Here is a 57119-nt window from a genome sequence, read left to right as displayed (position 1 = left end):
AACAGGAGTTTTTCTATTCTCGCGAGACCGGCGGCACCATAGTTTCCAGCGCCCTGGCTCTGACCGCCGATATTATCGATGCCCGGTATCCCCCGGCCGACTGGAACATCTATATCGCTCAGGCGTCGGACGGCGACAACTGGGATGGCGACTCGACCACCTGCAGCAAGCTATTGGCCAGCCGCATTCTGCCCAAAACCCAGTATTACGCATACGTGGAGATCACCACCGGTCCACACCAGAATCTCTGGCATGAATATGAGCAGGTGCGTGAAGCTTTCAAGGAGCAGTTCGCCATGCAGCAGATCACCGATGCAGGCGATATCTATCCGGTGTTCCGCCGCCTGTTCGAGAAGCGTACCGAGGGGGCTGCCCATGAGTCGTAAAAAACGCCAGCCAATCTCGACCGGCTCCGACTGGACCTTCGAGCTGATAGAAGCCTATGACCGTGAAATCGCTCGGGTCGCGAAGGATTTCGGTCTGGATACCTATCCCAACCAGATCGAGGTCATCACCTCGGAACAGATGATGGACGCCTACTCCTCGGTCGGCATGCCGCTGAACTACAACCACTGGTCGTTCGGCAAGCAGTTTGTGGAGACCGAGCAGAACTATACCCGTGGCCGCATGGGGCTGGCCTATGAAATCGTGATCAACTCCAACCCCTGCATCGCGTATCTAATGGAGGAAAACACCATCACCATGCAGGCGCTGGTGATCGCTCACGCCTGCTATGGTCACAACTCCTTCTTCAAGGGCAACTACCTGTTCCGAACCTGGACTGATGCCAGTGCCATCATCGACTACCTGCTGTTCGCCAAGAACTACATCCGCCGCTGCGAGGAGAAGCATGGCGTGGAAGAGGTTGAGCAGCTGCTGGACTCGTGCCACGCCCTGATGAACTATGGCGTCAACCGCTACAAACGCCCACGCCCGCTCACCGCCGCCGAAGAACGTGAGCGTCAGCAGGACAGGGAAGAATACATACAGCGTCATCTGAACGATCTGTGGAACACCACCGTACCCCGCAAAGCGGACAGTGATGATCGCAAACACCCTCGCTTTCCGGCAGATCCGGAAGAGAACATTCTGTACTTCATCGAGAAGAACGCCCCCCTGCTTGAGCCCTGGCAGCGGGAGATCGTCCGCATCGTGCGCAAGGTTGCACAGTATTTTTATCCCCAGAAACAGACTCAGGTGATGAATGAAGGCTGGGCCTGCTTCTGGCACTATACGTTGCTGCATCAGCTGTATGACGAGGGGCTGGTCACCGACGGTTTCATGATGGAGTTTCTCCACTCCCATTCCAGCGTGGTCTATCAACCCCCGTTCGACAGCCCCTACTTCAGTGGCATCAACCCCTATACGCTGGGTTACAACATGATGCAGGACATTCGCCGCATCTGTGAAAACCCGACCGATGAGGACCGGGAGTGGTTCCCCGATATTGCAGGCAGCGACTGGAAAGTAACGCTTGACCACGCCATGCGCAATTTCAAGGATGAAAGCTTCATCCTGCAGTATCTATCACCCCGGTTGATGCGGGAGCTGAAACTGTTTTCGATCATGGATGACAGCAATCGTCCGGTACTGAGGGTCGATGCCATTCACAACGAACGCGGCTACCGCCAGTTGCGCGAGGCTCTGTCGGCCCAGTACAACCTCGGCAATCGCGAGCCCAACATTCAGGTATGGAACGTGAATGTTCGCGGTGATCGTTCCCTCACCCTGCGCCACTACATGCACAACAGCCAGCCACTGGGCCAGTCCACGGAAGAGGTGTTGCGACATGTGCACCGCCTGTGGGGATTCGATGTACAGCTTGAATCCGTACTGCCGGACGGTACCGTTGCCAAGCAGTATGCCTGCCCACCACGGGAGCAAAAGGTTGAGGCAATCTGACTGCGCTCGCTATACTGCTTCGACACGAATCAAATGAGTCGAGAGAAGGTTATGGATTGTCTGTTCTGCAAAATTCTGGAAGGTGAAATCCCGGCTGAGCGGGTGTACGAAGATGACCAGGTCATCGCCTTTCGCGACATCAACCCACAGGCACCCTTTCACTGCCTGATTATTCCGCGCAAGCATATCGCAACATTGAATGACATTGCCGACGACGACCGCGAGGTAGTGGGGCATATGATTCAGGCCGCCAGCAAAATTGCTCAGCGACAGGGCTTTGATCAGGATGGCTACCGCACCGTATTCAACTGCAACACCCACGGTGGCCAAACGGTCTACCACATTCATCTGCACCTCCTCGGTGGCAAGCCGATGGGCTGGCCTCCGTATCAAGACACTCTGAAAACCCCGGTTAACAACTGAGGCATGGTGGCCGAGCCACATGCTCGGCTGCCCTGGATCTTGCCTCGGATCAATTTTGCCGCGAGCCTGTCCGCTTTATGTTGCACTGCGTCATAATGGGTTCATTATAGGACTATACCCTAGTCATCAGCATTCTCAGGAAGGATACCCCCATGTCGATATCAGCTGACGCCCCCAACACCACGATTTCAACCGAGACACCGCCGATGCACAACCAGCTGGAGTTCTTTATTGAGCAGGCACGCAAGTCCGGCCCTATCCGCACCGCCGTGGTCCATCCGGTCGATCACAACAGCCTTTTGGGTGCCATCGAAGCGGCTGAACAGGGTTTGATTGAGCCTCTGCTGGTCGGCCCGGAACACAAGATTCGAGCCGCAGCCGAAATTGAAGGCATCGACCTGTCACCCTACAAAATCATCAGCACCGAACACAGCCACATGGCGGCCGAATGCGCCTGTACACTGATTCGCGAAGCCAAGGCCGTCGCGCTGATGAAAGGGAGCCTCGGCACCTCTGAACTGCTCAGTGCCGTGGTTCATAAAACCAAGGGCATCCGTACAGAGCGGCGCCTGAGCCATGTATTCGTGTTTGACGTGCCCAACTACCACAAACCACTGGTGATCACCGATGCCGCCATCAACGTGGTGCCTGATCTGTTGGTAAAACGGGATATCGTTCAGAACGCCATCGACTTCTGTCAGTCATTGGGTAATGAGTCGCCCAAGGTCGCGATTCTTGCCGCGGTTGAAAAGGTGAAGCCGACCATGCAGAGTACCATCGACGCTGCCGCCCTGTGCAAAATGGCAGATCGCGGACAGATCACTGGCGGCATTCTGGACGGCCCGCTGGCTTTCGATAATGCTATTTCACTGCAGGCCGCCATCGACAAACATATCAACTCACCGGTCTCTGGTGACGCCGATATCCTGCTGGCGCCTGACCTTGAGGCCGCCAACATGATCGCCAAGCAGCTGATCTACCTGGCCGATGCCAAGTCAGCCGGCCTGGCCGTAGGGGCCAAGGTACCCATTATTCTGACCAGCCGTGCCGAAGGTACTCTGGGCCGCCTGGCGTCCTGTGCACTGGCTTCCTACATGGTCAAGCATCCACGCAAGGGGGGCTGAAAGCATGGATACCATTCTGACCGTTAATGGTGGCTCCTCCAGTCTCAAGTGTGGCCTATATGCCCTGCGTGCGAGCGAACTTCACTGCCTGTTTCACCTGAAAGTGGAAAACCTGCTGGGTGACACCACCCTGTTCAAGGTGCGTGATGAAAACAACCGGGTACTGGACTCGCATCAGCTGGAGTGCCAGTCAGTGGCACTGGACGAGCGTCATCAGTTCGCCTTGCGTGAAGTGCTGCAATGGGTCGAAGCGCACCTGCCGGAGTCACGTTTGATTGCGACCGGTCACCGAGTCGTACATGGTGGTGACCTGTTCAACACACCGATGCGACTGGACGATGCTGTGCTGGAGCAATTGAGAAGCTTTATCCCGCTGGCCCCGCTGCATCAACCTTATAACCTGAAGCTGGTTGAAGCCTGCCGTGCACTGGCACCACAACTACCCGTTGTCGCCTGTTTCGACACCATGTTCCATGCGGCACAGCCCCGGCTGGAGCGGCTATATGCCTTGCCGCGCCACCTCATCGAGAAAGGCGTGCACCGCTATGGCTTCCATGGCTTGTCCTACGAGTATATCCAGCGCCAGCTCAGCCTTGGCGGAGCTGGCAATTTGAAAACAGTGGCCTGTCACCTGGGCGCAGGCGCCAGCATGTGTGCCATTCGAGATGGACGCTCCATCGCATCCAGCATGGGCTTCACCGCCGTCGAAGGCCTGCCCATGGGTAGTCGCACCGGCAATCTTGACCCTGGCGTGCTGCTCTATCTGATGCGGGAAGAGAACATGGATGTGGATGCACTGGAAAAGCTGATCTACAAGGAAAGCGGCTGGCTGGGCGTTTCCACCATCAGCTCGGACATGAAGGAGCTGCATCAGGCCAATGATCCTCGCGCCGAGGAAGCAATCGACATGTTTTGCTACCGTGTCGCGCTGGAGATGGGCCGCCTGGGTGCCGCACTGGAAGGGGTGGAACAGGTGGTGTTCTCGGGTGGTGTCGGCGAGAACGATGCGGATGTGCGCGCGCGCGTGCTGGAGCGCTGCCGCTGGCTTGGCATAGAGATTGACAATGAAGCGAATCAGCGCAACAGCGGTATCATCAGCACGCCCGGCTCACGCGTCACCGTGCGAGTGATGCCGACCAATGAGGAAGCGATGATCGCCACCCATGTGGATGAACTGCTGCACTGAAGCACACAGCGGAGGCTAGGCCTCCGCTTTTACCGCCCGCTGACGCACCACTTCAAACAGGCACACTCCGGTTGCCACGGACACATTGAGGCTACTGACCTCCCCTGCCATCGGAATGTTCACCAGCTGATCGCAATTTTCACGAGTGAGACGACGCATGCCCTTGCCTTCCGCACCCATCACGATCGCCTGCGGTCCGGTCAGGTCAGCCTGATACAGGCTCTGGGTCGCTTCGCCAGCCGTTCCGGTGATCCAGATACCGTGTTGCTGCAACAATTGCAGGGTACGCGCCAGGTTGGTCACCTGAATGTAAGGCATCACTTCAGCGGCACCACAGGCAACCTTGGCGACGGTAGCATTAAGCGGTGCCGACTTGTCCTTGGGGGCAATAACGGCTGTTACGCCTGCAGCATCTGCCGTACGCAGGCAAGCCCCAAGATTGTGCGGATCGGTTACGCCGTCCAGCACCAGCAGCAGCGGAACTGTGTCGGATTGCTCAAGCAGCCGGTCCAGTGCCTTTTCACTCAAGGCACGCAGCGGTTCACATTCGGCGATAACCCCTTGATGACGCCCCCCACCAGCACGCTGATCCAACCCTTCTCGCGGCTGTGTGATCACCTTGATGCCGCGCGTACCAGCCAGATCCAGTACTGTCTGCAACCGGGCATCTTCGCGGCCCTGCTGGATCAACAGGCAACGAACCCGATCGGAATTGCGCTGTAGAAGGGTGGTGACGGCGTGCAGGCCGAAGATATCCGTTGTGTTCATGCTGCCTCATATGGCTGTATCAGAAAACAGGCGGGTATTATGGGCCAATTGAAACCAAAAAGCCGCCCACTGGCGGCTTTTTAACAATCAGAACAGGCAATCAGCCTTCGAGACCCGCAAACACCTTGTTGCGGATATCATCAACGCTGCCGACACCTTCAACGTATACATAACGCGGCGCGTTCGCTTCACCGGATTCATTCCAGCTGCGGTAGTAATTGATCAGCGGAGCTGTCTGGTCATGATAGACCTTCAGGCGCTGACGTACGGTTTCTTCCTTGTCATCCTCACGCTGAACCAGTTCTTCACCGGTAACGTCGTCGAACCCTTCCTGCTTCGGCGGGTTGAACACGATATGGTAGGTACGGCCCGAAGCCGGGTGTACGCGGCGACCGCTCATACGCTTGATGATTTCAGCATCGGCCACATCAATCTCGACAACGGCATCAATATCCACACCGGCATCTTTCAGCGCATCAGCCTGCGGCAGGGTGCGGGGGAAGCCGTCAAACAGGAAACCATTGGCACAGTCTGCCTCTGTGATACGTTCCTTGACCAGCCCGATGATGATGTCATCGGATACCAGGCCGCCTGCGTCCATCACTTCCTTGGCCTGCTTGCCAAGCGGGGTGCCCGCCTTGACCGCAGCACGCAGCATGTCCCCTGTGGAGATCTGCGGAATGCCGTACTTTTCGGTGATGAACTGGGCCTGGGTGCCTTTGCCGGCGCCCGGTGCTCCAAGCAGAATAATGCGCATCTATTTCGTCTCCTGAACGTTGTTGTAAACTGCAACTCGGGCCGCACGCCAAGGCCCTGTCGGGACGATACAGCGGCAGCCACTTTATAGTTATCCTGCAGGACAGGCTAAACGCCCCTGCCCTGCGCACACAATTCGACATTAGACCTAGCTGCTGTCCAACTGTTGACAAAAAAGCCGAGGTTACGACAAAGCCCGAGTCCTGTTCAAGCCCTCACGTCCTCTTCGTAGTGATCAGCCGGTGTTACGCATGCCCGCTGAAATGCCAGCCATGGTAACCATCAACGCCTGCTCCAGACGCTGATCCGGCTGGTTGCGATCACGGAACAACAGCTCCGCCTGCAGTACATGTAATGGGTCGATATAGGGGTTACGCACCTCTATCGACTGACGAATCACGCTGTTGCCTTCCAGCAACTGCTGCTCCTGTTTTATCTGCTTCACCTGCTCAACAGCCTGCTGCAGGCGAGACCTGAGACTGGAACCCAGCACCCCCAACTCCGGCGAGGCCAACCGCTTTTCGTAGTAGGCCGAAATGTTGACATCACTTTTGGCCAACACCATCTCCAGCATATCGATCCAGGACTGAAAAAACGGCCACTGTTCATACATTCCGTGCAACAGTGGCTCCTGGCCTTCATCCAGCGCCTGCTTCAACGCCGCGCCCGAACCCAGCCAAGCGGGCAGCATCAAGCGGATCTGGGTCCAGGCGAAAATCCAGGGTATGGCCCTGAGGCTTTCCACTCCACCGTCGACCTTGCGCTTCGCAGGTCGTGACCCCAACGGCAGCTTGGCCAGCTCCTGCTCCGGCGTAACCGCGCGAAAATAGGGTACGAACTGGGGCTCTTCACGCACCAGCGAACGGTAAATGGTCATACCGCAAGTGGCCATGCTGTTCATCAGCGTACGCCATTCAGGTTCAGGCTGCGGCCCCGGACTGAGGGTTGCCTCCAGCACCGCTCCGGTGTAAAGCGTCAAGTTGCGTACTGCAATTTCAGGGATGCCGAACTTGAAGCGAATCATTTCGCCCTGTTCCGTCACGCGCAGGCTGCCCGCGACCGAACCCGGTGGCTGCGCCAGAATTGCGGTATGGCTGGGGCCACCGCCACGGCCAACGGTACCACCGCGGCCATGGAACAGCGTGAGACGAACCTGCTTGCGCCGACACAACTCTGTCAGGGCCTCCTGCGCACGATACTGCCCCCAGGCCGCTGCCAGCTGCCCGGCATCCTTCGAAGAATCCGAGTAGCCAATCATCACTTCCTGATGGCCTTCGATATAATCACGGTACCAGTCGATCTGCAGCAGTGACTCGATACAGTCACGCGCGTTGTCCAGATCATCCAATGTCTCAAACAGCGGTACCACCCGCATGTTGCGCTCTACACCAACCTCCTGCAGCAGCAGGATAACGGCCAGCACATCCGATGGCTGGCCCGCCATGGAAATCACGTAGGAACCAAGACTGTAATCTGGATTGGCGGCGATCACCCGACAGGTACTGATCACCTCCTGCACACTGGCAGAGGGTGCCCAGCGGTGAGGAATCAGCGGGCGACGCGAATTCAGCTCCTGCAACAGAAAAGCCTGCTTCTGTGTCTCATCCCAATCCGAGTAACAGCCCAACTGATAGAATTCGGTCAGAGCATCGAACACTTCGGTATGACGCTCGGCATTCTGGCGAATATCCAGACGCACCAGCGTCAGGCCAAAGCAGGCGATACGCCTAATCAGGTCTTCCAGCGCCCCTGCAGCGATGCAGCCCATGCCACTGTCATTGAGCGAGCGATGGCACAACAGCAAAGGCTCAAGCAGTTCGTCCAGCTCGCTGATCCACAGGTCCGGATTACTGGCACGGCCCTTGAGATAGTCCTCTATGCCTTGCCGGGTTTCATGCAGACGGCTGCGCAAGCGCCCCAGAATCTCACGGTAGGGTTCGGGGTGGTTATCGGTTTCGTGTCGCAGCTCGGCATTGGCCTGATACATGGACAGCTCGCCACGCAACAGGTCCACGTCACGTGCATACAGGTCGGCAGCCATCCAACGCGCCAGCAGCAGCACCTCGGAGGTTACCTCGGCAGTCACATTGGGGTTACCATCACGGTCGCCCCCCATCCAGGACGAGAAGCAAACCGGTGAGCAGGTCAGCGGCAGTGAGGTATTCAGTGTTTCCTGCAGGCGATCATCCAGCAAACGCAAAAAGCGCGGTACGGCACTCCAGAGCGAGTTTTCGATCACTGCAAAGCCCCATTTGGCCTCTTCTACCGGGGTGGGACGGTGCTGACGAATCTCATTGGTATGCCAGATCTGACTGATCAACTGATCGAGGCGATGCTGTACCGACTCACCGCGATCGCGCTGTTTGAGGGTCTCGGCAATGGCATCGTACTTCTGGATCAGAGTACGTCGATTGACTTCGGTGGGATGAGCCGTCAACACCAGATCGATGCACATCTCGTTCAGGCAGGCCAGGATTTCATCAGGACCGCGACCTTCGCCATGCAGGCGTTTAAGCAGGCTGTCAATCAGCTCTTCATCTTCGTCACCTTCGGTTTCATAGTGACGACGTACCCGATGATGCTCTTCGGCGATATTGGCCAGATTGAGGAACTGGGTGAACGCGCGGGCGATTGGCAACACTTCATCTTCACTCAGTTCACTGAGAGCTTCTCGCAGTGCGGCTTGTGTCGCATCCTCGGCATGTCGCGCCGACTTGGCCAGCTTGCGGATATACTCAACCTTGTCGAGGAAGTCGTGGCCCAGATGGGATTCCATTGTTCGGCCCAGGCTCTCACCCAGAATCCGGACATCATCGCGTAACGCTTCGTGCAGGTCGCTCATGCGCTCACCTCCATTGACATATCATGCCTCGATGCTAACCGATTCCGTCGATCAGCATAACCGCCATTGGTATGATTGCACAGCAACGAACGAAGGTATCAAAGCCCCTTCTGCTTGGCTTCGTCCCACCAGTGGTCAAGCTGATCCAGACTCAGCTGCTCCCACGCCTGGCCACTGTCGGCTACGCGTGATTCCACATGACGGAAGCGACGTTCAAACTTGGCATTGGTGTGACGCACTGCCTGTTCGGGGTCAATTTCAAGGTGCCGTGCCAGATTAACCTGCGCAAACAGCAGGTCACCGATCTCTTCACGGGCATTGTCCAGATCACCTTTCGACAGCGCTTCGCGCAATTCGGCAATTTCCTCTTCTATCTTGTCCAGTACGCCCTGAGTATCCGGCCAGTCAAAGCCAACCCGCGCCGCACGGCGCTGCAGTTTGGCGGCACGGCTGAGAGCAGGCAAGCCAACAGGAATATCATCCAGCACACCGGTGCGGGATTTGGCCTCTCGCTCCTGCTGTTTGATCGTTTCCCAGTTGCGGTTGACCTGTTCCACGGCGATGGCGTCAACACCGGCGGAGTTCAGACTGCCGTTCGGGAACACATGTGGGTGACGACGAATCAACTTGGTCACCAACTGATCGATGATGCGATGCAGATCAAACCAGCCCTGCTCGTCCGCGAGGCGAGCATAGAACACCACCTGAAACAGCAGATCACCAAGTTCGTCACGCAGGTGCTCCCAGTCTTCCCGCTCGATGCAGTCGGCCACTTCGTAAGCCTCTTCCAGCGTATGCGGCACAATGCTGGCGAAGGTCTGCTGCAGATCCCAGGGGCAGCCTGAATCGGGCTCCCTCAGGGCATCCATCAGTCGGATGAGGTCATCAAGACTGTAGCTCATCGCCCGGCCCCGCTGCGTTCACGGTGTACGTCCAGGACGTTGGGCACCTGATTGATCTTGTCCATCAGTCGGCCCAGTCGCTCAAGCCGTGGAATCTCAACGGTCAGTGTCAGACGCGCCATGTTGTTCTTGCGATCAGTCAGGGTGTTAGCCGCCAGAATATTGAGTTTCTCGTTGCTCAGCACCAGCATCACATCGCGCAGAAGACCCGGGCGGTCAAACGCTTCAATGATCATATCCACCGGGTAAGTCTGTTCGTGCTCGTCACCCCAGTCGACACTGATCACCCGGTCCGGCTCGTTTTCACGCAAACCCATCAGGTTGAGACAGTCCTCATGGTGAATCGAGATCCCCCGCCCCTGGGTGATGTACCCCATGATCGGGTCACCGGGCACCGGTTTGCAGCAGGTCGCCAGGGTGGTCAGCAGGTTGCCAATCCCCTGTATGTTGATGCCGCTGCCACCGCTGCGGGGTTCCTTCGCCGACTGGCTGGTCGGCAGCGCCAGGTCCAGCTGGGATTCCTGCCGATCAGGCTCAACCTGACGCTGGGCCTCATGAATGATCTGCGACAGGCGCAGGTCGCCAGCGCCAAGAGCTGCGCAGAGGTCTTCCGAGGTTTTATAGTTGAGTGCTCGCGCAATATCGCTGAGGTCTATCGTGTGCGGATCCAGCGCCAGGCGGCGGAATTCACGCAGAATAATATCTCGCCCCGCTTCGGCATTCTGCTCCTTGGCCTGAAGCTTGAACCAGTGCGCTACCTTGGCACGTGCACGAGAGGTGGTCACAAAGCCGTAGTTGCTGTTGAGCCAGTCACGTCGTGGCGCTTCCTCGCGGGAGGTCATGATTTCGACCTGGTCACCGGTTTTCAACGCCTTGTTGAGTGGGATAATGCGGCCGTTGACCTTCGCACCCCGGCAACGGTGCCCGACTTCGGTATGCACACGGTAGGCGAAGTCGACCGCCGTAGCGCCCTGCGGCAGGTCGATCACATGGCCGTCCGGTGTGAATACATAGACCCGGTCCTGCACCACATCACCGCGCAACATGTCACCGAGGGCTTCGGTATCACCCAGGTCGTCATGCCACTCCAGTACCTGCCTCAGCCAGGCGATTTTCTCTTCATAGCCATCACCACGGGCCTGAGTATCCGTACCCTTGTAAAGGTGGTGAGCACACACACCCAGCTCCGCCTCTTCATGCATGGCAAAGGTACGGATCTGTACTTCCAGCACTTTGCCTTCCGGACCGAACACGGCCGTATGCAGTGAGCGATAGCCGTTGGGCTTGGGTGATGCGATGTAGTCATCAAACTCGTGCGGAATGTTGCGCCAAAGGCCGTGCACAATCCCCAGCACGGTGTAGCAGTCACGAATTTCGGGCACTAGAATGCGGACGGCACGTACATCATAAACCTGACTGAAGTCGATATTCTTGCGCTGCATTTTGCGCCAGATACTGTAGATATGCTTGGCGCGTCCCATCACGTCACCGGCAATACCGGCATCGTCCAGCCGGCTGCGCAGCAGCTCCACCACCTGGTTGATGAACAGCTGGCGATCGAGACGCTTTTCATCAAGCAAACGTGCAATATGCTTGTAGTCGTTGGGTTTCAGGTAGCGGAAGGAAAGGTCTTCAAGCTCCCACTTGATATGACCAATGCCAAGCCGATGTGCCAATGGCGCGTAGATGTCGAACACCTCGCGCGCCACCAGATAGCGCTTCTTGCGGTCACCGTCCTTAACGCCTCGAATGGCGCAGGTACGCTCGGCGATCTTGATCAGTGCGACACGCACATCATCGATCATCGCCACCAGCATCTTGCGGACATTATCGATCTGAGCAATCTTGGTGCCGAGAACACCATCATCCGAGCGCGGATTCTTGCGGCTGCCGATGGCAGCCATCTGCAATACCCCGTCGATCAGGCCCGCGATGGTTTCACCGAACTGCTCCTGCACTCGCCCCAGGCTGAGCTTGCGCTCACGCACTGCGCGGTAAAGGATCGCCGCAATCAGCGTTTCCTGGTCTTGCTGCAGCTCCGCCAGAATCTGGGCCATTTCCAGCCCGGTACGAAAACTGCCAACCGTGTTGTGAGACCAGTCATCATCCGACTCGGCAACCGCAGCCCTTGCTTGCTTGGCCAGCAGACACGCCTGACGGATCTGGTCGATATCGCTGACTTCCACCTGCTGCTGCAGACGCAGCAGCCAGAGGTCCAGATCAACGGTACCATCTTCTCGTATCGGGTGTTCTTCTCGAACCTTCACCATGGCTGAACGCCACTCCTGTCTTGCCTCCGGCGACCATTACTGAAAGGCGGGCCAGTGCCGGCAACAGTGACTCACCCTCAGGATGGAGCCACATTCTAGTCCCTAAGACCGCTCAGTGCGAGCAAGTTCCCTGACCGGTTTTCACCGTATGTGACTAATCGTTAACACTAGCCAAACACACCGGTGGACAGGTAGCGGTCGCCCCGGTCACAAATGATGCACACAATGGTCGCGTTGCTAACTTCCTCGGCCAGCTGCAGGGCACCTGCAACAGAGCCACCGGAGGACACGCCACAGAAAATGCCCTCTCGACGCGCCAGTGCGCGCATAGTCTCTTCTGCCTGCTTCTGAGAGATATCGATCACCCGGTCTACGCGGCTGCGTTCAAAAATTTTGGGCAGGTAGGCTTCAGGCCAGCGCCTGATACCGGGAATCTGCGATCCCTCCTGCGGCTGCAGGCCAACAATCTGGATTTCTGGATTCTGCTCTTTCAGGTAGCGCGACACGCCCATGATGGTACCGGTCGTGCCCATGGAGCTCACAAAATGGGTGATGGTACCCTGAGTCTGTTGCCAGATTTCTGGGCCGGTGCTGCGATAATGAGCCTCGGGGTTGTCGGCGTTGGAAAACTGATCCAGCACCTTGCCCTCTCCTGCCGCCTGCATCTCCAGGGCCAGATCACGGGCACGCTCCATCCCTTCAGCCTGAGTTACCTCGATCAGCTCGGCACCATAGGCGCTCATCGCTGCCTTGCGCTCAGAACTCATATTGGCTGGCATGATCAGTTTGAGCTGATAGCCCTTGATCGCGGCGGCCATTGCCAGCGCAATACCGGTGTTACCGGAAGTCGCTTCAATCAGGCAGTCACCCGGCTGGATATCACCACGGGCTTCGGCCAGCTCGATCATGCTCAGTGCCGGGCGATCCTTGACCGAGCCTGCCGGGTTGTTGCCTTCCAGCTTACACAACAGGGTGTTGCCATTGGCCACCGGGATACGCTGCAGACGGACCAGCGGCGTGTGACCGACGTAATCGGCAATTGTTGGATAATCAATGGCCATGAATGCTCCTGAGCAGTACTACAATATAGATATAAAAGCCGGCTTTTTTTATTCCCGACCAATATTGTCAGGATAATATCAGGACGTATGAGCAACGGCAATCTCAACCGGTTTCAGCTACCACAAAGGCCACCACCAGCGCCTGTTCATCACTATAGGACAGATGCCAGCGGCTGATGCCCTGCTCACAGGCCAGCGTTTCGGCCGCTCCCGCCAATTGCAACAGAGGTCGGCCCAGCGCGTCATGCTGAACAGAAAAGTGTTGCCAGCTGATGCCACGTCCTATTCCGGTTCCGAGTGCTTTTACGGCCGCTTCCTTGGCTGCAAAACGTTTCGCCAGAAACACCTCAGGGCGCGCACTATTATTGAATGCGTCAAGCTCCTCGGGCGTGAGAATCCGCAGCGGCAGACGTGGCGTTCTGGCCAGCGCCTGCCGGATGCGATCAATCTCGACGATGTCGGTGCCGATCCCGTAGATCATGAGCGCAGGGCATCACGCCTTAATTGAACCCGTTGTTGCACCTCCATCATGCGCTGGCGCATTTCTGCAACGGCTGGCTTCAGCCCCACCATCAACGCCCGGGCGATGATGCCGTGTCCGATATTGAGTTCATTCAACTCTGGAATTTCAGCCACAGGCTCCACGTTGTGATAATGCAGCCCGTGCCCTGCATTGATCACCAGCCCCTGCTGCCAGGCATGACGTGCCGCTGTTTTTAGGCGCTCCAGTTCTTCACTGCGCTCAACGATGGTCTCCGCATCGGCATAGTTGCCGGTGTGCAGCTCAATGACCGGCGCACCGCAACGTACGGCGGCATCAATCTGCGCCGGATCAGGATCGATAAACAGAGAGACTTCGCAGCCCGCATCGGCCAGACGCATGCACGCGGCACGGATCTGGGATTCCTGCCCGAGCACATCCAGCCCACCCTCGGTCGTCAGCTCTTCACGCTTCTCAGGCACCAGACAGACATGGGCCGGACGAACCGCTTCGGCAAGCTGCATCATCTCTTCGGTCAAGGCCATTTCCAGGTTCATACGGGTTTGCAGGGTCTGCGCCAGCAGGTGGATATCACGGTCCTGAATATGACGCCGATCTTCACGCAGGTGCACGGTAATGCCGTCAGCTCCGGCCTCCTCCGCCAGTGCAGCCGCCTGTACCGGATCAGGATAACGGGTACCACGCGCCTGACGCAGCGTGGCAATATGATCAATATTGATGCCCAGCAGCAGGCGATCAGGCTCGGTCATCTTGTACTCCCTTGCGTTTGAGAAACAGCTCGCGACTGCGCAGAGGCCTGTCTCCCAATAGTGGTGAAAGTCGGTTCCGCATCAGGCGCTTGGCACTGCGCCGTACTGCAGGATCATCATAATGGTCTTCGGCAATGGCCTGCAGGTGTTCGGCCGGATAGGCATCCGCCCGATTACAGACGATCAGCCCCCGCTCCGGATCCAGGCGATAGCTCAGCCCCGGCTGAAGTGAACGAGTATCCAGCGCAAACCCCAGCTGCTCAAGCAGTTGGCGTTCAAAGGTGCGCAATGCGCCTTCAAGGTCTTGCCCCAGCCGTAACTCATTGAGTGCATAACGGAAGTAGACGAATAGCCGGGGGTGAGAGTCAAACGGGCGCAACAGACGCTGCAGCAGCTCATTCAGATACAGTCCGCACAGCAGCGCCTTACCCTGCAGCATCAGCAGGGATTCGACCGGCTCGGCCATGCGCAGGGTTTTAAGATCGGTACGCCCCTGCCAGCCAACCTGCAGCGACTGGAACGGCTGTAGCGTGGAACGCAGGCGAGAGCCCGGTTTGCGGGCACCTCGTGCAACCACGCTGACCTTGCCATGCTCCAGCGTCAGCAGATCAACCAGCAGGCTGGTTTCACGATAGGGCCGGCTGTGCAGAACATATGCGGCCGCCGCATCGACCCGCTGGCTCATCACTCATGCCTGTAACCGAGGCTCTGCAGTGCCCGTTCATTATCGGACCAGCCCCGCTTGACCTTGACCCAGAGGTTGAGCATGACTTTGGTATCAAACATTTTTTCCATATCGATACGGGCATCACGACCAATGGTCTTGATCACCGCACCGTTGTCACCGATTACGATCCGTTTCTGGCCTTCGCGTTCAACCAGAATCAGCGCACTGATATGCAGTACACGACCATCATGCTTAAACTCTTCAATCTCGACCGTGGTGCCATAGGGCACCTCTTCGCCCAGATTGCGCATCAGCTTCTCACGCACCAGTTCGGCAGCCACAAAGCGGGAGCTGCGGTCCGTAATCTGATCTTCCGGGAACAGATGCACGCCCTCAGGGATACGCGATTCGACTTCCTGTTCAAGGCGTTCGACATTGTGCCCCTTCTCAGCCGAGATCGGGATAATCACGTCAAAGTGGCGTTTGGCCGCAAGCTCTTCAAGCTGTGGCAGCAGGGCTTCCTTGTCTTTAAGCTGATCAACCTTGTTGACCGCCAGAATCACCGGGCAGTGCAGGTGCTCCAGCTTGTCGAGTACCAGTTGGTCCTCTTCGGTCCAGGCGGTACGATCAATCATGAACACAACCAGATCCACATGCCGTAGCGCCTCGGAGGCGGTACGGTTCATGAAGCGGTTGAGCGCCTTACCCTTGTCATCCTTATGCAGCCCCGGTGTATCCACGTACACCACCTGCAGATCGTCCTCGGTCTTGATACCCAGAATCTGGTGCCGGGTCGTCTGTGGCTTACGCGAGGTAATGCTCAGTTTTTGCCCCAGAATGCGGTTCAGCAGGGTCGATTTGCCCACATTGGGACGGCCCACGATGGCCACATAACCACAACGCTGTGTTGACTCACTCATGCGCTAGCCTCCTGATCCAGTTGCGCCAGTGCGGCACGGGCCGCTTCCTGTTCTGCCTGACGGCGACTGCTGCCATGTCCCTCGGTGGGCGCATCCAGCAATGATATTTCACAACGGATATGAAAGGTTTGATCGTGGGGTTCCCCTTCCACCGACACCAGCTCGTACTGAGGCAGTTGCGAGCGACGTGACTGCAAAAACTCCTGCAATCGGGTCTTGGCATCCTTGAGGGTAATATTCAGATCCAGCTGCTCCAGGTGGGGACCAAACCAGTGCAGAATGAACGCTCTGGCAGCTTCCACACCCTGATCGAGATAGACGGCTCCGATAATGGCCTCGACACTGTCGGCCAAGATGGAGTCGCGCCGGAAACCACCACTTTTCAGTTCACCGGAACCCAGACGCAGGTAGTCACCGACCGCCATTTCACGGGCAATAAGGGCCAGCGTTTCACCCTTGACCACACGGGAGCGCAAACGACTCATCTGACCTTCACGGGCATCCGGGAAGCGCCTATAGAGATCATCGGCAATGACAAAGCTCAGAATCGCATCGCCGAGAAACTCCAGCCGTTCATTATTGCGTTTACCACAGCTGCGATGGGTCAGCGCCAGCTCAAACAGCTCGGGGTCTTCACAGGGGTTGCCCAGTTTTCGGGCCAGTTCTGCAGCAGGTTTAATCAAGGTTTAACAGCTTCGTAGTGTTCTTCAAACTTAACCAGCGCATCGACGTTGTAGAACATCGGTACACGGACCTCATAGACCAGATCAAAATAGAGCACGCCTTCTTTCTGCGTGACTTGCAGTGAGTCCTTGTTCGGCAATGACACCTGGTTGATCAGGAATTTCTTGTCAAAGTCACGACGGATTTCACGCACCGGCTTGGACAGTTCATCCGGGTCCTCGCTGACCTTGGCCACAATGGAATTGATGGTGGCGTGCTCCCAGTAAGGGCCAAACAGCTTGAACCCTACGGCAAAGAAGATGCCAGCCACAATTAACCCAATCAAAGTCGAGGTAAATGAGGCTCCGCGCTGAAAGTGTGTAGCTCCGTTGTTCATCTTTCCATCCTCTAGTTAATGCGACGAACATCACTGAAATCGGGCAGACTGAAAAAGCTGTCCCAATGCATCCATACAGCGGTTGCTTTTCCGACCAGCAGTTCTTCAGGCACAAAGCCCCAGTAGCGACTGTCCCTGCTGTTATCACGGTTATCACCCAGAACAAAGTAATGCCCTTCCGGCACCACCCACTGACCGTTCATGACCGGTCGATAGATATCCTGGTGAATTCGGTGTGGCTTACCCACCAGCGTTTCGCTCAGCAGCAACTGCTCAGGGTTGCCCGGCGGCAGGCGTGCGATCAAACTTTGTGGCTGTGCCTCACCGTTGATAAACAGCGTCTTGCCCTGATAGGTGATCACATCGCCCGGCACACCGACTACCCGTTTAATGTAGTTGATACTGGTATCTTCCGGGTAGCGGAATACGATCACATCACCATGCTGTGGATCATTATTGCTCACGAATTTCGTATTGAGCACTGGCAAACGCAGCCCGTAGTGAAACTTGTTTACCAAAATGAAGTCGCCGATCTTGAGCGTCGGCAACATAGAGCCGGAAGGAATCTGAAACGGCTCGAACAGGAAAGAGCGCAGCAGCAGCACCACCAGCAGCACCGGAAACATGGAACGAGAGGTGTCGGCCCAGCCAGGCTGGCGCATCAGGCTAACCTGTTGCGCCTCCGGCAATGGCGCGCCGGCACTCTGTTCAGCCTGCGCCAGTGCCGCCCGGCGCCGGGGGGCAAACATCAGCGTGTCGACCAGCCAGAGGATACCGGTCAACAATGTGACCAGTACCAGTATCAGTGAAAAGTCCAGATTCATGTCCCTGCCCTAGCCATCAACTTTGAGTACAGCAAGGAAGGCGTCCTGAGGAATCTCAACCCGCCCGACCTGCTTCATGCGTTTCTTACCTTCTTTCTGCTTTGACAGCAGTTTCTTCTTACGGCTCACGTCACCACCATAGCACTTGGCCAGCACGTTCTTGCGCAGCGCCTTGACGGTTGTTCGCGCGATCACCTTGCCACCAATGGCGGCCTGAATCGCCACATCAAACATCTGCCGTGGAATCAACTCTTTCATCTTTTCACAGAGCATTCGGCCACGGTACACCGCGTTATCCTTGTGCAGGATGACCGCCAGCGCATCCACACGCTCACCGTTAATCATAATATCCATGCGCACCAGCTTGGCTGCTTCAAACCGCTGAAAATTGTATTCAAGCGACGCATAGCCACGACTGCAGGACTTGAGGCGATCAAAGAAGTCGAGCACCACCTCCGCCATCGGCAGTTCGTAAGTGACCTGAACCTGCTTGCCGACAAAGTGCATGTTTTTCTGCACACCTCGCTTTTCCACGCACAGGCCGATCACCTGGCCCAGATGCTCGTCCGGCACCAGAATATTGGCCAGTACGATCGGCTCGCGCATTTCACGCACGGTAGAGGGGTCCGGCAGCTTGGAGGGGCTGTCGATCTGCACCACGTCACCGTTGTTCAGCTCAAGTTCGTACACTACGGTCGGGGCGGTTGTGACCAGATCAAGATCATATTCGCGTTCCAGGCGCTCCTGAATGATCTCCATGTGCAACATGCCCAGGAAGCCACAGCGGAAACCAAAGCCCAGTGCATCGGATGTCTCCGGTTCGAAGAACAGGGAGGCATCGTTCAGGGTCAGCTTGTCCAGCGCTTCACGGAAATCTTCATAGTCATCGGCACTGGTCGGGAACAGACCGGCATACACCTGTGGCTGTACCTTCTGGAAACCGGGCAGACTGGGTACATCCGGCGTTTTGAAATGCGTCAGAGTATCGCCCACGGGCGCACCATGAATATCCTTGATACCCGCAACAATAAACCCGACCTCGCCGGCACGCAGCTGATCGGTTTCCTTCCGTTTCGGGGTAAAGACACCCACTGCATCCACTTGGTGCGCCTGACCGGTGGATTTGACCAGCAGCTTGTCCTTTTTGCGCAGGGTGCCGTGTATCACGCGCACCAGTGACACCACGCCCAGGTAGTTATCAAACCAGGAGTCAATAATCAGCGCCTGCAGCGGACCATCCACATCACCTTCCGGCGGAGGGATTACCCGAACCAACTCTTCCAGCACCTCCTCAACACCCAGACCAGTCTTGGCCGAACAGGCGACAGCATGGGTAGCATCGATGCCGATCACCTCTTCGATCTCCTGCCGCACACGGTCAGGATCAGCCTGAGGCAGATCCATTTTGTTCAGGATCGGCAGTACTTCCAGACCTTGCTCGATAGCGGTGTAGCAGTTGGCCACTGACTGAGCTTCAACACCCTGCGCAGCATCCACTACCAGCAAAGCACCCTCACAGGCCGACAGCGAGCGTGACACTTCATACGAAAAGTCCACATGTCCGGGGGTGTCGATGAAGTTGAGCTGATAGGTTTTACCGTCCTTCGCGGTGTAGTCGAGGGTAACGCTCTGTGCCTTGATCGTGATGCCGCGCTCACGCTCAAGATCCATGGAGTCGAGAACCTGAGCCGCCATTTCACGGTCGCTCAGACCACCGCAGATCTGAATGATGCGGTCGGACAGGGTGGATTTGCCATGATCGATATGGGCGATGATCGAGAAATTACGAATATGTTCCAGTTTACTCACGATACGGTTACCCGACTCCGGTCAGAAAGTGGCTGAGATCAGTTAAAGAGGACGCAGTTTAACGCAAGAGGGGGGATCAGGTCATCGGCAAAAGCGGAAAACCCGGGGAGCGATGCGCTCCCCGGGTTCAGGATCACTCGGTTTTGAGTGCAATAAACAGGGGGCTGCCGCGTCGCACGATACGTAAGGGGACGGAGCGTCCTTCCGGCAGAGCGGATGCCACTTGCTCGAACTGCTCTACCGTTTCGATACGCTTGCCATTGAGCATGGTGATGACATCACCACGTACCAGGCCCGCCTGGAGCCCAGCCCCTTCCTGGACCTGCTGAACCATCACACCCGAACTGATGGCCCACTTGTCTTTAAGTGATGGGTCCAGCGGAGCCACTACCAGCCCCAGGCGACCGGTTTCAGCCGGCTTTTCAGCGGAACGTGATGCCTGCTGTGGTTCATCTGGCATGGTCCCGATAACCAGCTCTACCATCTCTCGCTCGCCAGAACGCATCACCTCCAGGCGGGCAGTCTGACCTGGCTTGATACGGCCAACCAGCGGCGGCAGGTCTGAGGACAACTCGACTGGCTTACCATTGAGCTTGAGGATCACATCCCCTTCCTGCAACCCTCCGGATTGTGCCGGGCTGCCCGGCAGTACCTTAGCGACCAGCGCTCCCGCCGGCTTCTTGAGCCCGAACGACTCGGCCAGATCTCGATTGACCTCCTGAATGATTACACCGAGCCAACCGCGTTGCACGAAACCCTGGTTTTTCAGTTGGTCCGCCACATCCATGGCAACGTCGATCGGTATCGCAAAGGAAAGCCCCATGAAACCGCCCGAGCGGGTATAAATCTGCGAGTTGATGCCAACGACCTCGCCATCAAGATTGAACAGCGGACCGCCGGAGTTGCCCGGGTTGATCGCCACGTCGGTCTGAATGAACGGCACGTAGGTTTCATTGGCCAATGCGCGCTCGGTGGCACTCACGATACCCGCGGTAACACTGTGATCGAAACCGAACGGGGAACCAATTGCCAGCACCCACTCACCCACCTTGAGGTCGGCCGAACTGCCTTTCTTCACCACTGGCAAGTCGCGTGCATCGATCCGCAGCAATGCCACGTCAGTTCGCTCATCAGAGCCAATCACCTCGGCCTGCAGCTCACGCCGGTCATTCAGGCGCACCAGCACCTCTTCAGCATCCTTGATCACATGATGATTGGTCAGAATGTAACCATCACTGGAAATAATGAAGCCGGAACCCAGAGAGCGAGGAGCCTTGCGCTGCGGCCCTTCACGAAGCTGCGGCATGTCACGGAAGAAGTGCCGGAAAATTTCGGGCACATCCTCTCCTTGAGGACCATGGAATTCAAAGTGCCCGAAGGGCGTTGAAAGGGATTGTTCACTGCGACTGACCGTGCTGATATTGACCACAGCCGGCGAGGCGTCCTCGACCAGTTCTGTGAAATCAGGCAACGCGGCCGCATTCACCAGAGGGGCACAAAGCCAGGCAAGCATGAAACCAAGGCTGATCTTGATGCTTTTCACTGATTTTCACCTTTTGTCGATTACAGGATTTTCAATAGGACCGGCTGATAGCGACTGAGTTCAGCCGTTTTACGTGTGAGAAAACGTACCGCCACAAACCCGGCCAGCAGCATGAAGGCTGCAGCCAGAATCTGTACCACCTCACTGGCACCCAGCACACTGGCGACCAGGGCGCCAGCAACCAGCATCAGCAGAGGCACAAGGTAAAGCAACAGGGAGGCGCGCATAAGCCCCCCCTCCTCCAGCCCGATCAGCACCTGCTGCCCGGGCGAGAGTGCCAGATTGGCAGGATTGAGTACCTCTATCTCAACGGTACGTCCGCGAGACCACTGAGACAGCACACCCTGACTGCAGTTGGAGCGACTGCTGCACTGAGCGCAGGCACTGTTGCGGGCCGCTTCGACCCGTGCCAGCCCCTGGCCGCTCCAGGTGACGGTAGCCACTTCTTCAATCATGCTCAGCGCTCAGGTTGAACCGCACTGGCAATGCGATCCGCTATCATCAGCGGCACATCTCCAACTACAGTGACGAAATGCTCACCGCGCCGCTTGCCAACCGCAATGTAACCATCAGCCTGAGCCACCCCTTCGGGCATGCTTTGGTGGCCGATCTCTTCAACACTGACCGAAAAAGCATCACGCGCATTCGCAAATACCATTACTTCGCCATGAGGCAGAAGTTCGTGCCGCACAATGGAGTACCCCTCCGGCAACCAGCGCGTGGTCCACTGTGGCACCTTCTGAGTGCTGAGCAGGTGTTGATGCTGATCGATATAACGCTTGAGCCCGTCCGACAAACGAATCACATCCGCTGAATCATAGCGGATTGAAGGTGAGGCCGAGCGAGTACCAAGCTGAGTTCGCATCAAGTCGGCACTGGCCGTTGCCCCGGGCAGTGTATAGGTCGGTCGTGTCGCATCACCGGCTTCATTAAGCGAGCCGGCCCCCAGAATCACCACAGCAGTAACGGACGCGGCCACTGCCATGCTGGATACAGAGCGCCACCAGCGAGACACTGGCTTGAACACTCTCTGTCCCGCTGGGCTTTCGTCCGGCTGATCCACACTGGGGTGGTACACCGGTTCCCGCTCAAGCGCAGCCATGATCCGATCACTGAGATCGACATCAATGGCTGCAACCGTTTCACGCTTCAGCGCAGATCGTACAACCTGGTAACGATGCCACTGCTGGCTCAGCTGCGGGTCCTGCCCGACCTGCTCCAGTGTACGGCGCAACTCGAAGTCACTGACCTCTCCATCCAGGAGTGCCGATATGGATTCATTCGCTTCTCGCATAGACTTACCCCGAATGGCTGCAAACGGCAGTCATATGATCTCTCAGTTGTTATTGAGCAGCGGTGCGATCTCCTTGTCGATCGCCTCGCGTGCCCTGAAAATCCTTGACCGAACCGTGCCAACAGGACAATCCATGACGTTGGCAATATCTTCATAACTCATGCCTTCAAATTCGCGCAGCGTCAGCGCCACACGCAAATCTTCCGGCAGACGATCAAGCGTCTGCTTAACGACACGCTCCATCTCGTCGCGGTAAAGTGCATTTTCCGGAGTCTCCAGATCACGCAACTCATTTTCCGCCCCTAGATATTGTGCGTCGTCTACATCCACATCCACGTCCGGTGGTCGTCGATTGCGGGCAACCAAGTGATTCTTGGCCGTGTTGATCGCAATACGGTACAACCATGTATAAAACGCGCTGTCGCCACGAAAACCGGGCAACGCTCTATAAGCCTTTATAAAAGCTTCCTGGGCAACATCCAGTGCCTCGTGCTGATCGTATACATAACGTCCGATCAGTCCGATGATCTTGTGCTGGTACTGTTTGACCAGCAGGTCGAAAGCACGTTTGTCACCAGCCTGAACCCGCTTGACCAGCAACTGGTCAGCGGCTGCCTGACTCTCGTTAGACACTCGGTATCCTTAAGTCACTGTGACTGTTTTTCCTGCAGATGCGAGGAGATCATGATTCAATAAAGTATGTATGGATGACCTGATGCATTGCAACCTCATGTCTTGAGCAGGCTCGCAACTGGTATGAACCTGAATCGGGGATGAAGTTCCAACACAATTTAAATTTGCGGCAACCTTACACTTGTCTGTACAAGACCGCATAATAGTTTGCCCTACAGGTACGGAATCTGAATATGAGTACAACACAGAGCCCCCCTCGGGACTTCGATGTATTGATCATCGGCAGTGGTGCTGCAGGCCTGACACTGGCACTGCAGTTGCCGGAGCACCTGAAGATTGCCCTGCTCAGCAAGGGCAGTTTCGAGAGCGGCTCTACCTGGCTGGCCCAGGGCGGCATCGCCGCTGTGCTGGAAGAGGGCGACAGCCTTGAAGAGCACATTCGCGATACGTTGACCGCCGGTGCCGATCTTAGCCGCCCCGATGCAGTTGCTCGAATGGTGGAAGAAGGCCCGGAAAGCATCCGCTGGCTGATCGATCAGGGGGTGCCTTTCACCCGCGAGGGCGACCACTACCATCTCACCAAGGAAGGGGGTCACTCCCATCGTCGCATTATCCACGCCACCGACGCCACCGGTCGCGCCGTCCATGAAACCTTGCTGGCACGGGCGCAGAAGGCGACCAACATCACCCTGCTGGACCGCCACGTTGCGATTGATCTGATTACGCGGCGCAAACTGAAGCTGCCGCACAACCGCTGTATCGGAGCCTATGTACTGGATATCCGCAGCGGACATATCCGCGCCTTTCGGGCGCCACAGGTGGTACTGGCAACCGGCGGAGCCGCCAAGGCCTATCTCTATACCAGCAACAGTGACGGCTCTACCGGCGATGGCATCGCCATGGCCTGGCGTGCAGGCTGCCGCATCGCCAATATGGAGTTCAACCAGTTTCACCCCACCTGCCTGTATCACCCCCAGGCCAAGTCGTTTCTGATCAGCGAAGCGGTGCGTGGCGAAGGCGGCAAACTGCTGCTGCCGGACGGTTCTCGTTTCATGCACCATTTTGATGAGCGTGCCGAACTGGCACCCCGCGACATTGTGGCCCGCGCCATCGACCACGAAATGAAGCGCCTTGGCTGCGATTGTGTTTATCTGGATATCAGCCACCGGCCAGCCGACTTCATTCGCGAACACTTCCCCACCATCCACCAACGTTGCCTGGAACTGGGGATCGATCTCACCCGTGATCCGATTCCGGTGGTGCCGGCGGCCCACTATACCTGCGGCGGTATCGTCACGGGAGCAGATGGCAAGACCGATCTGGCAGGACTCTACGCCATCGGCGAAACCGCTTTCACGGGCCTGCACGGTGCCAACCGACTGGCATCCAACTCACTGCTGGAATGCATAGTCTCTGGTCGAGCGGCTGCACGCGCAATTTCACAGGATACAACAACAGCCCAGGCGGAGCGCCCCGAGATTCCGGGCTGGGATGAGTCACTGGTCACCGATTCGGATGAGGATGTCATCATCTCTCACAACTGGGATGAGCTGCGCCGTTTCATGTGGGACTACGTAGGCATCGTACGAACAGACAAACGCTTGGCAAGGGCACAGCACCGAATCGAGCTGCTGCTGCAGGAGATCAGCGAGTACTACAGCAACTACCGAGTCAGCTCGGATCTGATTGAACTGCGCAACCTGGCCACTGTTGCCGAGCTGATCATCCGCAGCGCCATCAGCCGCAAGGAGAGTCGAGGTCTGCATTATACACTGGACTACCCTGCACCCGCAGCAGAGCGCAGTGACACTGTACTCGCTCCGGCTAACTTTCAGTGGCCTGATGCGACCCGAGTGGAGGCGCCCATCTGAGCACGACATGCAGACGCCGCACATCCGTGCGGCTGACCTGCTCCGGTGTAATGATCAGCCAGGTTGGCCGCGCCCGATCCGCACGTTGCAACTTGAGCACCTGAATCAGCCCCGGCACAGAGCAGCTGAAGTAAAGCCGTTCCACCTGGCACCAGCCACCCGATAGAGTCAAAAGCTGCATGGAACCCAGATCCGGCTCCCATATGAGCTGATCTACCGCATCATCAGCGTGCGGATACAACAATGGCCAACACAACAGCGGCATGACAACCAACAATACCAGCATGGACAGAAGCCGCAGGCCCAAATCCGGCAACATCAGCCATACCGCCGACTCTGCTGCACCTAACAGGACCAGACAGAGCACGCGCAGCCTGATACCCTGCTTCAGCTGTAATTCAAGCCGGCTGAACCCGTTCAAGCATGATCCTTATGATACGTTTCAAGTCCTCATCCTGAGGCTCCTCTCGCTGCATGAACCAGACAAACAGATCCTGGTCCTCGCAATCCAGCAGTTTGACAAAACGCTGCTGATCTTCAAACGCCAGATCTCTGAACGCCTCCTGCATGAAAGGTACAAACAGCACATCCAACTCCAGCATTCCCCGGCGGCATTGCCAGGTCAACCGGCGTACATCATCTTCTGTAAACATTGATCCACCAACCCTGTCGGCATGTAACATGCCGCTATTAAACCTCGAAACGCGCTGCAGCTCCACTTGCGGTGCGAAACAGGTACTCATTCCGGTATACTGACGCTTTCTCACCAGCCACCGGATAACCCCATGACTGAACGCCTGACAATTACCCGTCCCGATGACTGGCACCTGCATCTGCGTGATGGTGAGGTGCTGCAGCATGTTGTGCCCGCCACTGCTCGTCAGATGGGACGTGCCATTGTAATGCCCAATCTGCGTCCACCGGTAACCGATGCTGCGCAGGCACTGGCATACCGTGAACGCATTCTGGCTCAGGCCCCCGAGGGCAGCGGCTTCAATCCCTTGATGACCCTGTATCTGACTGACAACACAAGCCCGGAAATGATTGCCGAGGCCAAGGCCAGCGGACGAGTTGCCGCAGTCAAGCTCTACCCTGCCGGTGCCACAACCAACTCGGATTCAGGCGTGACTGATCTGGGCAAGCTGGACGATATCTGCGCTGCGCTGGCCGAAGCCGGCATGCCATTGCTGGTACATGGCGAAGTCACCCACAACCATGTGGATATCTTCGACCGTGAAAAGCAGTTTCTGGACGAGATCCTGACACCTTTGGCAGGTCGCCATCCGGCCATGAAACTGGTGGTTGAACATATCACCACCCGTGACGCTGCAGAATTTGTGAACGCCCACGGCGATAACGTGGGTGCGACCATTACCGTTCAACACTTGGCCTATAACCGCAACCATATGCTGGTAGGCGGTATCCGCCCTCACCTGTTTTGTCTGCCGATCCTTAAGCGCAACGTGCACCAACAGGCCCTTCAGGACGCGGTTGTCAGCGGCAGCCACAAGTTTTTCCTCGGCACCGACTCGGCACCTCACGCCAGGGGCGCCAAGGAAAACGCCTGCGGCTGCGCCGGCTGCTACAGCGCCTATGCAGCCATTGAGCTCTATGCCGAAATATTCGAAGACCTGGGCGTACTCGACAAGCTCGAAGGGTTTGCCAGCCACTACGGGGCAGACTTCTACGGTTTGCCACGCAACACTGACAGCATCACACTTGTGAAACAGCCATGGCAGGCCCCCGCCGAGATGCCGTTCGGCCAGGAGACCATCGTGCCACTGCGCGCCGGCGAAACCCTGCGCTGGAAACTGGAACGTTAAGTTTCAAACCCGAACACTCAGAGGGCGAAAGGTGCTTCCTTCAGTTGCTCGGAGCGCATGAAAAACAGGGTAACCACTCCGAGCTGAACGCCCCACTTGTTCACACCGGCCCGGTTAACGAGCACGTTGCCGGGCTGCAGATACATCCAGTCATCGAAACTGACCTTCCAGCTGCCATCACCCACTTTCAGTTCCATGCGATAGCGCCAGTTGAGGCGATTACCCTCACTGTAGCCCTGAGCCGTCCCGATAATATCCCCTGCACGGCCTTCGTACTCACCCTCGCCTTTGGGCACAATGGTCCAGACTCGGGTGTCGCGCTCACCATCGCTGTACAGAAACTTCTCGTCCAGCACCAGCCGCTGCCCATTCCAGTCACCATCAATCTCTACCTGAAACTGGCGTCTCAGGTTGCCAAAACGGTCTTCAAAAATGCCCCAAGCGTACACCTTGCCATCGAAGAACTCTTCGATCTTGAGGGTAGGTCCCTGCTGGCTTAATCGGTCAGTATTCATGGGTGAACATCCGGTTATCAAAACAGTGGTCAACACGAGCAGAAAAGCGAATATCCGCATGGCGGTCTCCTTTGTGTCGTACACCGATACGACATGTACTGGATTACGTGCAGTAATGATGTACAGATCATTTCGGCAATGACAGCTGAATGCGCTGCATCAGTCGGGCATGCAGTCGTGTTCTCAGCGGGTAGTGCCGCAATCGCCAGATAGCTATCAATTTCATCACACAGGGAATGCCGGCATACAAAATCGCCAACAGCAGATCCGAATGTTCGGGCACAAGCCCATCAGCCAGATTGAGCAGACCAAACCCGATCAGGGCGGCCAGTGCCAATGCCAGTTTGTTGGCGCCGTTCCAGCACGCAAACAGCAGCCCTCTGCGCTGACGCCGATACCGGAAACGGTCCCAGTCACAGACCTCGGCCTGTAGCGCATGGGGCAGCGCCAAATCGGCTCCCAGCGCCAGTCCTGTCAGGACACAAACCAGCATGAACCAGTACAGATCGCCGGCACCCAGCCAGCTTGCAGGCAGGAAGGCACAGATGGCAAACAGCATGGCACCGCGCCACAGGTCAGCCTTGTCGAACAGGCGACTGAGACCCAGCCAAAGTGGCAACGACAGCACCGCTGCACCGAAATACACCAGAATCAGCAAGCCTCGGTCAGCCTCACTGCCCGCCAGAGTGCGCGTAACATAGAGCGGAAACAGAACCGCCGGCACCCCGTTGGCAATACCGTTCCAGAACCAGCTTTGCAGCAGCATTCGAGCGGGACGATTGCGCCAGAGGCTTTTCCAGTCGGAACCGGAACGGTTCGACATCTCCTGCGCCGGCAACTCAAGACAATGCAAAAGACGCCACAGCGACCAGGCACCGGGCAAGAGCGTAAAGCCGGCAATCAACCAAAGGACCTGCTGTGTACTGAGCGCAAGCATTAAACCGGCCGCCGGCAGAACCGCCGACAGCAACAGACCGAGCAAACCAAAGCCCTCACGCAGGCTGGCAGCGCGAGCCCGCTGGTACGACTCGGAGCTAAGAGCCGCCAGCCAGCTCAAGTAAGGCACCTGCACCAGAGTCCAGCCCAGATAGAGCAGTGTTGACCCCAGCAGCAGAGAAAGCGCTGCATGGCCTGCAGGCGGCAGCACAAGCAGCGCCAGCCCCGGCAGACACAGAACCGCTCCAGCCAGTATGAACTGTCGATAGCGCACCGGCCTACCTCGATCCAGCCAATAGCCGATCAGCGGGTCAGTGATCAGATCGCTGACCCGGGCCAGCATCAGAATGAGCCCGACCAGCCAAAGCGCCAGACCGCCCTGCTCCACATACCAGGTTGGCAAAAGAACATATAGACCAACCGTTGGAACCGCCAGCGGCAGTGCAGGCAACGCATAGGTAAACAGCTGTTGAGAGCCAAGCCTGGCAGCTTTCATATCAGTGGCTCAGCTGATAGAGGCCTACATCAATACTGCCGTGGCGAAAGCCTGCCTCGCAGTAGGCCAGATAATAGACCCACATGCGACGGAAGCGCTCATCAAACCCCTGCGCCTGAACCCTGGGCCACTGTTCAATAAAGCTGTGGTGCCACTCCCGCAGGGTACGAGCGTAGCCCAGCGCAAAGGTATGTTCATGCTGCAGCTGCAGCCCCCCGGCGGCAATCTCGGCTCGCAACCGTCCAGGGCCGGGCAACATGCCTCCTGGGAAGATATAGGTTTGAATAAACTCGGCACTGTTGCGATAGCGCTCAAAGCGCTGATCTTCAATACTGATGATCTGCAGTACTGCCCGACCACCGGGTCTGAGGCAACGCTTGAGCTGGTTAAAGTAGACCGGCCAGTGCTCTTCACCCACCGCCTCGAACATTTCGATCGAGACAATATGATCGTAGGTTTCATCCACATCGCGATAATCGGTCAGGGTAAAGCGGCACTGCTCATTCAGCCCGGCCTTCTCGATCCGCTCACGGGCATAGATCAGCTGCTCGGTGGACAGGGTAATCCCGTGCACTTCGACGCCGTATTCTTGCGCCGCCAATTCGGCAAAACCACCCCAGCCGCAACCGATCTCAAGCACCCGCTGTCCGGGCTGCAGCTCTAGCATCTCGGCGATGCGCCGATATTTTGCAAGCTGTGCCCGGTACAGTGCTTCCTGCCCCTGCGCATCCACATCTTCATACAGGGCTGCGGAATAGGTCATGCTGCGATCCAGCCAAAGCCGATAGAAGTCGTTGCCCAGGTCATAGTGATAGGCAATATTGCGTCGACTGCCCTTGCGGGTATTGGCACGGCGCAGATGACGCAGGCGGTTGAACATGCGCAGCAACGGATTGCCGCGAATCAGGTTCTGCATCGCACTTTCATTACCCAGCGCCCATCGCAGCAGCGACTCAAGATCCGGGCTGTCCCAGTCACCCTCCATGTACCCCTCGGCCCAGCCTATAGCGCCACCACGCAGTAGGCGTCGCAGGGCACGGTAATGATGCAGGCGGATCTCTGCACGCGGCTCACCTTCTCGGGCCTGACCAAACTGCAGCAGCTGACCCGACGGCAACTGTAGATCCAGAGTGCCGAACTCGATCCGAGGCAGATGATCCAGCAGGGTCTGCAGACACCAGCGATTCAACCAACCGGTACGAGAGAGGGAATCCTGTGTACTGAGACTGGGTGTAGGTGAATGCTTCATCAGTGTTGCTCCCCTGTCTGACTGACCAGTGTGGTGCGATGTGCCGGCGGTGTCGGACGCGGCTGCAAAGGAACTTTCTTGCGCCAAATCAGTAGCGCCTCCCAGTGAATGCCGGCAATCACCTTAAGCGTCATCAACGGGTGGCTGAAAAAGGTTCTCAGCAGAGCCTGATCACTCAGTTCGCGGCGCTGCCCGGTGAAGGTCGCGTGCAGTACGGCACTCTCGCTGTCGGTTTGACGTATGCATACCGCAATCCGGCTGCCGGGCGGCTGCATGCGAAAGTGATAGCGGGTTGCCATACTGATGAACGGAGACACGTAGAAATCCTTGTCACAGGACTGACGAATCTGATCCGACGCCGCATGGTCTACCGGGATCAGGTAATTGTGTTTCTGATTGAACGTGTTGCTCACCTCGTACAGGATCGCACGCAACTGGCCGGACTCGTCATGGCAGTAGAAGACGCTCAAGGGATTGAACACATAGCCCAGCAGTCGCGGGTAGCACAGCAGACGAATCGAGCCTTGACCGATATTGATGCCACTTGCACTCAGAATGGACCTGACCTGCTCAACCAGCGGTTGATCACTGCCATCACCGTGATCACGATCATGGAATGAGAACAGGTTGAAACGGTTACGGGAAAACCACTTGAGTGTGCGGCCAAGCTGATCCAGCTCATCCAGATCGATCAACATTGAGGTGACACGGTAAATGAAGCGGTGCTTTTTCGGCTTCATCCGGTGGTGCATCACCTGGCCGGCGTAGAGGCAGGACTGTGTCATGCCACGGCTCCATGCAACCAGACAACGCGTGGCTTTTCGGGCGCCTGCACATGAATGCGACTGTTGGGATCATCCAGCGTCCAGGGGCGTTTTGTGCCACCGAGCTGCTCAGCTACAGCCAAACCGGACTGCAACCCATCCTCATGAAAGCCATAACCAAAGTAGGCGCCGCAAAACCAGGTGTTCTGCTTGCCCTGCAGTGACCACAACTCCTTCTGAGCTGCAATCGAATCCAAATTGAACACAGGATGGTCATACAGAAAACTGCGCAAAATCTTCCCTTCAGCAGGCTCCTCAACCGGATTCAGGGTCACGAACACTGGATGCTGTTGCGGCAGGTGCTGCAGGCGATTCATCCAGTAGGTGACCGATATTGCCCTTGGCAAACTGTCAGGGCTGTGACTGTCGGTAAGATAGTTCCAGCTGGCCCAGGCGGCCTCGCGCCGGGGCATCAGCGCGGCATCGGTATGCAGCAGTGCACGGTTGCGCTGGTAGGGAAAGCAACTCAACAGGCGTTTCTCATCCGGACTGGGGTCAGCCAGCAGCGCCAGTGCCTGATCGGCATGGCAGGCGAGCACTACATGATCAAAGGATTCACTCTCGCCATGCATGAATTCGACCACCGCCTGACCTCCACGGCGATGAATGCGGTGAATGCGGCTATTCAGGCGCACTCCACCCTTGAGCTCATCACAGATCCGCTGTACATACTCGCGGCTGCCTCCGGCCACTGTGCGCCACTGGGGGCGATCCTTGAGCTGTACCAGACCGTGATTCTGGCAGAAACGAAGAAAGGTCACCGCCGGATAGTCCAGCATCTGATCGGCAGGGGTAGACCAGATCGCCGCGCCCATGGGAATCAGGTGTTGATAAATAAAGGCTCGACCGTAGCCGCGGCTGTTCAACATTTCGCCAAGAGTCTGTGGCTGCACCTCCGGATCATCAATCAAGTCCGAAGCTTCGCGATAGAAACGCATGAGATCGGCCAGCATTTTCCAGTAACCGGGACGCAACAGATTGCGTTTCTGTGCGAACACCCCTGCCAGCCCGCAGCCACTGTACTCCAGCGCACCCGAGTTGATTGACACGCCAAATGACATGTCGGTCTTCATGCTGGGTACACCGAGAGTACGAAAAAACTCGACCAGGTTGGGGTAGTTGACTGGGTTATATACGATAAAGCCAGTATCGACCGCCAGGTCCCCTTCCTCAGTCGCGACAGTGACGGTATTGGAATGACCACCGGGGCGATCATCTTTCTCGAACAGAGTGACATCATGCTGCCGGTTGAGCAGCCAAGCCGCGGACAGCCCGGAGATCCCTGAGCCAATGACGGCAATCTTCAACGGTCTGATCACTTTAACGTTCATGCGTGGGGCCTTTTCAAAAAAATGCATCTGTTGCCTCTTACGCGTCCCTGATATGGCTGGATCATCGACATTGTGAAGCCAATACTGTATCAACAACAGAAATATCAGTATCCAGCCTGATCCACCCACGGCCACTCATGCGTATGGAGAGCAAATGCAGATAGACCAGCCTGAAGGAGGCGATGTGAACGCTGCCGCTGTTGATTCTGCCGCTCTCAGAGCGCGCGACTCAGAGGAAAGGAGAAAGCAGGTGCGTGATGACTGGAGTGCCTGTCTGACTGCACTGGCCGAGAGCCGGGACAAGTCTGAATTTGCTCGCCTATTCTCCCACTTTGCCCCTCGGGTCAAATCCTACATCTTGCGTTTGGGGATGCCTGAAGCCAGTGCTGAAGAGATCACCCAGGAAGCAATGCTGCTGGTCTGGCGCAAGGCGCACCTGTTCAATCGAGCCAAGGCCAGTGCCAGTACCTGGATATTCACCCTGGCGCGAAACCAAAGCATCGACCGGATGCGGCGCGACAAAATGCCATTGTACGAGCTGCCTGAAGAAGAACCGGATCCTGATGAGCGTGATATGAACGAGCACGGGGTACTGGAAGATCGCATGCGGGCTGCAATCGAGACGCTGCCCGAAAATCAGGCTCAGGTGCTGCATTTATCCTATTACGAGGGCAAGAGCCATTCCGAGATCGCTGACCAGCTGGGTATACCGCTGGGCAGTGTAAAGTCACGATTGAGACTCGCATTCAGTAAGCTCAAGGCCCACTGGGGGGAAGAAGAGTGAAAATCAGCCATCATTTTGACGACGCAACCCTGATGGCGTACTCCGCTGGTACCTTGCCACAGGGCATGGCACTTCTGGTTGCCTGTCATCTGCACTGGTGCCCGCACTGTCGTGAACGGATGCACGCCACCGATGCGGTTGGCGGAGCACTGCTGGAACAACTGCCACCAAGCCACCTGCAAACTGATGCCTTTGAGCAGCTGCTGGCACGGCTTGATGAACCGGAACACGAACTCTGCACTTCGGTGCCGGAAGCCTACGCCAACCCGGAGCTGCCGGCACCTTTGGCACAACTGCTCGACAAGCCGCTGGATGAGTTGCCCTGGAAACGGATCGGATACGGCGTCAAACAGCTCGACCTGCACCTGGATGGTCCCGGTGCCACACGCCTGCTGCGTATTTCGCCAGGGGTTTCGGTACCGCACCACACTCACGGCGGCAATGAGCTGACGCTGATCCTGAAAGGCTCCTATAATGACGAGTTGGGGCGTTTCTGTCAGGGTGATGTGGCCGACCTTGATGGTGAAGTGAGCCACCAGCCACTGGTCGATACCGATGAAGAGTGTATTTGCCTGATCGCCACCGATGCCCCGCTCAAGTTCAGCGGACTGGTTGGGCGGCTGGTACAGCCCTTTATCGGTCTGTAAACAAACTGGGAGTGTCCATGTCGGATCAGACAGCAGGCAAAATTCCGGTCGGCATCAGTGCCTGCCTGACCGGTCAGAAAGTGCGCTACAACGGCGGTCACAAGCAATCTCGCTACTGTCTGGATGTGTTGCAGGACTGTTTCGAGTTCAAGACCTTCTGCCCTGAAGTGGCGGCAGGTCTTGGCATACCCCGTGAACCGATACGCCTGGTTGGCCTGCCCGATGAATTGCCTCGTGCACTGGGCACCAATGACCCCAGTCTGGATGCCACTGACGACCTGTTGGCGGTCGGCACCGAGTTTGCCCGTCAAAACAGAGAACTGCGCGGTTTTATTCTGATGAAAGGCTCCCCCAGCTGCGGCATGGAGCGGGTCAAGGTCTATCACCCCAACGGCATGCCGAACACCGCCGATCAAGGGTTGTTTGTGCGTGCGTTACGGCAGACCAATCCAGAGCTGCCTCTTGAAGAAGAGGCTCGGATGAACGATGCCGTGCTGCGAGAAAACTTTATTGCACGCGTATTCGCCTACGATGACTGGAAAACCAGTATCGAGCCTGACCCTTCCTATCACGCCATCATTCAGTTCCACAGCCGGCAGAAGTATTTGCTCATGGCGCATCACTATGAAGGCTACCGTGAGCTGGGTCGTTATCTGGCCGATGCGCACCAGCAACCGCTACCAGAAGTGATGCAGCATTACATCAGTCGCTTCATGCATCACATGAGTCACAAGGCCACACGCAAGACACACACCAATGTACTGATGCACATACTCGGTTATCTCAAGAAAGAGATAGACAGCGAGTGCAAGCAGGAGTTGCTGGATGCCATCGAGCAGTACCGTCAGGAGCATGTTCATCTGGTTGTGCCATTGGCCCTGCTCAAGCACTACGTCAAGCGCTTCGGCTCTGATTACATTCGCTCACAGACCTACCTGAACCCGCACCCGCACGAGCTGGGGCTTAGGAACTACATCTGAATGCAACTCGTCTGGTTTCGCAACGACCTGCGCCTGCAGGACAACCCGGCACTGCATGCTGCCTGCAGCCGAGGTGAGCCGGTTACGGCACTGGTCTGCCTGACCCCACAACAGTGGGAAACACACCATGAATCCTCGGCCCGTATTGCTTTCTGGCAAGATCGTCTCAACTGGCTACAGACCGAACTTGAAGCCCTTAACATTCCGCTGCTCCGGCTCTCGTTGCAGAGGTTCAGTGACTGCCCTGCAGCAATTCTTGAGCTGGCGCGTTCGCTGCAGGCAAGCCATCTGCATTTCAACTACGAATACCCGCTCAATGAGCAAAACCGTGACCGAACAGTGTGTGAAACGCTGCAGTCTGCCGGGATTGCCGCTTGGGGCTATCATGGCGACCTGATTCTGCCACCGGGCAGTGTACTGACCGGCAACGGAGGCCCCTTCAAGGTATTCACCCCTTTCAGCCGCGCCTGGCGACGTCATCTGCTGCAGGTCGACCATGCCCCCCTGCCCACCCCCACAGCCGTTCCTGTGTCAGATCAAACCTCAACAACCGCACACGCTCGGGCCGACTCCGATGCCTATGACCGCTTGCGCTGGCCCGTTGATCAAGCGGCTCTGTTGGAACAGTTGCAAGGTTTTGTGGAATCGCAGGAGCCCTGTTACGCCGAAAAACGCGACTTCCCCGCCATCAAGGGAACATCAAGCCTGTCCCCCGCACTGACAATCGGAGCACTGTCCGCTCGCCAGTGTCTGGCGGCGCTGCAACAGGCACGAGGCGATGACAGCTGGCTGGAAAGCACTTGGCTGAATGAGTTGATCTGGCGCGAATTCTACCGCCACCTGCTGGTGGCTTTCCCTGGCCAAAGTCGACTTGAGCCGTTTCGACCCGAAGTGGAAACACGCATCAGCTGGCTTGAAAACGAGAAGGCCTTCGAGGCCTGGAAGGCAGGGGAAACCGGATATCCCATTGTTGACGCTGCCATGAAACAGTTACTGGCCACCGGGTGGATGCACAATCGCTTGCGCATGATTGTTGCCAGCTTCCTGACCAAGCTGCTCCGTATCGACTGGCGCCGGGGTGAAGCGTTCTTCATGTCAAAGCTGATTGATGGGGATTTCGCTTCCAATTTGGGGGGGTGGGCCTGGAGTGCGTCAGTCGGGGCAGATGCCGCACCCTACTTCCGCATTTTCAATCCACAACTGCAGAGTGAAAAGTTTGACCCCAACGGAGAGTTTATCGCTACCTGGCTGCCGGAACTCGTCAGCCTCCCGCCAAAAGAACGTCACAAGCCCGGTGCGGGGCGCCACTTAGGGCGCCCCGCACCGGTCGTAGATTACAAGCGCGCCCGTCAGGCCGCGCTTGATGACTACAACGGATGATCAGCCCATCCAGGCGCTGAACATCCACACTGTCTTCTCCTGCTGAGTGATGTAGTCACTCATCAGGGTGGCAGTACCTTCGTCCTGAGCATCCTGAGCCAGTTCCATGACTTCACGCTGCATGCTGATCAGCTGCTTGTAACCCTGCAACAGGCCCTGCACACAGAGCTTGCCTTCGGTTACATTTTTGGCTTCCTTGACTTCGCTGTTTTCCAGGTAGTCGCTGAACGCATGCATCGGTCGATGACCCAGTGTCAGAACACGTTCGGCGATCTCGTCCACTTTCAGCAGCAGGTCGTTGTACTGCTCCTCAAACTTGACGTGCAGTTCGAAAAATTCGGGGCCACGCACATTCCAGTGGTACCCACGTACATTCATGTAGAAGATTTGGTAGTTGGCCAGCAGTGTGTTGAGTCTTTCAGCCAGCTGCTTCGATTTGTCGCTGTCCAGTCCAATACGGTTGGTTTGCATGTTCGCCTCCTTACTTGGCTTGGCGTAAAAAATCAGTCCGTATTCAATTCTTCAGGGCAGTCTGGTCGGGTTTCAACCCCTTGGGCAAGATTCTTTTCTCATGCTCAAGGGCGAAATCCGGCAGTTATTGCCATTTCATGGAATCAGCATAAACTGATGTGAGCTGTTTTGCAGCACAGTTGCTGATAGATAAAATTTATCAACCAATTAGCGGCTATCAATTTCATTAGGCTGCAATTCTGCTCTAGTATTGTCTTCGACTTCAAAACGATCCACTCAATCGAGCCAAGGAGAAATACACACATGGGTATCGTCAATACCGAAATCAAACCGTTCAAGGCAACTGCATTCAAAGCGGGTGAGTTCGTTGAAATCACCGAAGCTGATGTAAAAGGCAAGTGGGCCGTATTCTTCTTCTACCCGGCTGACTTCACTTTCGTTTGCCCGACCGAGCTGGGTGACGTAGCTGACAAATACGAAGAACTGCAGAAGCTGGGCGTGGAAGTGTTCTCTGTGTCTACCGACACTCACTTCACTCACAAAGCTTGGCACGACACGTCTGAAACCATCGGCAAGATCCAGTACTACATGGTTGGCGACCAGACCGGCACCATCACCAACAACTTTGGTGTAATGCGTGAAGGCATGGGTCTGGCTGACCGTGCTACCTTCCTGATCGACCCGCAGGGTGTGATCCAGGCTGTTGAAATCACTGCCGAAGGCATCGGCCGTGACGCTGACGACCTGCTGCGCAAGGTTAAAGCCGCTCAGTACGTAGCTTCTCACCCGGGTGAAGTATGCCCGGCGAAGTGGAAAGAAGGCGAAGCCACTCTGGCACCGTCTCTGGACCTGGTTGGCAAAATCTAAGATCAGCCTGCTGTCCCCCCGCCGGTTTGCACTGACCGGCGGGTCTTCCTCTCCCCCCGCTTTGCAAAATCCTTTTCGTTATACATGCTTATCTGACACGACCTCACAAACACAGGGATACGTATATGTTGGATGCCAATCTGAAACAGCAATTGAACACCTACCTGCAAAATATTGTGGCCCCGATTGAGCTGAGCGTGTCGAGTAATGACAGCCCCAAATCACGAGAACTCAGCGACCTGGCACAGGAAATCGCTGAGCTTAATGAAAAAATCACCCTCAGACAGGTTGAGGGCGCACGCGCTCCCAGTCTCGCCGTCGGCCCTGCCGGTCAGACACCGCGGGTCAACTTCGCCGGTATCCCCATGGGCCACGAATTCACCTCGCTGGTGCTGGCACTGCTGCAGGCCGGCGGTCATCCGTCCAAGGCCGATGCAGCAATGCAGGAGCAGATCCGCAACCTGAAGGGTGAGTTCCACTTCGAGACCTACATCTCACTGTCGTGCCAGAACTGCCCGGACGTGGTACAGGCATTGAACCTGATGGCGGTGCTGAACCCGAACATCACCCACACCATGATCGACGGTGCCCTGTTCCAAAAAGAAGTTGAAGAACGTCAGATCATGGCCGTTCCGTCCGTCTATCTGAACGGCGAACACTTTGGTCAGGGCCGCATGACGCTGGCCGAGATCGTCAACAAGCTGGATACCGGCGCAGCCGAGAAGAAGGCGGCTGAGCTGAACGCGCGCGAGCCTTACGAAGTGTTGATCGTCGGTGGTGGCCCGGCCGGTGCCTCGGCAGCGATCTACGCCGCACGCAAGGGCATCCGCACCGGTGTGGTCGCCGAGCGCTTTGGCGGTCAGGTGATGGATACCGTCGGCATCGAGAACTTCATCTCAGTGCCTTACACAGAAGGCCCGAAACTGGTCGCCAGCCTGGAGCAGCACGTAAAAGAGTATGAAGTCGAGGTGATCACCGAGCAGTCAGCGGCAAAATTGACCAAAGGCGAGCTGATCGAGGTGGAACTGGCCAGCGGTGTGACGCTGAAGAGCCGCAGCGTGATTCTCGCCACCGGCGCTCGCTGGCGTGAAATGAACGTACCGGGCGAGCAGGAATACCGCGGCAAGGGCGTGGCCTACTGCCCGCACTGCGACGGTCCGCTGTTCAAGGGCAAGAGTGTCGCGGTGATCGGTGGCGGCAACTCTGGCATCGAGGCGGCGATTGATCTGGCCGGCATCGTCAAGGACGTGACCGTGCTGGAGTTCTCCGACACCCTGCGCGCCGACAGCGTGCTGGTGAAGAAGGCAGAGTCCCTGCCCAACATCACCATCATCAAGCAGGCGATGACCACCGAAGTACTGGGGGACGGCAACAAGGTGATCGGCCTGAAGTACAAGGACCGCAAGACCGATGAGTCTCATGTGGTGGATGTGGCCGGCATCTTCGTACAGATCGGTCTGGTGCCGAACAGCGAGTGGCTGAAAAACAGCCTGGAACTGACCGAGCGCGGCGAGATCGTCATCGACAGCCACGGCGCCACCTCCATGCCGGGTGTGTTCGCGGCCGGTGATGTAACCGCGACACCGTACAAGCAGATCATCATCGCCATGGGATCAGGCTCGACGGCCGCCCTCGGCGCCTTCGATTATCTGATTCGCCATTGATCAAATTCGGGTGGTGACAGGCATCACCACCCGCAGACACCACCGATGCCAGCCCTTCTTCATTCCTGAGATTGTTTGCTTCTGCGCGCCAGCACGATACGGTCTATTTTTTCCCGCACCTCATCCGGCGAGCGCACAAAGGTAAATTTCAATTGGTTGTTGCCCCTGCCTGAGATGATCAGATCGGCATGCCCCAACAGCCGGCCCAGTGGGCCTTGATGCAGCGACACACCATCCACACTGAGCAGGTACAGTTCATCAGTCGCCCGACCGATCAAACCACGACGGCTCAAGATCCTCAGGCTGGTTACTGAGTAACGCCGACTGGCTTCACGTATCAACTGACGCAATGCCCCTGCACCCACCAACAGTGCCAGCAGACCAAATACTGCTGCTATCCAACTGGCCGGAATGCCCGCTCCTTCCCACAGAAAACGGGTGGCCAAGGCCCGGTACTGCTCGACCAGCCACCAGCTGTCCCAAAATGGCACCCTTTCCTGTGCCTTGAACATTCCCCACATAAGGAGCAGCGCAATTGTAAGATCCAGCATCCCCCGCAGCATAGCCAACGGGGAGCGACGAATATTAAGCAGTGATTTTTCATTGGGGAGCATAGGGCCATCCATTCCAGCATCCTTGTTCAGTGCGCATTGTAACCGAGATTTTATCAATATCGATCTGCAAGCGGATGACAACGGAAGAATGGCATGTGAAAAATGCCGGCCCTGAGATCAGGACCGGAAAGACCGATCAGAAGGGGATGATGGTCTTGATCCAGAAGGCATCACCTTCAGGACGGTTCTCAACGGCAAATTCTTTCTGGTACTTCAATGACAGGAAGAAACCCTGACCATTGTCATACTTGATGGATGGACCAATAGCGAAAGCCTGCCCCTCGTTGCCAATGTCAACTCCGTTCACCTTGTCAGGTGTGGTCTGTTTGTAACCATAGCCACCCACACCCACGACCCAATTGGGACTAACGCCGTAGCCAAGCGAGTAATCAAAATGAAGCTCCTGACCTGACTGGTAGTCAGTGTCGTCATTTTCGAAGTTGTAGTCGTACATCACCTTGATGTCGGCATTCCAACCCGTGGGGTTGACCCAGGACGCCGCATACGCGGCCTGTATACCCCAGTAATTGCGACCTATGTTGGCCATCTCGCCGGCATCGTACTCACCTGTCGGGACGAAGATATCCATACCGACCACAGAGTGAAAGTTGGGGCTGTGATGATACGCCAAAGCAAACGCGGTCAGGTCGAGGTCACCAATACCCTGATTACTGTCAGCCATACCATTTACCGAGACATCCAGATCTACCAGCGGCAGCAGGGCTGCATGGAATAGCTGACCACCCAGAATGGTCTTGTCAGTGACCCAAACCAGACGTGGCGCGACCACATTGGCACGCAAGCGGAAGTCGATCGGCAAGCTATCGCCGGAATCATCCATCAAATCGTCGGCAGCATAACGATTGGCATAGATCAGCGGGTACACACCAGGCGGTGGCAGCACGCCCATCAGGTAGTTCTCGGCCCCCATCGGATAATTGGAGCCGCCGCCCTCTGTGGCCCGAGCCTCTACCGTCAACATCAATGCCAGCGCAATCGCGGCAGTCAACCCCTGTTTACTCGATATATTCATCATGCACGGAATCCTGTGTTGTTATTGTTATCAAGGCGCCGCGCACAGATGGCGGCACCCCTGGTTTCAATTTGCCAGCTGTACGAAGGCCCCCCTGTAAAACAGCAAGGGCTCGCTCGGCAAGGTCGTCAGGGCCTCAACACGCCCAACAATCAACAGGTGATCACCCAGCACGCGCGTAAACTCCACCGTACATTCCAACTGCGCCTGAGCCCCGTCAAGCAACGGCACTCGATGACTGTTAAGCCGGTACTCCACGTCCCGAAACTTGTCTTCAACCGGTCGTGCAAACTGCAATGCAAGCGCTTCCTGCTCTCGCTGGAGAACGTTAATCGCAAACGGCCGTCCCTCCTCAAATGCACCACAGTTAGGAGATCGCAGCGCCAGACTCCAAAGTACCAGCGGCGGGTCCAGAGACAATGAAGAGAAAGAGTTTGCCGTTATCCCGATCGGCTGACCATCGCTTCCCCGAGCCGTTACCACTGTCACACCGGTTGCAAACAGCCCAAGTGCATCACGAAATGCTCGTGGATCGAGTGCAGGTGCAAGGGTAGCGGCGGCGGGGGCTTTCGTTTCGATCGCCGCATTGGCAGTGTTCATTGTTGTCATCTCAGGCCGCTCCCTGTTGCATATGGGTGTCGATAAGGTTCTGGCACGCTTCGGCATCCAACCACCAGGGCATGTAGTCGGGCGGGTTGTCAAAGCCATTGGCAAGACGTGCTGCCAGCGATGGTGACTGCTGGGCGGCCCCTAACAGTTCCAGAATGTGCTGTGGCGGGGGCAGAAGAAAAGCATTGGTCCACTCGACTACCTGAGACGCATATGCCCAGTAGGTTTCAAAGGTCTGCTGCATCCACTCTTCAGTGAAGGGTTGATCGCCATGAGACAGTATCGCGTTGAGATACACTCGGCTGCATTTTGCACCATTATTGGAGCCTTGACCGGTAATTGGATCGTTGACCACCAGCGCATCGGCAATGCCCATCACCTTGCGACCTGACGGCAGAGTTGCCACTGGCTTGCGAACCGTTGGCGCGAAGCGGCCAGCCAGTACACCGCCGTCATCCGTCAACTCAACGTTGTGGCATCGCTCGGCTTCCCAGGGTGCGTAGGTACGGATGATTTCAAGGCTGCGCTGCAGGTGCTCCTGCGGCGTTGTGACATCGCCCCAGCAGTCCATGGGGCCACCCGGAATCCCCTCAAACACCATGATTTCACAGGGTCCGCTCAATGTGAGAGCCGGGAAGACAAAGTATTCGCCCACCCCCGGTATCAGGTTGAAGGCCACGCGGGAGTAGGGCTCCTTGGGGGTCATGCCGTGAACGTAGGTCAGTGCCAGTGCACGCTGCGGTTTATCAAAGCGAGAGCGCTGTTCATCACGCTCAAACATGCGCACGATTTCGCCCTTGCCGGCGGCTACCAGCACCAGCTCATAGGCCGCCGCCAACTCTTCCAGTTCAGCCACGCCCACATCACAGATCTGCAGCTCACCACCCAGCCGTTCAAACTCGTCCATCCAGACCGGCATTTTCAGGCGTTGGTCCACCGACTGGGCCTTATTATCCAGTCGAGCCGACCAGTCGATCAGTTTGTCGCCTGCCTTTTCGGGGTTGGGGACGGACACCCCTATTCCCTCCACCGGCGGGCAGTCGTGCTCCCAGAAATTCAACCCCAGTTCTCGCTCGGTCTGCAGTGCTTGGTCGAACATGCACTGACTGGACATGACCTTACCACTGCGAATCTGCTCGCCGGTACGGTTGGAAAGAATGGTCACGTCATAGCCGGCCTTGAGCAGGCCGATACCCGTTTGCAGGCCAGACTGGCCCGCACCTACGATTGCGATTTTGCGTGTCATGGAGAGACTCCGATCTTATTGTTATGCTGCGGGCCGAGTGAATCGACCCGTTGTTGAGTTAAAGCTGGACGGTTATTCCGCCAATTTGGGAATGGCCGGTTCCTGCTGTTCCGGTCCCAGTGAGGAGTAACCGCCATCAACGGCGTAGTCCGCACCGGTTACGAAACTTGCCCGTGGCGAGCAAAGGAAAAGCACCACCTCCGCCACCTCATCAGGACCACCCAAACGCCCCAACATGTGGAAAGGTGCTGCCACGCGATCGGCCTTCGCCCGATCACCACCACTGACTTCTTCGATTACACGAGACCAGGTCCAGCCCGGCGAAACCGAGTTGACCCGTATGCCATCCGCGGCGAAATCCAGTGCCATGCTGCGGGTAAGATGTTTGAGAGCCGCCTTGCTGGCGGGGTAAATCCAGCGGCCGGTCTGGGCGGCTTGAGCCGAAATGCTGGTAAAGTTGACGATGCAGCCGCCTTTTGACTTGCTTAACCAGGGACGCACTGCCCGTGCGGCCATGACAGCACTGACCACATTGATATCCAGCGCCTTGAGCCAGTCCTCCCGGTTGGAGTCGGCACCCTCATCGAGGTAACTGCACGCCAGGTTGATCAGATAATGTAGCCCACCGAAATGCTCTGCTGTCTGCCGAACAGCGGCTTTAAGCTGACTGTCGTCCGTAATGTCGGTTTTGATAAACAGAGCCGCAGGGCCCAGCCGATCCGCCAGACTCGCCCCGGCCTGTGCGTCGATATCCAGAATCGCCACATTGGCCCCATCACGAACGAAAGCCTCAGCCAGGGCCGCACCGATCAGGGTAGCTCCCCCGGTAATCAGCGCCGTACGATTGTTGAACTCACTCATGGCCACGCCCTCATTCCTTTCCAGCGCTGCTGGGCCAGGTTGGCATCAACTCGTTGGATGGCAGAGTCTCGTCAAGCAGCTTCGCAGCCGTTTCACGACCGGCGACCGGCAATCCCTTGGGGTCCAGCACACCCAGCTGCACCAGCACCGTGGCCTGATCCCAGTAGATATGCTCGTGGTAAAGCTTGTCGCCGCGGAATTTCACCACTGCAACAAAAGGAACTTCCACATACTTGCCGGTCGGCTCGATACCTGGCACCAGCCAGTCGATTTCGCGGTCATGGGTAAAACAGAACAGCAGCTCATCCACGATCTGGGTATCACCTATGGTGCGAGAAATCGGGATCAGCTTGGTGTCAGCCGGATTTGAGTTGACGAAGTGATGTTTGTAGAAACGGTACAGGTCCTTGTAACCAACCCCGCCGGTCAGCGTCGGAATGTGGTTAACGTAGGGCTCTGCCACCATGGTTGCCATGGTATCGTCGACGTTGCGGGTATCGAATTCGTACTCACAGTGCTTGTCCCACAGGTGAGACAGGTTGTAATGAGGACCGATGGCTCGGCGCAATACGGCAACTGAACGTTCATGAGCAATCAGGGCTGAAGGTTTGTGATAATGCTCAGAGCCCGGACGCGCAAAGGCATGATCTACCCCGGGATAGAGGTACAGCTCAACATTCTCGTGCGACTCCAGAGCCGCAAAGATATCGTTGCGTGCAGATGCCGGACAGTATTCATCGTTTTCGGCAAAATGCAGCAGCAGGCGTCCCTTAATGTTATCCGCTTCATCCAGATGGTTCTCCATCCCCATGCCGTAGTAGCCGATGGCCGCATCCACGTCACAGCGGCAGGCCGTCAGGTACGCCATGCGGGCACCCAAGCAAAAACCCAGCACACCCACGCCACCCGTACACTCTTCACGTGAGCGCAGGGCACTCAAAGCGGCATCGATGTCTTCAACACCCTTGTCCTGATCGAAGCCTTGAAAGAACCCAAACGCCTTCTGCCATGAGTCTTGGTCATAGCCCAGCTCTACATTGGCTTCCTGACGCCAGAACAGATCCGGCACCAGAACAACATATCCCTCCTCGGCATAGTAGTCGGCGATCTCGCGCATCGTAGCGTTAACACCAAAAATCTCCTGCAGCAGAATCAGGCCCGGCCCCTTCCCTGCCGATGGAACCGCCAGATAACCGGTAAATGCGCCTGAACCGTCTTTTGAGTCGATATCAATCTGAATTCCCATAAATGGCTCCTTTTATTATTTTTCATATTTCAGAGCCCATACTATTTAAAATTAGCCTTTTTAAACGATCCATTTCCGGCAGCAACTATCCATATAGTGCAGAAAAGTAAAATTGTTTATCCACCTCCTGCACATCACCTGTTTATAATGATCACACCCTGAGCAGCCGCAGCTCTAAATGCGGAAAGATAAATATAAGAAGGGAAGTAGCCCATGCCACCCAAAAAAACCATTCCGCCCATGTTGGCGAATGCTTTGCTGTATCAGCCTGAAACCCTGGTATTGAACTCCTGCGATATTGATGAGGTGAGAAACACGGTCGGCCAGTCATTCAAGCCACATAACTTGAAGCCCGTTCGACACACCTCTGCCCTCGAATCCAGACTGCACCAGTTTTCAGTAGGACATGTCTCATTCCATCGGCTTAAGTATGGTGGAGAGGTCGAGGTTGACCCGGAGTGCCTTGACGACTTCTTCCTGGTCCAGATGCCACTGACAGGCAAGGCCGATATCAGCTGTGGCGACTGTTCGTTACTCTCGAGCTGCCAGCAGGGCGTAGTTTTAAACCCGACTCAACGCCTCAAGATGCACTACAACAGCGAATGCGATCAGTTGATGCTGCGCATAAGCCGCCTGGAGCTGGAGCAAGTCTGCAGCCGCTTGCTGGGGCACAACCTCAAGCATCCGATAGAATTCGATTGTCACCTTGACTGGTTGCACTCGCCTGCCTGGCTGCACATGTTGGAATACATCATTCAGTTGCAAAAAGATGCACCTGACTGTCTTCAGCAAACACTGGTATCCCGGCAACTGGAAGAGCTGGTCATCAGCACGCTGTTGAGTCAGCAACCCAGTAACTACCTGGAGGAGCTCACCCAGGATGCTCGGTCACTGGCCCCACGTCATGTCAAACGCGTGGAAGAGTACATCGAGTCACATGCCAAAGACCCGCTTACCCCCGGCATGCTGGCCGAACATGCGGGTGTAAGCGTACGCACACTCTATGCCGGATTTCGCGACTTTCGCCACATGAGCCCGATGGAGTTCCTGCGTAACGTTCGACTCCAGCGAGTACGAGAATCTTTACAGAACCCTGATAACCATCAGACCGTTACCGATACGGCCATACACTGGGGGTTTTCACATATGGGGCGCTTCAGCAAGGAATATCAGCTGCTGTTTGGCGAGAAGCCCAGCCAAACCAAGCGCAAGGCGCAGGCCTGAAAGCCCGCGCCTTGCCTTGACCCTGCTTGATCAACTAGAGCAGCATCAGTGACAGCTGAGGGAAGGCACTGAGCAGTATCAGGGTAACCAGTGTTGCCAACAGGAACGGCAACAGTGAGCGGAAGATTTTCATCGGCGGGATGCCGGTCATTGACGATCCAATGAACAACCCGGCCCCCACAGGTGGTGTCAAAAGCCCCATGACCAGCGTCAGGCACACCACAACACCGAACTGATAGGCACTGATATCGAACTGTTGCTGTGCAATTGGCAGCAGGATTGGTACCACCAGAATCAGGGCCGCGATACCATCGATCACCATTCCCACCAGAATCAGTACACCTACGACCATCAACATGAACACGAAGGGATCGGTTGTCTGCTGTGCAATCCACGCGGCTGCCGCCTGAGGAATCTGCTCATACACAATCACCCAGCCAAACACACCGGCGGCCGATATCAGCATGATCACCATGCCCGAGTTCAGCGCTGTACGTTTGAGAATATCCGGCAGGTGAGAAAACTTAAGGTCTTTGTAGACATACTTGCCGATCAACAACGCGGCCAGCGAGGCCAGCGCCGCCGACTCTGTCGGGGTCGCCAGACCTGTCAGAATACCGCCGATGATCACCAGCGGTATCAGGCCAGCCGGAATACCCATCAGTATGTAGCTTTTCATCTGCTGGCGATCGGGCCATTGTCCTGCCGGGTATTGCTGGACCAAGCCGATCACGGCGATGACGATAAAAAATAGCCCCGACATCAACAAGCCAGGCACGATACCTGCGATGAACATCTCGGCAATCGGGATCTGCGCCAATACGCCAAACAGCACAAACAGCATGGAGGGCGGAATGATGGGCGACAGCAAGCCACCAGCGGCGGTGATAGCTGCCGCATAAGAGCCGGAATAACCCTCCTTCTCCATTGCAGGCACCATGGCTCGCGACATGATCGCGATCTGTGACGCCGCAGACCCCATGATCGCAGCCATCATCATGTTGGCAACGAGGTTGATATAGGCAAGCCCGCCTCTGAAGCCTCCCACAAAGATGCGTGCCAGATTGATCAGGCGTGAAGTCAGCCCGCCCTCGTTCATTAATTCGCCGGCCAGCATGAACAACGGAATCGCCAACAGGCCGTAGCTTTCAATGGCGCCAAACAACTGCTGTGGATAGGAACTGAACAACACCGTATTACCGGACGTCGCGATATACCATAATGCCGTCAGTGCCAGAACCAGTGCGATCGGAACAGCGCAAAAAAGAAGTATAAGAAAGAAAACAAACGTCATGCCGAAGCCCTCTTGAAATAAACAGCTTTCTTCAGGCTTCCTGCCATATTACTCAATGCATGAACGGTTAGGGTGAACGAAAAAAATGGCAGTATCAGCCAGGGCCATATTTTAAGTGCCCCAAGAGTATTTGTTTTTTCCGAATATACAAAATTGAATGTATCACCCTGAAATGCCCGGATATCAAAATCAAATGCATACAGGGTTGCGGGATCAAGCCAGTGCCAGCACAAAACCATCAAACTCACGGCAAAAGCCAGGATCATCAAGTCGGAAAAGCACTGCATCCACGCCCGACTGCGTTCGCCCAACAGGTCAACCAGTATAGTGACTGCAATGACCTGACGTCTTTTGAGCACAACGGATGTAGCCAGAAAAGTGGTCCAAACCATGGCATAGATGGCCAGCTCATCAACCCAATAGATCGCCATCCCCAGGGAGCGGCTGACGATGTTCAGCAAAATAAGAAGGGTAACGGCTCCAGCCAATACCGCTGCCGCAACCATTTCAACTCTGGCCAATGCCTCGGAAAAGGTTCTCAACATAATGGAATCCTCACCCGCAACGGGGTTTACCGCTGCGGGCTTTTACAGAGTGGCTCAGGCTCAGTTGCTCTTGATGTCGGCAGCAGCCTGTCTCAGGTTGGGCAGCGACTTGGCCTTGGCGGACCAGATTTTTTCCCAGTCATCGATGGCTGCAGCAAAAGTCTCTCTACCCGCCTCTTCGATAGTAATATCAAGCGCACGCAGCTGCTGTTCCTGCTGACTTTCCTGCTGTTGGAAGTGATCAATCACACCATCAAGATGCTTTCGCATGCTGGCCTGAAGCAACTGGCGATCTTCTTTGCTCAGATCTTTCCACACACGCCCGGATACCACACCCACCATTGGGAACATCATATGGTTTGAAATCAGCAGGTTATCGGCACGTTCATAAAACTTGAAGATCAGGATAGAGTCAAAATCCATGTCAATCGCATCGATCTGCCCATTGGCCAGCGCATCGTACACGGCCGGCAGCGGCAGGGGCGTCGGTGCTGCACCGGTCGCCATGTAGAAATCACGCAGAGGCTCAAACGGTGTAATGCGCAGCTTCTTGCCCACCAGATCATCCGGCCCCTTGGCAGGGCTTCGACTCATGACCTGACGCATTCCCGCCATGCCATAGCCAACACCGACCAGTCCCGCTTCGGCCGGCAACTGGTTCAACAGATCGTTGGCTGCATCGGATCTCAACAGAGCGGCGGCCTGATCAATATTGTCGACTAGGTAAGGAGCATAGAGCGCACCGAAGTCCGGTACCCGGTTGGAAATCTCGGCAATAGTAAGGAATGCCATATCCAGCGCACCGGTTTGCAGTTGCTGCACCATTTGGGCTTCGTTACCCAGCTGCTGCGCCGGAAAGATCGAAATATTGTGCTCGCCACCTGATTGTTCCTTTACCTCATCGGCAAAGGCAACGGCAGCCTGCGTCCATTTATGTGACGGAGGCGTAATCAAGCCAAGGCGGAAGTCGCGCGCCTGAGCCGGCAGAGCCATCGCCAGAGCCAGTGCACCGGTCATGACAGGAGTGAGTAAGCGTTTGATAGACATAGGTAAACTCCAATGTTTTATTATTCTGGTCAGGACTGCGCCGAAGCGAAGATCCCGCCTCAGGTCAAAGCAGTCAGAAAGCGTTCATTAAGCTGGCGATCGTGATAGAAAATCGCTTTGCCAAGCATATCGGCGTCCCAAGTGATCGGCTCATGATCCGGGTAGAAATAATCCCCGCCACAGAATACCTCATTCCGATTGCCGGATGGATCAAAGAAATAGATTGTTTGACCATGGGTGATGCCGTGACGGGTTGGACCGATGTCAATCGAGGTATCGGTCATCGAGATCAGATCCCCGGCCCGCAACACATCCTGCCAAGTCTCCAGCAGGAAAGAGGCATGGTGGAATTTATTGGGCTCGGGGTGATCGATGAAAGCAATATCGTGCGCCTTCATACTGCAGGTCAGAAACTGTGCCACACGCTTGCCATCAGGGGTCACCACCTGCTCACACAGATCAAAGCCCAGGACTTCTTTAAACAGCTCCAGCGTTTTGTCCAGCTCCGGGCCATACAGCAGGCAATGATCAAAGCGCTCGGCCTTCATGCCCTTGAGGTCTCGCGGCCAGGCTTCCGGGTTATGATTACCCACGCCGTAGCGACCGGTCTGCACCTTGTCGGCGAACAGCTCAAAGCTGTGACCGGTCGGGGCCACAAAGCGGATACGACGACCACAGCCTTCCAGCTCACCGGCCGGAATCTGGTCCACCTGACAGCCGAAGGCGATCAGTTCGCCGTGCAGCTGCTCCAGCGCCGCTTCACTCACCACCTTGAACCCCATGAAATCCATCCCCGGCTGATCGGCTTCACGCAACACCACCGAAAATCGATCCACCTCGGTCCAACCCTTGAGATACACGCGGCCCTGACTGTCCCGATCCACTTCGATCAGCCCCATCAGGTCGCGGTAATGAACCAGAGCCTCATCCAGATCCAGCACCCTGATTTGAACATGGCCTGGACGCATTACGCCTTTTTTCATTGTGCTTACCTCATCATTATTATTGTGTTGGGCTACCTGTTAACTGGCCGAAAACTTCTCGAAGTAGATGCTGGCATTCGCCATCTGACGCTGATCCAGCCAGTTCTTGACCGCTTCGACCATTGGCGGCGGGCCACACAGATAGGCGTCGACCTCACCGTCATTAAAGTGATGCTCTTCAAACAGATCCGTCACCACCCCCTGTGCACCCTTCCAGCCTTCGCTGGGCTGCATGACGATGGTCTGAAAATGAAACCCGGGGACAGCCTGCCGGTAGCGCTCCAGACGCTCCAGTTCGCACAGGTCCTCGGGGCGGGTCACGCCATAGAACAGCGTCACCGGCTGATTGACGCGGTCGGGGGCTGACTCCATCTGATCCAGCATGCCCAGAAAGGCCGCCAGCCCGGTCCCCCCCGCCACCATGACCAGCGGGCGCTTGACCTGGTGCAGATAGAAGGCACCCAGCGGCGCTTTCAGCCGGATCTGGTCGCCGGGCTGGGCATGCTCACGCAGGTAATTGCTCATCACTCCATCCGGCAGCAAACGGATCAGCAACTGCAGCTGGTTGCTCTCATTGGGCTCACAGGCAAAGGAGTAAGATCGCCATTCGTCGGTACCCGGTACCTGAACATGGGCGTACTGACCGGGCAGGAAGTCCAGCTGCCCCTTGCGACCACTGGCATCCAGGTGCAGCGTTGCGGTGGAGTCAGACAGCACTTCCACTTTTGCCACAACGGTTTCAACCACTTCAGGCCCGGCACTGCTGCACAGCGAAGAGTCAAAGTCGAAGCGTACCGCACAGTCACTTTCGACCCGCATCTGGCAGGCCAGAATACCGCCCCTGGCCAGATCATCTTCGCTGAGCGCATCCTCATCTACATATTCGAGGTCATATTGCCCCGACTGGCAGGTGCCCTTGCAGGAGGCACAGACCCCTTCGCGACAATCAACCGGCAACGTCAGGCCATGACGCAGTGCGGCATCGATCAGCATTTCACCGGGGTTGATCGAAATAAAATGGGTCCGTCCATCACTGAAGTTCAGTGCTACCTTATGCATACTACTCACCACTTCTTTCGGGGATCATGAGCACCTTGCGGTGCTCAGACATGGTAGAAATCCAGCACATGGCGGATTTTGTCATTCAACACGATGGAACGCTTGCTGGTGATCTTCCAGCCATTGCCCTCTTCACGCAGACGGTATTCCGCCCAGCCAAAGAAGCATTCGGCTTCGCCAAAGCGGTAGAAATGGGTGACCCAATTGACTCTGGCCTTCCACTGCCCATCTTCCTGCTGTTCCGCCTGAACATTGTTGATCAGATGTACAGTGCGCGGCATCGGGGTACAGGCTGCACTTTTGCCGGTACGGATACGGAACACTCGGTCCTCTAGCCCGGCCCGATTCGGGTAATAGATCAGAGACATTTCACGCTTGGGGTCTGTGGTATACACATGCTCGCTATCCCATTGCGGCATATGAAACTCGGCACTCTCGTCAAACGCTGCCAGGTATTCATCCCACTGCTGACGATCACAATATTCGGATGTGCGGTACAGGAACTGCTCGATGCTCTGGATAACATTGCTCATTGCTTAACCCTCCTTCTTTGCCTTGGCTGCCAGACCTTCGAGCAGATAACGCTGCCACGCGGAATGCTGATTCACGTACAGGCCTTCCTGAGTAAACTCGGTACCGGTCAGTACCGGGCTGATGCCCAGCGCTTCGGTATTGACTGTGGGCTCTGATGTCCAGTTTTCACAACCGCGCGAGATATCGTTCCAGCGTTCGGCACGTCCTTCAAAGCCGATCTGGGCTTCACGGAACTCGACCAGATCGTCCGGCGTACCCATGCCAGAGACATTGAAGAAATCTTCGAACTGGCGGATACGGTTCTCACGGTCAGCATCTGACTCACCCTTCACTCCCAGACAGAAGCTGTGTACTTCCGTTTTGTTCCAGGCCACCGGGCGAATAACACGCAGCTGAGAGCTGATCTGATCCATGAAGAAGAGACTGGGATAGATGTTCAGGTTACGCAGGCGATGCATCATCCACTCGGCGCGCGCCTGGCCATACTCTTCCACCAATCGCGGCATCACCGAGGCATAGCCCGGTCGCACGTCAGGGTTGGGCATGTCACTGAACAGGATGGTGTGGCCATTTTTGAATGCAAACCAGCCATCATCGGTTTCCTTGTCACCGGCACCCAGCTTGCTGTAATCCAGCGTTTTACGGGCTTCGTTGGATTTGGCGGCTTCCTGCTGCTGACGCTGCTGCACGGTAGCGACATAGTTAAAATGCACGGTGCTGACATGGTAACCGTCCAGACCGTTTTCGTTCTGCAGCTTCCAGTTGCCGTCATAGGTGTAGGACGAAGCCCCCGGCAGTACTTCAAGCTCGCCTGTGGGGGACTGAGCGGCCATCATGTCGAAGCCGATCTTCGCATCGCCCAAAAACTCTTCCAGCGACTGAGCCGACTCGGTATTCAGGTTGATAAAAACAAAGCCCTTGTAGTTGCTGACCAGTGCCTTACGCAGGCCGCGGGTAGACTTGTCAAAGTCCGCTGGGTACTCGTCCGGCGCCTTGACCTTAACCAGCTTGCCATCGGTCTTGTAACACCAGGCATGGAATGGGCAGGTAAACGTGGACTGATTGCCCTTGCACACCCGCGTCAGGGTTGCCCCACGGTGCTGACAGGCGTTGAGCAGCGCATGAATTTCACCCTTGGCATCACGGGTGATGATCATTGGCTGACGGCCAGCTTTCATGGTGAAAAAGTCGTTGGGATTGGCAACCTGGCTTTCGTGGCAGGCAAAAATCCAGGTGTTCTCAAAGATCAATTCCATCTCGAGATCGAACAGTTCTCGATCAGTGAAGATCTCACGAGCCACTCGGTAGGTCTTGTCATCAGGACGGTAGTCAAGCGCGGACTCAATCCTGTCGCGCCAGCTCTCAAGGGTCTGTTTGTTATTATTCATACTCAGGTCTCCTTTGGTGGCGAGCCAGTAACCACACCCGCCGTTTCTTTCGTCCTGTACATAAGACCAGAGCCGCTCACTGTGGAGCTATCCGCATTTTCCAGAAGATCTATCCTCTTTTCCCCTCCCTCGTCTGGTTGAATCCATGGCTGAAGCGCTAGCCGGCCAAACCTTGACCCGTTTGCACGCCAGGTGCTAGATTGAAAAATGGTTCAAGCAATAACCCAACAGACCTGAATATTTATAATAATTAAAACTGGTTGTTCGATGCTGAATAAAAACTACGATTTGGGAAGTACTGGTCCCACAAAGATTATTGCGGATATTCGTGATGCGGGTGATGCCATTTCCTGGATGTCCAATATATGTGGCCCACATGAGCTGAAAGTCCACAATGCAAAAAAAATGCATTTCAGGCATATTGGTAATGTATTAAACTCGACGACAACGGCTATCGGCCATATTGAATACGGCACAGACGTTACTGTTAAAGTTGAGGATCTCAACAACAGTTATAGCATCAGCCTTCCAGTCAGTGGATTTCAGGAACTGGATACGGGTGATAATACGGTTCAGTCCAACGTAACCAGCGGTGTCATCATCTCGCCGGCCAATGCCTGCGAGTTGCGAATCAGTGGCAACTGCCGCAAAACTCTGGTACGAATTTCCCGCCAGGCCATGGAGCTTGGCCTGGAATCCCTGATTGGGCAAAGTATCAGCAAACCCTTGATCTTCGAGTCAAAAATGGATGCGAACATCGGTGCATCCAGTGCCTGGTGGCGTACCATTCATTATATTGAAAGTGAGCTCTCCAACCCTGATAGCCTGTATAACAGCCCTGCCTTTATTCGTGACATCGAGCAGGCACTTATCAAGGGGATTCTCACCTCACAGCCACACAACTATTCAGATGAAATCAAGCGTGCGGTTCACAGCAAACTGCCCTCTTACCTGATTAAAACCATTGACTACCTTAAGTTGAATGCTCGTAACGAAATACATATTGATGATATTGAGTGGATATCAGGGGTTTCACGAAACAAGTTATACTCTGACTTCAAGCGCTATATCGGCGTTCCACCCACTGCCTATTTGAAACGCATCCGAATGGAAGGTGTTCGTACCGACATTATTAGATGCACAGGCGAAGAAAGCATTTCCACCCTGGCATTCAGCTGGGGCTTCAATCACTTGGGGCGCTTTTCAACTGAGTACAGAAAAATGTTCGGTGAAACGCCATCCGAAACTCAGGCCAAGGCCAGGTTCAACCTCTGAACAGAGGCAACCCGGCCCGGTCCGCCTATCCCAATACGGTATCCAGCACCAGCATGGCGGCGAAACCGCCCATCAAACCAAGCGTGGCCGGTGTCTGATGGCCGTTGCGGTGAGTTTCGGGAATGACCTCATGTGATACCACAAAAATCATCGCCCCGGCCGCAAGCCCCAGCCCTACCGGATAGGCCAGTGGCAAACCACCCGCTATACCGATACCCAGGAATGCCCCCAGCAGCTCCATTAAGCCTGTACCCGAGGCGACAATGGCAGCCATCACGGGACTCAACATGGCCGCTCTGAGCGCCAAAGCAACCGCCAACCCTTCGGGAACATTCTGGAACAGAATAGCCGTTGTCAGTGGCATACCCACACTCAAGTCGTTGTCGGCAAAACTGACCCCGATCGCCATCCCTTCGGGCAGGTTATGCAGTGCAATGGCCAGAAAAAACAGCCAGACTCTGCCTATTCGCTCGCACCCCGGACCACAGGGCCCCTCGTTTTCGTGTTCATGCGGTGTGAACTTGTCCAATCCCAACATCAGCAACACGCCCAACCCCATGCCAGTAATCACGACTGCAGCCGCAATATAACCCACACTGACCAAGCGCTCAGCAGCCTCAATGCCCGGCAGAATCAGCGAGAACGCACTGGCCGCCAGCATCATGCCGGCGGCGAACCCAAGCATGGTATCCTGAGTTCTGGCCTTTATATCCCGCAGCAGCAGCGCAAGGCTTGCCCCCACAGCAGTCGAGACAAAGCCCCCCAGCCCACCCAGCATGGCATTACCAAAACGCTCTCCGCCGCCATTTTGAATTTCAACAAGGCTGTTCTGTAACAGCAGCAAGAGTACAGCCACCACCGCAACCGCCATCCCGATGGCTGCCGTGCGGTGCTGGCGAATCTCTCGCCACAGCACTTCCTTGAACGAATAGTCGGGCGCCTGAACCTGATCCATGACAACATCTCCAATCATGTGGATATGTCACTTTATCTTAGCGCCACGCAACACACAGCGTCTAATCACCACTGACTATGTAGTTGATCGCTGAAAGCAATAGTTGAACGAAACCGCTTCGCAGTAGCTCCGTACTGACCGCCCCCGCAGGGTGATCGTCACCAGGTGCTATCCCGTTGCTCCGGCACACAATTTACAGCGACGTTAGGGCTGATCATAGTGACCACCAATAGCGAAGATATAAATGGACTTTTCGTCAAACCGATATATCAAACGATCTTTTTGTGATATCCGTTTGGACCAGAGGCCAGAGAGGTTGTGCTTAAGTGGTTCAGGCTTCCCCAATCCTGAAGCAGGATCGTTTGAACGCAGCATTTCCTTGAGTAATTTACACAAAGCCTTGTGCAATTGTTTGTCCTTCTCGCGCATAGTTTCATACGCTTCCCAGGTGTTGCCTTCAAATACCAGTGATCTCATTCATTTGCTCTTCAGTCGGTATATAGCCTTTGTCGCGGTTGTGGGTTTCCAGAGAGTGGGCAATCTGTTGCATGAGGCTCTGGTTTTGGAGAACATGAAGCGTTTCTTGTTCTCTCTCCCAGTCATCGGCGCTCATTACAACGAAAGCCTCTCCGGCTCGTCGAGTTACCTTGAGTGGCTCATGTCTGCTAACCACTTGTTCTACAAAGCCTTTCAGATTGTCTCTAAATTTGTTTACACTGATCGTGTCCATAACGGCACCTTCATGTACGGAGTTTCCGTACCAGTATATGTCAAGCGTCCTAACAAGGCCAAGGCAGCAGAACGTGTAGTTCCCCAATAAAAAAGAACCCCGCCAATGGCGGGGTAAAAGCTACAGTCAACGAGAGTTAAAACGATGTTGCATTGGCTGGTGCGCTAACGCCCCAGCTTTTTGGCCGACTGGCCACCGATACCGAAATGCTGTTTCGGCATCTCGGTAATGATGACCCGTACATTGGCCTCAGGGGAGTCGAGTGAGCGAGCAATCGCGCTGGTCACTTCAGCGATCAGCTGCTCTTTCTGCTCATCCGAGCGCCCTTCCATGATGTGGATTTGTGCTACCGGCATGGTGGCCTCCTCAGACGAATTTGCCGCTCAGAGTACCCAGACCCTGATAACGCACGGTGAAGGCATCACCCTTGTTCACCTGCACCGCTGCGGTGATCGCACCGATCATGATGAAGCTGCCTGCCGGCAGGCTTTCACCACGATCCGCCATCATATTGGCGAGCATGGCAACGGATGCAGCCGGATGACCCAGCACGGCAGCACCGGCACCGGTCTGCACCACTTCACCATTGATCTCCATGACCACACCAATGTTCTTCAGATCCACGTCAGCGATGTCGGCCATGCGACCGCCGGTAACGAAGCGGCTGGAAGAGGAGTTATCGGCAATCACGCTCTTGAGGTCAAACTTGAAGTCCTTGTAGCGTGAGTCAATCACTTCAACGGCCGGCATGACGAAATCGGTGGCGCGCAGCACATCACCGATGTGGACGCCCGGGCCTTTCAGTTCGTGTTTCAGTACAAACGCCAATTCAGCCTCGATCTTCGGATGGATCAGCTCATCGTGCTTAATCTCGCCACCCTCAGGTACGCTAAAGTAGTCGGCCAGGAAACCGTAGCAGGGCTGCTCGACACCCATCTGCGCCATCTTGGCCCAAGAGGTCAGGCCCATCTTCATGCCAACGATCTTGTGGCCACGCTCTTCCTTGCGGCGACGAATTTCCCACTGGATGTCGAAGGCATCCTTGTAGGTCATTTCAGGATAATCGTCCGTGATCTTGGTGATCTCATAGGCTTCCAGCTCGGCGTTTTCACAGTGAATCGCCAGCTCTTCAATCTGTGCCGGTGTCAGTTTGTTCTCGTATACTTCAGCCATTAGATCAACCCCTTCTCTTTCGCCATGGTCAGTGCCAGGTCTTCAATCATGTCTTCCTGTCCGCCTACGGTGCCGCGACGGCCCAACTCGACCAGTATGTCGCGCGCCGAGATGCCGTACTTCTTCTCCGCTCGCTCCGCGAACAGCAGGAACGAGGAGTACACACCGGCATAGCCCAGCGTCAGGGCGTTGCGATCGACACGGATCGGCTGGTCCATGATCGGCACGAT

Annotated in this window: 60 protein-coding genes (1 of these 60 running past the window's edge); 15 read left to right on the top strand and 45 right to left on the bottom strand. The window is 56.1% G+C overall.

Annotation, left to right across the window (positions count from 1 at the left end; translation table 11 throughout):
- The 5 genes from ABIE61_RS05990 to ABIE61_RS05970 form a co-directional block, all read left to right on the top strand.
- Positions 1 to 386, top strand: the final stretch of a protein-coding gene (locus tag ABIE61_RS05990; RefSeq protein WP_091825299.1) for a YeaH/YhbH family protein. Its footprint begins 913 nt before the window's first position; only the last 386 of its 1299 coding nucleotides appear in the window; its start codon lies beyond the left edge, outside the window; its stop codon occupies positions 384 to 386.
- Entirely contained in the window at positions 376 to 1902 is a 1527-nt protein-coding gene (locus ABIE61_RS05985) for a SpoVR family protein (protein WP_354407645.1), read from the top strand. The genes ABIE61_RS05990 and ABIE61_RS05985 overlap by 11 nt, the downstream gene beginning before the upstream one ends.
- Before the next feature lie 51 nt (positions 1903 to 1953).
- Complete coding sequence (locus tag ABIE61_RS05980; RefSeq protein ID WP_354407642.1) at positions 1954 to 2325, top strand: histidine triad nucleotide-binding protein; 372 nt, start codon at positions 1954 to 1956, stop codon at positions 2323 to 2325.
- Positions 2326 to 2477: 152 nt separating this feature from the next.
- Positions 2478 to 3449 carry a bifunctional enoyl-CoA hydratase/phosphate acetyltransferase gene (locus tag ABIE61_RS05975; RefSeq protein ID WP_242530122.1) on the top strand — a complete coding sequence of 324 codons (972 nt, stop codon included), beginning with the start codon at positions 2478 to 2480 and terminating at the stop codon, positions 3447 to 3449.
- 4 nt (positions 3450 to 3453) lie between these two features.
- Positions 3454 to 4635, top strand: a complete 1182-nt coding sequence (locus tag ABIE61_RS05970; RefSeq protein ID WP_354407641.1) for an acetate/propionate family kinase — start codon at positions 3454 to 3456, stop codon at positions 4633 to 4635.
- A gap of 15 nt (positions 4636 to 4650) precedes the next feature.
- On the opposite strand, the gene rlmB is transcribed toward ABIE61_RS05970, so the two are convergent.
- From rlmB to rpoE, 18 genes are all read right to left on the bottom strand, one after another.
- The gene (gene rlmB, locus ABIE61_RS05965; protein ID WP_354407638.1) at positions 4651 to 5403 is read right to left on the bottom strand and encodes a 23S rRNA (guanosine(2251)-2'-O)-methyltransferase RlmB; all 753 of its coding nucleotides are present in this window, start codon (positions 5401 to 5403) and stop codon (positions 4651 to 4653) included.
- A 100-nt stretch (positions 5404 to 5503) separates the two neighbouring features.
- The gene (adk, locus tag ABIE61_RS05960; RefSeq protein ID WP_091825285.1) at positions 5504 to 6160 is read right to left on the bottom strand and encodes an adenylate kinase; all 657 of its coding nucleotides are present in this window, start codon (positions 6158 to 6160) and stop codon (positions 5504 to 5506) included.
- A gap of 234 nt (positions 6161 to 6394) precedes the next feature.
- Positions 6395 to 9001, bottom strand: coding sequence for a phosphoenolpyruvate carboxylase (ppc, locus tag ABIE61_RS05955; RefSeq protein WP_354407635.1), 2607 nt, complete (start codon positions 8999 to 9001; stop codon positions 6395 to 6397).
- A 98-nt stretch (positions 9002 to 9099) separates the two neighbouring features.
- Positions 9100 to 9903 carry a nucleoside triphosphate pyrophosphohydrolase gene (mazG, locus tag ABIE61_RS05950; protein ID WP_354407633.1) on the bottom strand — a complete coding sequence of 268 codons (804 nt, stop codon included), beginning with the start codon at positions 9901 to 9903 and terminating at the stop codon, positions 9100 to 9102.
- Positions 9900 to 12173, bottom strand: a complete 2274-nt coding sequence (gene relA, locus ABIE61_RS05945) for a GTP diphosphokinase (protein ID WP_091825277.1) — start codon at positions 12171 to 12173, stop codon at positions 9900 to 9902. The genes mazG and relA overlap by 4 nt, the downstream gene beginning before the upstream one ends.
- 167 nt (positions 12174 to 12340) lie before the next feature.
- The gene (cysM, locus tag ABIE61_RS05940) at positions 12341 to 13234 is read right to left on the bottom strand and encodes a cysteine synthase CysM (protein ID WP_354407630.1); all 894 of its coding nucleotides are present in this window, start codon (positions 13232 to 13234) and stop codon (positions 12341 to 12343) included.
- A 103-nt stretch (positions 13235 to 13337) separates the two neighbouring features.
- Positions 13338 to 13715 carry a holo-ACP synthase gene (locus tag ABIE61_RS05935; protein ID WP_354407627.1) on the bottom strand — a complete coding sequence of 126 codons (378 nt, stop codon included), beginning with the start codon at positions 13713 to 13715 and terminating at the stop codon, positions 13338 to 13340.
- A complete protein-coding gene (gene pdxJ, locus ABIE61_RS05930; protein ID WP_354407624.1) occupies positions 13712 to 14485 on the bottom strand; it encodes a pyridoxine 5'-phosphate synthase in 774 nt (257 codons plus the stop codon). Before pdxJ ends, ABIE61_RS05935 begins: the two co-directional genes overlap by 4 nt.
- On the bottom strand, positions 14472 to 15170 hold the full coding sequence (recO, locus tag ABIE61_RS05925; protein ID WP_091825265.1) for a DNA repair protein RecO: 699 nt from the start codon (positions 15168 to 15170) through the stop codon (positions 14472 to 14474). Before recO ends, pdxJ begins: the two co-directional genes overlap by 14 nt.
- The gene (gene era / locus ABIE61_RS05920; protein ID WP_354407621.1) at positions 15170 to 16072 is read right to left on the bottom strand and encodes a GTPase Era; all 903 of its coding nucleotides are present in this window, start codon (positions 16070 to 16072) and stop codon (positions 15170 to 15172) included. Before era ends, recO begins: the two co-directional genes overlap by 1 nt.
- Entirely contained in the window at positions 16069 to 16755 is a 687-nt protein-coding gene (rnc, locus tag ABIE61_RS05915) for a ribonuclease III (protein ID WP_206840284.1), read from the bottom strand. Before rnc ends, era begins: the two co-directional genes overlap by 4 nt.
- The gene (locus tag ABIE61_RS05910; protein ID WP_091825257.1) at positions 16752 to 17132 is read right to left on the bottom strand and encodes a DUF4845 domain-containing protein; all 381 of its coding nucleotides are present in this window, start codon (positions 17130 to 17132) and stop codon (positions 16752 to 16754) included. Before ABIE61_RS05910 ends, rnc begins: the two co-directional genes overlap by 4 nt.
- Positions 17133 to 17143: 11 nt before the next feature.
- Positions 17144 to 17956: a signal peptidase I gene (gene lepB / locus ABIE61_RS05905; protein ID WP_354407618.1), complete on the bottom strand. Its 813-nt coding sequence runs from the start codon at positions 17954 to 17956 to the stop codon at positions 17144 to 17146.
- 9 nt (positions 17957 to 17965) lie between these two features.
- Positions 17966 to 19765: a translation elongation factor 4 gene (gene lepA / locus ABIE61_RS05900; protein WP_206840280.1), complete on the bottom strand. Its 1800-nt coding sequence runs from the start codon at positions 19763 to 19765 to the stop codon at positions 17966 to 17968.
- 133 nt (positions 19766 to 19898) lie between these two features.
- Positions 19899 to 21278: a DegQ family serine endoprotease gene (locus tag ABIE61_RS05895; protein ID WP_354407856.1), complete on the bottom strand. Its 1380-nt coding sequence runs from the start codon at positions 21276 to 21278 to the stop codon at positions 19899 to 19901.
- Between the two features lie 50 nt (positions 21279 to 21328).
- Positions 21329 to 21763 (bottom strand): SoxR reducing system RseC family protein, encoded by a 435-nt coding sequence (locus tag ABIE61_RS05890; RefSeq protein WP_354407615.1) that lies wholly within the window; start codon positions 21761 to 21763, stop codon positions 21329 to 21331.
- A gap of 2 nt (positions 21764 to 21765) precedes the next feature.
- On the bottom strand, positions 21766 to 22602 hold the full coding sequence (locus tag ABIE61_RS05885; protein WP_354407612.1) for a MucB/RseB C-terminal domain-containing protein: 837 nt from the start codon (positions 22600 to 22602) through the stop codon (positions 21766 to 21768).
- A gap of 42 nt (positions 22603 to 22644) precedes the next feature.
- Positions 22645 to 23235 (bottom strand): RNA polymerase sigma factor RpoE, encoded by a 591-nt coding sequence (gene rpoE / locus ABIE61_RS05880; RefSeq protein WP_091825243.1) that lies wholly within the window; start codon positions 23233 to 23235, stop codon positions 22645 to 22647.
- 233 nt (positions 23236 to 23468) lie between these two features.
- Between rpoE and nadB the strand changes: the two genes are divergently transcribed.
- The gene (nadB, locus tag ABIE61_RS05875) at positions 23469 to 25106 is read left to right on the top strand and encodes an L-aspartate oxidase (protein WP_354407610.1); all 1638 of its coding nucleotides are present in this window, start codon (positions 23469 to 23471) and stop codon (positions 25104 to 25106) included.
- Here nadB and ABIE61_RS05870 read toward each other — a convergent pair.
- Positions 25060 to 25527: a hypothetical protein gene (locus ABIE61_RS05870; RefSeq protein ID WP_354407608.1), complete on the bottom strand. Its 468-nt coding sequence runs from the start codon at positions 25525 to 25527 to the stop codon at positions 25060 to 25062. The genes nadB and ABIE61_RS05870 overlap by 47 nt on opposite strands.
- The gene (locus tag ABIE61_RS05865) at positions 25505 to 25759 is read right to left on the bottom strand and encodes an FAD assembly factor SdhE (protein ID WP_091825235.1); all 255 of its coding nucleotides are present in this window, start codon (positions 25757 to 25759) and stop codon (positions 25505 to 25507) included. Before ABIE61_RS05865 ends, ABIE61_RS05870 begins: the two co-directional genes overlap by 23 nt.
- A gap of 132 nt (positions 25760 to 25891) precedes the next feature.
- On the opposite strand from ABIE61_RS05865, the gene pyrC reads away from it, so the two are divergent.
- Positions 25892 to 26929: a dihydroorotase gene (pyrC, locus tag ABIE61_RS05860; protein ID WP_354407606.1), complete on the top strand. Its 1038-nt coding sequence runs from the start codon at positions 25892 to 25894 to the stop codon at positions 26927 to 26929.
- 17 nt (positions 26930 to 26946) lie between these two features.
- Here the strand turns inward: pyrC and ABIE61_RS05855 are convergent, their stop codons facing one another.
- The 5 genes from ABIE61_RS05855 to ABIE61_RS05835 all read right to left on the bottom strand — a co-directional run bounded on the left by ABIE61_RS05855 (position 26947) and on the right by ABIE61_RS05835 (position 32280).
- Entirely contained in the window at positions 26947 to 27504 is a 558-nt protein-coding gene (locus tag ABIE61_RS05855; protein WP_091825231.1) for a DUF3833 domain-containing protein, read from the bottom strand.
- Positions 27505 to 27571: 67 nt separating this feature from the next.
- Positions 27572 to 28876 (bottom strand): MFS transporter, encoded by a 1305-nt coding sequence (locus tag ABIE61_RS05850; RefSeq protein WP_354407603.1) that lies wholly within the window; start codon positions 28874 to 28876, stop codon positions 27572 to 27574.
- A 1-nt stretch (position 28877) separates the two neighbouring features.
- Positions 28878 to 30125: an SAM-dependent methyltransferase gene (locus ABIE61_RS05845; protein ID WP_091825226.1), complete on the bottom strand. Its 1248-nt coding sequence runs from the start codon at positions 30123 to 30125 to the stop codon at positions 28878 to 28880.
- On the bottom strand, positions 30125 to 30910 hold the full coding sequence (locus ABIE61_RS05840) for a DUF1365 domain-containing protein (protein WP_206840244.1): 786 nt from the start codon (positions 30908 to 30910) through the stop codon (positions 30125 to 30127). Before ABIE61_RS05840 ends, ABIE61_RS05845 begins: the two co-directional genes overlap by 1 nt.
- Positions 30907 to 32280: an NAD(P)/FAD-dependent oxidoreductase gene (locus tag ABIE61_RS05835; RefSeq protein WP_354407600.1), complete on the bottom strand. Its 1374-nt coding sequence runs from the start codon at positions 32278 to 32280 to the stop codon at positions 30907 to 30909. Before ABIE61_RS05835 ends, ABIE61_RS05840 begins: the two co-directional genes overlap by 4 nt.
- Before the next feature lie 154 nt (positions 32281 to 32434).
- Between ABIE61_RS05835 and ABIE61_RS05830 the strand changes: the two genes are divergently transcribed.
- Genes ABIE61_RS05830 through phrB form a run of 4 tightly spaced genes read left to right on the top strand, consistent with a single transcriptional unit; the run spans position 32435 to position 36071 of the window.
- Entirely contained in the window at positions 32435 to 33064 is a 630-nt protein-coding gene (locus tag ABIE61_RS05830; protein ID WP_206840233.1) for a sigma-70 family RNA polymerase sigma factor, read from the top strand.
- Positions 33061 to 33711, top strand: a complete 651-nt coding sequence (locus ABIE61_RS05825) for a ChrR family anti-sigma-E factor (RefSeq protein ID WP_354407597.1) — start codon at positions 33061 to 33063, stop codon at positions 33709 to 33711. The genes ABIE61_RS05830 and ABIE61_RS05825 overlap by 4 nt, the downstream gene beginning before the upstream one ends.
- 17 nt (positions 33712 to 33728) lie before the next feature.
- Positions 33729 to 34691, top strand: a complete 963-nt coding sequence (locus ABIE61_RS05820; RefSeq protein ID WP_354407595.1) for a YbgA family protein — start codon at positions 33729 to 33731, stop codon at positions 34689 to 34691.
- Positions 34692 to 36071: a deoxyribodipyrimidine photo-lyase gene (gene phrB, locus ABIE61_RS05815; RefSeq protein ID WP_354407592.1), complete on the top strand. Its 1380-nt coding sequence runs from the start codon at positions 34692 to 34694 to the stop codon at positions 36069 to 36071.
- Here the strand turns inward: phrB and ABIE61_RS05810 are convergent, their stop codons facing one another.
- Positions 36072 to 36542 (bottom strand): Dps family protein, encoded by a 471-nt coding sequence (locus ABIE61_RS05810; RefSeq protein ID WP_091825208.1) that lies wholly within the window; start codon positions 36540 to 36542, stop codon positions 36072 to 36074.
- Positions 36543 to 36851: 309 nt separating this feature from the next.
- Between ABIE61_RS05810 and ahpC the strand changes: the two genes are divergently transcribed.
- Positions 36852 to 37409, top strand: a complete 558-nt coding sequence (gene ahpC, locus ABIE61_RS05805; RefSeq protein ID WP_425270444.1) for an alkyl hydroperoxide reductase subunit C — start codon at positions 36852 to 36854, stop codon at positions 37407 to 37409.
- Between the two features lie 125 nt (positions 37410 to 37534).
- On the top strand, positions 37535 to 39073 hold the full coding sequence (gene ahpF, locus ABIE61_RS05800; RefSeq protein WP_354407589.1) for an alkyl hydroperoxide reductase subunit F: 1539 nt from the start codon (positions 37535 to 37537) through the stop codon (positions 39071 to 39073).
- A 59-nt stretch (positions 39074 to 39132) separates the two neighbouring features.
- Here ahpF and ABIE61_RS05795 read toward each other — a convergent pair whose 3' ends face one another.
- From ABIE61_RS05795 to ABIE61_RS05770, 6 genes are all read right to left on the bottom strand, one after another.
- Complete coding sequence (locus ABIE61_RS05795) at positions 39133 to 39699, bottom strand: PH domain-containing protein (protein ID WP_354407586.1); 567 nt, start codon at positions 39697 to 39699, stop codon at positions 39133 to 39135.
- A 124-nt stretch (positions 39700 to 39823) separates the two neighbouring features.
- Positions 39824 to 40723, bottom strand: a complete 900-nt coding sequence (locus ABIE61_RS05790) for a SphA family protein (protein ID WP_354407583.1) — start codon at positions 40721 to 40723, stop codon at positions 39824 to 39826.
- Positions 40724 to 40786: 63 nt separating this feature from the next.
- A complete protein-coding gene (locus ABIE61_RS05785; protein ID WP_354407581.1) occupies positions 40787 to 41329 on the bottom strand; it encodes a flavin reductase family protein in 543 nt (180 codons plus the stop codon).
- Position 41330: 1 nt separating this feature from the next.
- Positions 41331 to 42575 (bottom strand): styrene monooxygenase/indole monooxygenase family protein, encoded by a 1245-nt coding sequence (locus ABIE61_RS05780; RefSeq protein WP_354407578.1) that lies wholly within the window; start codon positions 42573 to 42575, stop codon positions 41331 to 41333.
- 72 nt (positions 42576 to 42647) lie between these two features.
- Positions 42648 to 43436, bottom strand: a complete 789-nt coding sequence (locus ABIE61_RS05775) for an SDR family oxidoreductase (RefSeq protein ID WP_354407577.1) — start codon at positions 43434 to 43436, stop codon at positions 42648 to 42650.
- Positions 43437 to 43446: 10 nt separating this feature from the next.
- Positions 43447 to 44682: a dienelactone hydrolase family protein gene (locus tag ABIE61_RS05770; RefSeq protein ID WP_354407574.1), complete on the bottom strand. Its 1236-nt coding sequence runs from the start codon at positions 44680 to 44682 to the stop codon at positions 43447 to 43449.
- A 213-nt stretch (positions 44683 to 44895) separates the two neighbouring features.
- On the opposite strand from ABIE61_RS05770, the gene ABIE61_RS05765 reads away from it, so the two are divergent.
- Entirely contained in the window at positions 44896 to 45906 is a 1011-nt protein-coding gene (locus ABIE61_RS05765; protein WP_354407572.1) for an AraC family transcriptional regulator, read from the top strand.
- A 34-nt stretch (positions 45907 to 45940) separates the two neighbouring features.
- Here the strand turns inward: ABIE61_RS05765 and ABIE61_RS05760 are convergent, their stop codons facing one another.
- The 7 genes from ABIE61_RS05760 to antA form a co-directional block, all read right to left on the bottom strand.
- A complete protein-coding gene (locus ABIE61_RS05760) occupies positions 45941 to 47200 on the bottom strand; it encodes a TRAP transporter large permease (RefSeq protein WP_206840202.1) in 1260 nt (419 codons plus the stop codon).
- Entirely contained in the window at positions 47197 to 47706 is a 510-nt protein-coding gene (locus ABIE61_RS05755; RefSeq protein WP_354407570.1) for a TRAP transporter small permease, read from the bottom strand. Before ABIE61_RS05755 ends, ABIE61_RS05760 begins: the two co-directional genes overlap by 4 nt.
- Before the next feature lie 99 nt (positions 47707 to 47805).
- Positions 47806 to 48792 carry a TRAP transporter substrate-binding protein gene (locus ABIE61_RS05750; RefSeq protein WP_354407568.1) on the bottom strand — a complete coding sequence of 329 codons (987 nt, stop codon included), beginning with the start codon at positions 48790 to 48792 and terminating at the stop codon, positions 47806 to 47808.
- Positions 48793 to 48851: 59 nt separating this feature from the next.
- Positions 48852 to 49775: a catechol 2,3-dioxygenase gene (locus tag ABIE61_RS05745; protein WP_354407566.1), complete on the bottom strand. Its 924-nt coding sequence runs from the start codon at positions 49773 to 49775 to the stop codon at positions 48852 to 48854.
- Positions 49776 to 49814: 39 nt separating this feature from the next.
- Positions 49815 to 50834: an anthranilate 1,2-dioxygenase electron transfer component AntC gene (antC, locus tag ABIE61_RS05740; protein ID WP_354407563.1), complete on the bottom strand. Its 1020-nt coding sequence runs from the start codon at positions 50832 to 50834 to the stop codon at positions 49815 to 49817.
- Between the two features lie 44 nt (positions 50835 to 50878).
- Positions 50879 to 51367, bottom strand: a complete 489-nt coding sequence (gene antB / locus ABIE61_RS05735; protein WP_354407560.1) for an anthranilate 1,2-dioxygenase small subunit — start codon at positions 51365 to 51367, stop codon at positions 50879 to 50881.
- 3 nt (positions 51368 to 51370) lie between these two features.
- A complete protein-coding gene (gene antA / locus ABIE61_RS05730) occupies positions 51371 to 52756 on the bottom strand; it encodes an anthranilate 1,2-dioxygenase large subunit (protein ID WP_354407557.1) in 1386 nt (461 codons plus the stop codon).
- Between the two features lie 267 nt (positions 52757 to 53023).
- On the opposite strand from antA, the gene ABIE61_RS05725 reads away from it, so the two are divergent.
- Positions 53024 to 54031 (top strand): AraC family transcriptional regulator, encoded by a 1008-nt coding sequence (locus ABIE61_RS05725; RefSeq protein WP_354407554.1) that lies wholly within the window; start codon positions 53024 to 53026, stop codon positions 54029 to 54031.
- A gap of 25 nt (positions 54032 to 54056) precedes the next feature.
- Here ABIE61_RS05725 and ABIE61_RS05720 read toward each other — a convergent pair whose 3' ends face one another.
- From ABIE61_RS05720 to ABIE61_RS05695, 6 genes are all read right to left on the bottom strand, one after another.
- Positions 54057 to 54986 carry a ZIP family metal transporter gene (locus ABIE61_RS05720; protein ID WP_354407552.1) on the bottom strand — a complete coding sequence of 310 codons (930 nt, stop codon included), beginning with the start codon at positions 54984 to 54986 and terminating at the stop codon, positions 54057 to 54059.
- Between the two features lie 204 nt (positions 54987 to 55190).
- A complete protein-coding gene (locus tag ABIE61_RS05715) occupies positions 55191 to 55463 on the bottom strand; it encodes a Txe/YoeB family addiction module toxin (RefSeq protein WP_354407549.1) in 273 nt (90 codons plus the stop codon).
- Entirely contained in the window at positions 55444 to 55716 is a 273-nt protein-coding gene (locus ABIE61_RS05710; RefSeq protein WP_354407546.1) for a type II toxin-antitoxin system Phd/YefM family antitoxin, read from the bottom strand. Before ABIE61_RS05710 ends, ABIE61_RS05715 begins: the two co-directional genes overlap by 20 nt.
- Before the next feature lie 164 nt (positions 55717 to 55880).
- Positions 55881 to 56072, bottom strand: a complete 192-nt coding sequence (locus ABIE61_RS05705; protein ID WP_091825178.1) for a 4-oxalocrotonate tautomerase — start codon at positions 56070 to 56072, stop codon at positions 55881 to 55883.
- Between the two features lie 10 nt (positions 56073 to 56082).
- Complete coding sequence (gene dmpH / locus ABIE61_RS05700; RefSeq protein WP_091825175.1) at positions 56083 to 56889, bottom strand: 2-oxo-3-hexenedioate decarboxylase; 807 nt, start codon at positions 56887 to 56889, stop codon at positions 56083 to 56085.
- Positions 56889 to 57119: 4-hydroxy-2-oxovalerate aldolase family protein (locus tag ABIE61_RS05695; RefSeq protein WP_502915042.1), on the bottom strand; the 231-nt coding region annotated here is incomplete at its 5' end. The genes ABIE61_RS05695 and dmpH, both read right to left, overlap by 1 nt.

The organism is Marinobacterium sp. MBR-111, assembly GCF_040547585.1.
GTDB classification, from domain to species: Bacteria; Pseudomonadota; Gammaproteobacteria; order Pseudomonadales; family Balneatricaceae; genus Marinobacterium; species Marinobacterium iners.
This window is presented reverse-complemented; position numbering and strand designations above follow the sequence as displayed.

Coding starts and splice junctions, on each gene's coding strand:
- ABIE61_RS05760 (WP_206840202.1), bottom strand. CDS start 47,200: ATGACGTTTGTTTTCTTTCTTATACTTCTTTTTTGCGCTGTTCCGATC.
- ABIE61_RS05775 (WP_354407577.1), bottom strand. CDS start 43,436: ATGAGTGAGTTCAACAATCGTACGGCGCTGATTACCGGGGGAGCTACC.
- ABIE61_RS05910 (WP_091825257.1), bottom strand. CDS start 17,132: ATGAACAACGGAGCTACACACTTTCAGCGCGGAGCCTCATTTACCTCG.
- era (WP_354407621.1), bottom strand. CDS start 16,072: ATGAGTGAGTCAACACAGCGTTGTGGTTATGTGGCCATCGTGGGCCGT.
- ABIE61_RS05835 (WP_354407600.1), bottom strand. CDS start 32,280: ATGAACGTTAAAGTGATCAGACCGTTGAAGATTGCCGTCATTGGCTCA.
- ABIE61_RS05710 (WP_354407546.1), bottom strand. CDS start 55,716: ATGGACACGATCAGTGTAAACAAATTTAGAGACAATCTGAAAGGCTTT.
- ABIE61_RS05885 (WP_354407612.1), bottom strand. CDS start 22,602: ATGCGAGAAGCGAATGAATCCATATCGGCACTCCTGGATGGAGAGGTC.
- ABIE61_RS05795 (WP_354407586.1), bottom strand. CDS start 39,699: ATGGATGGCCCTATGCTCCCCAATGAAAAATCACTGCTTAATATTCGT.
- ABIE61_RS05865 (WP_091825235.1), bottom strand. CDS start 25,759: ATGTTTACAGAAGATGATGTACGCCGGTTGACCTGGCAATGCCGCCGG.
- ABIE61_RS05810 (WP_091825208.1), bottom strand. CDS start 36,542: ATGCAAACCAACCGTATTGGACTGGACAGCGACAAATCGAAGCAGCTG.
- ABIE61_RS05970 (WP_354407641.1), top strand. CDS start 3,454: ATGGATACCATTCTGACCGTTAATGGTGGCTCCTCCAGTCTCAAGTGT.
- ABIE61_RS05790 (WP_354407583.1), bottom strand. CDS start 40,723: ATGATGAATATATCGAGTAAACAGGGGTTGACTGCCGCGATTGCGCTG.
- adk (WP_091825285.1), bottom strand. CDS start 6,160: ATGCGCATTATTCTGCTTGGAGCACCGGGCGCCGGCAAAGGCACCCAG.
- ABIE61_RS05755 (WP_354407570.1), bottom strand. CDS start 47,706: ATGGTTGCGGCAGCGGTATTGGCTGGAGCCGTTACCCTTCTTATTTTG.
- relA (WP_091825277.1), bottom strand. CDS start 12,173: ATGGTGAAGGTTCGAGAAGAACACCCGATACGAGAAGATGGTACCGTT.
- ABIE61_RS05975 (WP_242530122.1), top strand. CDS start 2,478: ATGTCGATATCAGCTGACGCCCCCAACACCACGATTTCAACCGAGACA.
- ABIE61_RS05745 (WP_354407566.1), bottom strand. CDS start 49,775: ATGAAAAAAGGCGTAATGCGTCCAGGCCATGTTCAAATCAGGGTGCTG.
- dmpH (WP_091825175.1), bottom strand. CDS start 56,889: ATGGCTGAAGTATACGAGAACAAACTGACACCGGCACAGATTGAAGAG.
- ABIE61_RS05830 (WP_206840233.1), top strand. CDS start 32,435: ATGCAGATAGACCAGCCTGAAGGAGGCGATGTGAACGCTGCCGCTGTT.
- ABIE61_RS05715 (WP_354407549.1), bottom strand. CDS start 55,463: ATGAGATCACTGGTATTTGAAGGCAACACCTGGGAAGCGTATGAAACT.
- ABIE61_RS05765 (WP_354407572.1), top strand. CDS start 44,896: ATGCCACCCAAAAAAACCATTCCGCCCATGTTGGCGAATGCTTTGCTG.
- pdxJ (WP_354407624.1), bottom strand. CDS start 14,485: ATGACCGAGCCTGATCGCCTGCTGCTGGGCATCAATATTGATCATATT.
- antA (WP_354407557.1), bottom strand. CDS start 52,756: ATGAATAATAACAAACAGACCCTTGAGAGCTGGCGCGACAGGATTGAG.
- rlmB (WP_354407638.1), bottom strand. CDS start 5,403: ATGAACACAACGGATATCTTCGGCCTGCACGCCGTCACCACCCTTCTA.
- cysM (WP_354407630.1), bottom strand. CDS start 13,234: ATGGCCATTGATTATCCAACAATTGCCGATTACGTCGGTCACACGCCG.
- recO (WP_091825265.1), bottom strand. CDS start 15,170: ATGAGCCAGCGGGTCGATGCGGCGGCCGCATATGTTCTGCACAGCCGG.
- ABIE61_RS05720 (WP_354407552.1), bottom strand. CDS start 54,986: ATGGATCAGGTTCAGGCGCCCGACTATTCGTTCAAGGAAGTGCTGTGG.
- ABIE61_RS05850 (WP_354407603.1), bottom strand. CDS start 28,876: ATGAAAGCTGCCAGGCTTGGCTCTCAACAGCTGTTTACCTATGCGTTG.
- ABIE61_RS05845 (WP_091825226.1), bottom strand. CDS start 30,125: ATGAAGCATTCACCTACACCCAGTCTCAGTACACAGGATTCCCTCTCT.
- ABIE61_RS05855 (WP_091825231.1), bottom strand. CDS start 27,504: ATGCGGATATTCGCTTTTCTGCTCGTGTTGACCACTGTTTTGATAACC.
- lepB (WP_354407618.1), bottom strand. CDS start 17,956: ATGAATCTGGACTTTTCACTGATACTGGTACTGGTCACATTGTTGACC.
- ABIE61_RS05725 (WP_354407554.1), top strand. CDS start 53,024: ATGCTGAATAAAAACTACGATTTGGGAAGTACTGGTCCCACAAAGATT.
- ABIE61_RS05985 (WP_354407645.1), top strand. CDS start 376: ATGAGTCGTAAAAAACGCCAGCCAATCTCGACCGGCTCCGACTGGACC.
- ABIE61_RS05890 (WP_354407615.1), bottom strand. CDS start 21,763: ATGATTGAAGAAGTGGCTACCGTCACCTGGAGCGGCCAGGGGCTGGCA.
- ahpF (WP_354407589.1), top strand. CDS start 37,535: ATGTTGGATGCCAATCTGAAACAGCAATTGAACACCTACCTGCAAAAT.
- ABIE61_RS05705 (WP_091825178.1), bottom strand. CDS start 56,072: ATGCCGGTAGCACAAATCCACATCATGGAAGGGCGCTCGGATGAGCAG.
- ABIE61_RS05750 (WP_354407568.1), bottom strand. CDS start 48,792: ATGTCTATCAAACGCTTACTCACTCCTGTCATGACCGGTGCACTGGCT.
- ABIE61_RS05980 (WP_354407642.1), top strand. CDS start 1,954: ATGGATTGTCTGTTCTGCAAAATTCTGGAAGGTGAAATCCCGGCTGAG.
- ABIE61_RS05780 (WP_354407578.1), bottom strand. CDS start 42,575: ATGACACGCAAAATCGCAATCGTAGGTGCGGGCCAGTCTGGCCTGCAA.
- ppc (WP_354407635.1), bottom strand. CDS start 9,001: ATGAGCGACCTGCACGAAGCGTTACGCGATGATGTCCGGATTCTGGGT.
- mazG (WP_354407633.1), bottom strand. CDS start 9,903: ATGAGCTACAGTCTTGATGACCTCATCCGACTGATGGATGCCCTGAGG.
- pyrC (WP_354407606.1), top strand. CDS start 25,892: ATGACTGAACGCCTGACAATTACCCGTCCCGATGACTGGCACCTGCAT.
- ABIE61_RS05840 (WP_206840244.1), bottom strand. CDS start 30,910: ATGACACAGTCCTGCCTCTACGCCGGCCAGGTGATGCACCACCGGATG.
- antB (WP_354407560.1), bottom strand. CDS start 51,367: ATGAGCAATGTTATCCAGAGCATCGAGCAGTTCCTGTACCGCACATCC.
- ABIE61_RS05895 (WP_354407856.1), bottom strand. CDS start 21,278: ATGCTTGCCTGGCTTTGTGCCCCTCTGGTGAATGCGGCCGCGTTGCCT.
- antC (WP_354407563.1), bottom strand. CDS start 50,834: ATGCATAAGGTAGCACTGAACTTCAGTGATGGACGGACCCATTTTATT.
- ABIE61_RS05935 (WP_354407627.1), bottom strand. CDS start 13,715: ATGATCTACGGGATCGGCACCGACATCGTCGAGATTGATCGCATCCGG.
- ABIE61_RS05785 (WP_354407581.1), bottom strand. CDS start 41,329: ATGACAACAATGAACACTGCCAATGCGGCGATCGAAACGAAAGCCCCC.
- phrB (WP_354407592.1), top strand. CDS start 34,692: ATGCAACTCGTCTGGTTTCGCAACGACCTGCGCCTGCAGGACAACCCG.
- ABIE61_RS05770 (WP_354407574.1), bottom strand. CDS start 44,682: ATGGGAATTCAGATTGATATCGACTCAAAAGACGGTTCAGGCGCATTT.
- ABIE61_RS05820 (WP_354407595.1), top strand. CDS start 33,729: ATGTCGGATCAGACAGCAGGCAAAATTCCGGTCGGCATCAGTGCCTGC.
- nadB (WP_354407610.1), top strand. CDS start 23,469: ATGAGTACAACACAGAGCCCCCCTCGGGACTTCGATGTATTGATCATC.